Origin of the sequence: Cryobacterium sp. TMT4-31 (assembly GCF_004403385.1) — a bacterium.
In the GTDB taxonomy this organism is placed as follows: Bacteria; Actinomycetota; Actinomycetes; order Actinomycetales; family Microbacteriaceae; genus Cryobacterium; species Cryobacterium zongtaii.
Window position 1 is genome coordinate 1 of the sequence record NZ_SOGI01000044.1, and the last position, 57,671, is coordinate 57,671.

The 57,671-nt window shown below is 69.9% G+C and carries 53 protein-coding genes and 1 riboswitch (1 of these 54 running past the window's edge); of the genes, 27 read left to right on the plus strand and 26 right to left on the minus strand.

Translation table 11 applies throughout. The annotated features are described in order from the left end of the window. Nucleotides 1-150 precede the first annotated feature (150 nt). The 13 genes from hemL to hemE all read right to left on the minus strand — a co-directional run bounded on the left by hemL (nt 151) and on the right by hemE (nt 13,502). Nucleotides 151-1,482 (minus strand): glutamate-1-semialdehyde 2,1-aminomutase, encoded by a 1,332-nt coding sequence (gene hemL, locus E3T19_RS10550; RefSeq protein ID WP_088454869.1) that lies wholly within the window; start codon nt 1,480-1,482, stop codon nt 151-153. Continuing rightward, the gene (gene hemB, locus E3T19_RS10555; RefSeq protein WP_370294272.1) at nt 1,479-2,462 is read right to left on the minus strand and encodes a porphobilinogen synthase; all 984 of its coding nucleotides are present in this window, start codon (nt 2,460-2,462) and stop codon (nt 1,479-1,481) included. The genes hemL and hemB overlap by 4 nt, the downstream gene beginning before the upstream one ends. 154 nt (nt 2,463-2,616) lie before the next feature. Continuing rightward, the gene (locus tag E3T19_RS10560; protein ID WP_134408772.1) at nt 2,617-5,145 is read right to left on the minus strand and encodes an MMPL family transporter; all 2,529 of its coding nucleotides are present in this window, start codon (nt 5,143-5,145) and stop codon (nt 2,617-2,619) included. 98 nt (nt 5,146-5,243) lie between these two features. Further along, a complete protein-coding gene (locus E3T19_RS10565; RefSeq protein ID WP_088454866.1) occupies nt 5,244-5,888 on the minus strand; it encodes a TetR/AcrR family transcriptional regulator in 645 nt (214 codons plus the stop codon). 52 nt (nt 5,889-5,940) lie between these two features. Next, a complete protein-coding gene (locus tag E3T19_RS10570) occupies nt 5,941-6,717 on the minus strand; it encodes a uroporphyrinogen-III synthase (RefSeq protein WP_241980153.1) in 777 nt (258 codons plus the stop codon). Between the two features lie 5 nt (nt 6,718-6,722). Further along, nucleotides 6,723-7,676 (minus strand): hydroxymethylbilane synthase, encoded by a 954-nt coding sequence (hemC, locus tag E3T19_RS10575; RefSeq protein ID WP_103479245.1) that lies wholly within the window; start codon nt 7,674-7,676, stop codon nt 6,723-6,725. Next, complete coding sequence (locus E3T19_RS10580; RefSeq protein WP_088454863.1) at nt 7,673-8,767, minus strand: ferrochelatase; 1,095 nt, start codon at nt 8,765-8,767, stop codon at nt 7,673-7,675. Before E3T19_RS10580 ends, hemC begins: the two co-directional genes overlap by 4 nt. Then, nucleotides 8,767-9,498 (minus strand): hydrogen peroxide-dependent heme synthase, encoded by a 732-nt coding sequence (gene hemQ, locus E3T19_RS10585; RefSeq protein WP_088454862.1) that lies wholly within the window; start codon nt 9,496-9,498, stop codon nt 8,767-8,769. Before hemQ ends, E3T19_RS10580 begins: the two co-directional genes overlap by 1 nt. A gap of 93 nt (nt 9,499-9,591) precedes the next feature. Next, a complete protein-coding gene (locus E3T19_RS10590) occupies nt 9,592-9,879 on the minus strand; it encodes a DUF3618 domain-containing protein (protein ID WP_103479244.1) in 288 nt (95 codons plus the stop codon). Then, nucleotides 9,869-10,285, minus strand: coding sequence for a phage holin family protein (locus E3T19_RS10595; RefSeq protein ID WP_165787928.1), 417 nt, complete (start codon nt 10,283-10,285; stop codon nt 9,869-9,871). The genes E3T19_RS10590 and E3T19_RS10595 overlap by 11 nt, the downstream gene beginning before the upstream one ends. A 32-nt stretch (nt 10,286-10,317) precedes the next feature. After that, nucleotides 10,318-10,716: a hypothetical protein gene (locus tag E3T19_RS10600; RefSeq protein WP_134408773.1), complete on the minus strand. Its 399-nt coding sequence runs from the start codon at nt 10,714-10,716 to the stop codon at nt 10,318-10,320. An 89-nt stretch (nt 10,717-10,805) separates the two neighbouring features. Beyond that, nucleotides 10,806-12,302: a protoporphyrinogen oxidase gene (gene hemG, locus E3T19_RS10605; RefSeq protein WP_134408774.1), complete on the minus strand. Its 1,497-nt coding sequence runs from the start codon at nt 12,300-12,302 to the stop codon at nt 10,806-10,808. Between the two features lie 54 nt (nt 12,303-12,356). Then, a complete protein-coding gene (gene hemE / locus E3T19_RS10610; RefSeq protein ID WP_103479242.1) occupies nt 12,357-13,502 on the minus strand; it encodes a uroporphyrinogen decarboxylase in 1,146 nt (381 codons plus the stop codon). Between the two features lie 73 nt (nt 13,503-13,575). Here hemE and E3T19_RS10615 point away from each other — a divergent pair, with 73 nt between their 5' ends. Further along, the gene (locus tag E3T19_RS10615) at nt 13,576-14,973 is read left to right on the plus strand and encodes a glutamyl-tRNA reductase (RefSeq protein WP_103479241.1); all 1,398 of its coding nucleotides are present in this window, start codon (nt 13,576-13,578) and stop codon (nt 14,971-14,973) included. A gap of 138 nt (nt 14,974-15,111) precedes the next feature. Here the strand turns inward: E3T19_RS10615 and E3T19_RS10620 are convergent, their stop codons facing one another. Next, nucleotides 15,112-16,497 carry a glycine--tRNA ligase gene (locus E3T19_RS10620; protein WP_088454855.1) on the minus strand — a complete coding sequence of 462 codons (1,386 nt, stop codon included), beginning with the start codon at nt 16,495-16,497 and terminating at the stop codon, nt 15,112-15,114. A gap of 207 nt (nt 16,498-16,704) precedes the next feature. Between E3T19_RS10620 and E3T19_RS10625 the strand changes: the two genes are divergently transcribed. From E3T19_RS10625 to E3T19_RS10660, 8 genes are all read left to right on the plus strand, one after another. Further along, nucleotides 16,705-17,550: a polysaccharide deacetylase family protein gene (locus tag E3T19_RS10625; RefSeq protein ID WP_134408775.1), complete on the plus strand. Its 846-nt coding sequence runs from the start codon at nt 16,705-16,707 to the stop codon at nt 17,548-17,550. A 144-nt stretch (nt 17,551-17,694) separates the two neighbouring features. Beyond that, nucleotides 17,695-19,977, plus strand: a complete 2,283-nt coding sequence (locus E3T19_RS10630) for a carbon starvation CstA family protein (RefSeq protein ID WP_134408776.1) — start codon at nt 17,695-17,697, stop codon at nt 19,975-19,977. A gap of 16 nt (nt 19,978-19,993) precedes the next feature. Next, a complete protein-coding gene (locus E3T19_RS10635) occupies nt 19,994-20,203 on the plus strand; it encodes a YbdD/YjiX family protein (RefSeq protein WP_088454852.1) in 210 nt (69 codons plus the stop codon). Between the two features lie 72 nt (nt 20,204-20,275). Beyond that, nucleotides 20,276-21,130 carry a shikimate 5-dehydrogenase gene (locus tag E3T19_RS10640; protein WP_088454851.1) on the plus strand — a complete coding sequence of 285 codons (855 nt, stop codon included), beginning with the start codon at nt 20,276-20,278 and terminating at the stop codon, nt 21,128-21,130. Continuing rightward, nucleotides 21,127-21,558, plus strand: coding sequence for an NUDIX domain-containing protein (locus E3T19_RS10645; protein ID WP_241980155.1), 432 nt, complete (start codon nt 21,127-21,129; stop codon nt 21,556-21,558). The genes E3T19_RS10640 and E3T19_RS10645 overlap by 4 nt, the downstream gene beginning before the upstream one ends. 134 nt (nt 21,559-21,692) lie before the next feature. Further along, a complete protein-coding gene (gene gdhA / locus E3T19_RS10650; protein ID WP_088454850.1) occupies nt 21,693-23,042 on the plus strand; it encodes an NADP-specific glutamate dehydrogenase in 1,350 nt (449 codons plus the stop codon). 75 nt (nt 23,043-23,117) lie between these two features. Further along, nucleotides 23,118-23,699 (plus strand): DUF5655 domain-containing protein, encoded by a 582-nt coding sequence (locus E3T19_RS10655; protein ID WP_134408777.1) that lies wholly within the window; start codon nt 23,118-23,120, stop codon nt 23,697-23,699. A gap of 56 nt (nt 23,700-23,755) precedes the next feature. Then, complete coding sequence (locus E3T19_RS10660; RefSeq protein ID WP_134408778.1) at nt 23,756-24,358, plus strand: YdeI family protein; 603 nt, start codon at nt 23,756-23,758, stop codon at nt 24,356-24,358. Nucleotides 24,359-24,414: 56 nt separating this feature from the next. Here the strand turns inward: E3T19_RS10660 and E3T19_RS10665 are convergent, their stop codons facing one another. Together E3T19_RS10665 and E3T19_RS10670 are read right to left on the minus strand one after the other, a co-directional pair. After that, the gene (locus E3T19_RS10665; RefSeq protein WP_088454847.1) at nt 24,415-25,323 is read right to left on the minus strand and encodes a serine hydrolase; all 909 of its coding nucleotides are present in this window, start codon (nt 25,321-25,323) and stop codon (nt 24,415-24,417) included. A gap of 82 nt (nt 25,324-25,405) precedes the next feature. Beyond that, a complete protein-coding gene (locus tag E3T19_RS10670; RefSeq protein WP_088454846.1) occupies nt 25,406-27,370 on the minus strand; it encodes a M13 family metallopeptidase in 1,965 nt (654 codons plus the stop codon). 140 nt (nt 27,371-27,510) lie between these two features. On the opposite strand from E3T19_RS10670, the gene E3T19_RS10675 reads away from it, so the two are divergent. The 3 genes from E3T19_RS10675 (at nt 27,511) to E3T19_RS10685 (ending at nt 30,223) form a co-directional block, all read left to right on the plus strand. Beyond that, a complete protein-coding gene (locus E3T19_RS10675) occupies nt 27,511-28,440 on the plus strand; it encodes an NADP-dependent oxidoreductase (RefSeq protein WP_134408779.1) in 930 nt (309 codons plus the stop codon). 62 nt (nt 28,441-28,502) lie between these two features. Continuing rightward, entirely contained in the window at nt 28,503-29,939 is a 1,437-nt protein-coding gene (locus E3T19_RS10680) for a glycosyltransferase (RefSeq protein ID WP_134408780.1), read from the plus strand. Further along, on the plus strand, nt 29,939-30,223 hold the full coding sequence (locus E3T19_RS10685; RefSeq protein WP_088454843.1) for a hypothetical protein: 285 nt from the start codon (nt 29,939-29,941) through the stop codon (nt 30,221-30,223). Before E3T19_RS10680 ends, E3T19_RS10685 begins: the two co-directional genes overlap by 1 nt. A 19-nt stretch (nt 30,224-30,242) precedes the next feature. On the opposite strand, the gene E3T19_RS10690 is transcribed toward E3T19_RS10685, so the two are convergent. Next, nucleotides 30,243-31,916: an ABC transporter permease gene (locus E3T19_RS10690; RefSeq protein WP_134408781.1), complete on the minus strand. Its 1,674-nt coding sequence runs from the start codon at nt 31,914-31,916 to the stop codon at nt 30,243-30,245. Then, nucleotides 31,913-32,905, minus strand: coding sequence for an ABC transporter ATP-binding protein (locus E3T19_RS10695; protein WP_088454841.1), 993 nt, complete (start codon nt 32,903-32,905; stop codon nt 31,913-31,915). Before E3T19_RS10695 ends, E3T19_RS10690 begins: the two co-directional genes overlap by 4 nt. 177 nt (nt 32,906-33,082) lie before the next feature. On the opposite strand from E3T19_RS10695, the gene E3T19_RS10700 reads away from it, so the two are divergent. The 6 genes from E3T19_RS10700 (at nt 33,083) to E3T19_RS10725 (ending at nt 39,469) form a co-directional block, all read left to right on the plus strand. Continuing rightward, nucleotides 33,083-34,303, plus strand: coding sequence for an MATE family efflux transporter (locus tag E3T19_RS10700; protein WP_240632323.1), 1,221 nt, complete (start codon nt 33,083-33,085; stop codon nt 34,301-34,303). Between the two features lie 88 nt (nt 34,304-34,391). Next, complete coding sequence (locus E3T19_RS10705) at nt 34,392-35,627, plus strand: MFS transporter (protein WP_088454839.1); 1,236 nt, start codon at nt 34,392-34,394, stop codon at nt 35,625-35,627. A gap of 9 nt (nt 35,628-35,636) precedes the next feature. Beyond that, on the plus strand, nt 35,637-36,332 hold the full coding sequence (gene nucS, locus E3T19_RS10710; protein WP_134408782.1) for an endonuclease NucS: 696 nt from the start codon (nt 35,637-35,639) through the stop codon (nt 36,330-36,332). Between the two features lie 6 nt (nt 36,333-36,338). Further along, a complete protein-coding gene (locus E3T19_RS10715; protein ID WP_241980157.1) occupies nt 36,339-37,088 on the plus strand; it encodes a nucleoside/nucleotide kinase family protein in 750 nt (249 codons plus the stop codon). A gap of 179 nt (nt 37,089-37,267) precedes the next feature. Next, nucleotides 37,268-37,936, plus strand: coding sequence for an HAD hydrolase-like protein (locus E3T19_RS10720; RefSeq protein WP_241980159.1), 669 nt, complete (start codon nt 37,268-37,270; stop codon nt 37,934-37,936). Nucleotides 37,937-38,185: 249 nt separating this feature from the next. Next, nucleotides 38,186-39,469 (plus strand): LuxR C-terminal-related transcriptional regulator, encoded by a 1,284-nt coding sequence (locus E3T19_RS10725; RefSeq protein ID WP_241980161.1) that lies wholly within the window; start codon nt 38,186-38,188, stop codon nt 39,467-39,469. Here the strand turns inward: E3T19_RS10725 and E3T19_RS10730 are convergent. The 3 genes from E3T19_RS10730 to E3T19_RS18995 form a co-directional block, all read right to left on the minus strand. Then, nucleotides 39,466-41,184, minus strand: coding sequence for a SulP family inorganic anion transporter (locus tag E3T19_RS10730; protein ID WP_241980163.1), 1,719 nt, complete (start codon nt 41,182-41,184; stop codon nt 39,466-39,468). The two genes, E3T19_RS10725 and E3T19_RS10730, sit on opposite strands and share 4 nt — an antisense overlap. Further along, nucleotides 41,181-41,618 (minus strand): metalloregulator ArsR/SmtB family transcription factor, encoded by a 438-nt coding sequence (locus E3T19_RS10735; RefSeq protein WP_088454834.1) that lies wholly within the window; start codon nt 41,616-41,618, stop codon nt 41,181-41,183. The genes E3T19_RS10730 and E3T19_RS10735 overlap by 4 nt, the downstream gene beginning before the upstream one ends. An 81-nt stretch (nt 41,619-41,699) precedes the next feature. Beyond that, a complete protein-coding gene (locus tag E3T19_RS18995) occupies nt 41,700-41,843 on the minus strand; it encodes a hypothetical protein (RefSeq protein WP_158253860.1) in 144 nt (47 codons plus the stop codon). A gap of 311 nt (nt 41,844-42,154) precedes the next feature. Between E3T19_RS18995 and E3T19_RS10740 the strand changes: the two genes are divergently transcribed. Further along, on the plus strand, nt 42,155-43,126 hold the full coding sequence (locus E3T19_RS10740) for an FKBP-type peptidyl-prolyl cis-trans isomerase (RefSeq protein ID WP_103479232.1): 972 nt from the start codon (nt 42,155-42,157) through the stop codon (nt 43,124-43,126). A gap of 52 nt (nt 43,127-43,178) precedes the next feature. Beyond that, nucleotides 43,179-43,243: riboswitch (guanidine-III (ykkC-III) riboswitch) on the plus strand. A gap of 9 nt (nt 43,244-43,252) precedes the next feature. After that, nucleotides 43,253-43,576 carry a multidrug efflux SMR transporter gene (locus E3T19_RS10745; protein WP_134408784.1) on the plus strand — a complete coding sequence of 108 codons (324 nt, stop codon included), beginning with the start codon at nt 43,253-43,255 and terminating at the stop codon, nt 43,574-43,576. A gap of 73 nt (nt 43,577-43,649) precedes the next feature. Here the strand turns inward: E3T19_RS10745 and E3T19_RS10750 are convergent, their stop codons facing one another. Together E3T19_RS10750 and panD are read right to left on the minus strand one after the other, a co-directional pair. Continuing rightward, the gene (locus E3T19_RS10750) at nt 43,650-45,302 is read right to left on the minus strand and encodes an HNH endonuclease signature motif containing protein (protein ID WP_134408785.1); all 1,653 of its coding nucleotides are present in this window, start codon (nt 45,300-45,302) and stop codon (nt 43,650-43,652) included. Between the two features lie 129 nt (nt 45,303-45,431). Then, nucleotides 45,432-45,845, minus strand: coding sequence for an aspartate 1-decarboxylase (panD, locus tag E3T19_RS10755; protein WP_134408786.1), 414 nt, complete (start codon nt 45,843-45,845; stop codon nt 45,432-45,434). An 87-nt stretch (nt 45,846-45,932) separates the two neighbouring features. Between panD and E3T19_RS10760 the strand changes: the two genes are divergently transcribed. From E3T19_RS10760 to E3T19_RS10775, 4 genes are all read left to right on the plus strand, one after another. Beyond that, nucleotides 45,933-48,545: an excinuclease ABC subunit UvrA gene (locus E3T19_RS10760; RefSeq protein WP_166788853.1), complete on the plus strand. Its 2,613-nt coding sequence runs from the start codon at nt 45,933-45,935 to the stop codon at nt 48,543-48,545. A gap of 85 nt (nt 48,546-48,630) precedes the next feature. Next, on the plus strand, nt 48,631-49,860 hold the full coding sequence (locus E3T19_RS10765) for an aminotransferase class V-fold PLP-dependent enzyme (RefSeq protein ID WP_134408787.1): 1,230 nt from the start codon (nt 48,631-48,633) through the stop codon (nt 49,858-49,860). Continuing rightward, entirely contained in the window at nt 49,861-50,919 is a 1,059-nt protein-coding gene (locus tag E3T19_RS10770) for a hypothetical protein (RefSeq protein ID WP_103460095.1), read from the plus strand. Between the two features lie 119 nt (nt 50,920-51,038). Continuing rightward, a complete protein-coding gene (locus E3T19_RS10775; protein ID WP_088454828.1) occupies nt 51,039-52,325 on the plus strand; it encodes an ATP-binding protein in 1,287 nt (428 codons plus the stop codon). A 12-nt stretch (nt 52,326-52,337) separates the two neighbouring features. Here E3T19_RS10775 and E3T19_RS10780 read toward each other — a convergent pair whose 3' ends face one another. Beyond that, entirely contained in the window at nt 52,338-53,078 is a 741-nt protein-coding gene (locus tag E3T19_RS10780) for a FadR/GntR family transcriptional regulator (protein WP_134408788.1), read from the minus strand. Nucleotides 53,079-53,332: 254 nt separating this feature from the next. Between E3T19_RS10780 and E3T19_RS10785 the strand changes: the two genes are divergently transcribed. Beyond that, nucleotides 53,333-54,727, plus strand: coding sequence for a GntP family permease (locus E3T19_RS10785; protein ID WP_088454826.1), 1,395 nt, complete (start codon nt 53,333-53,335; stop codon nt 54,725-54,727). A 2-nt stretch (nt 54,728-54,729) separates the two neighbouring features. Then, entirely contained in the window at nt 54,730-55,299 is a 570-nt protein-coding gene (locus tag E3T19_RS10790) for a gluconokinase (protein WP_088454825.1), read from the plus strand. Between the two features lie 118 nt (nt 55,300-55,417). Here the strand turns inward: E3T19_RS10790 and E3T19_RS10795 are convergent, their stop codons facing one another. Then, nucleotides 55,418-56,047 carry a hypothetical protein gene (locus E3T19_RS10795; protein ID WP_088454823.1) on the minus strand — a complete coding sequence of 210 codons (630 nt, stop codon included), beginning with the start codon at nt 56,045-56,047 and terminating at the stop codon, nt 55,418-55,420. A gap of 145 nt (nt 56,048-56,192) precedes the next feature. After that, nucleotides 56,193-56,708, minus strand: a complete 516-nt coding sequence (locus E3T19_RS10800) for a DUF664 domain-containing protein (RefSeq protein WP_134408789.1) — start codon at nt 56,706-56,708, stop codon at nt 56,193-56,195. Between the two features lie 146 nt (nt 56,709-56,854). On the opposite strand from E3T19_RS10800, the gene hutH reads away from it, so the two are divergent. Further along, nucleotides 56,855-57,671, plus strand: the 5' portion of a protein-coding gene (gene hutH, locus E3T19_RS10805; protein WP_241980165.1) for a histidine ammonia-lyase. It continues 773 nt past the right edge of the window; the window shows 817 of its 1,590 coding nt (coding positions 1-817); it begins with the start codon at nt 56,855-56,857; its stop codon lies beyond the right edge, outside the window.

The window sequence follows — 57,671 nt, forward strand, 5'->3', positions numbered from 1 at the left end:
AACGGCTCGACGCAGCCACCCCGCGAGAAGCCCTGCATCAGCTACTCTCAGACCAAGAAAACAGCGGTGTTGCATCGACCAGTTGAATCCACCCCCGGTGCGCCGGGCGCAATTGTCCGATTCGGCAACAGTCAGCGGGTGGCTCCCGATTCAGGCTGCCGGACGCGCCTCGGCGGCCGCCTTGGCCGCGGCCGGCAGTGCCTCGAGAATCTTGCCGATCGAGTCGCCGTCGTGCGCGGCGGAGACGAACCAGGCCTCGAACACCGACGGCGGCAGGGAGATGCCGCTTTCGAGCATGGAGTGGAAGAACGGCCCGTACCGGTAGGTTTCCTGGCGCTGCACCTCGGCGTAGCTGCGCGGCGGCGTGATCGCGGCTTCCTGACCGAAGACGAAGCTGAACAGGTTACCCGCGTGCTGAACGCTGTGCGCGACTCCCTCGGCGAAGAGCGCACCGGAGACGGCCTCGGAGAGCAGCTGGGCGGTCTCGTTCAGGCGCTCGTACACGTGGCCGTCGGCCGCGGTGAGGGTGGCGATGCCGGCGGCCACGGCCACCGGGTTGCCCGAGAGCGTTCCGGCCTGGTAGACCGGCCCGGCCGGGGCGAGGAAGTCCATCACGTCGGCCCGGCCACCGAGCGCGGCGACCGGCAGGCCGCCGCCGATGACCTTGCCGTAGGTGAACAGGTCCGGCGTGTAGCTCTCGCCGTCCTCGGCCTGCAACGCCCAGTAGCCGCCCGGGTGCACCCTGAAGCCGGTGAGGACCTCGTCGACGATGAGCAGCGCGCCGTATTCGTGGGCGAGGTCGCAGAGGGCCGCGTTGAAGCCGGCATCCGGGGCGACGACGCCCATGTTCGCGGCGGCGGCCTCGGTGATCACCGCGGCGATCTGACCGGGGTACGCCTCGAACGCGGCGCGCACGGCGCCCAGGTCGTTGTACGGCAGCACCAGGGTCTGCGCCGCGGTGGCCGCGGTGACGCCGGCCGAGCCGGGCAGCGCGAGGGTGGCCAGGCCGGAGCCGGCCTCGGCCAGCAGACCGTCGGAGTGGCCGTGGTAGTGGCCGGCGAACTTGATCAGCAGGTCACGCTGGGTGAAGCCGCGGGCCAGGCGGATGGCCGTCATGGTGGCCTCGGTTCCGGTGGAGACCAGGCGCAGCTTCTCGATCGCGCCGACCCGGCTCTTGATCAGCTCGGCCAGCACGGTCTCGCCAGGGGTGGAGGCCCCGAAGGAGAGCCCGAGTGCGGCGGCCTCCTGCACGGCGCCGACGACGGCGGGATGCGCGTGGCCGAGGATCGCCGGACCCCAGGAGCTGACCAGGTCGACATACTCCCGGCCGTCGGAGTCGGTGACGTAGGCGCCGGCCGCCTTCACCAGGAACAGCGGGGTGCCGCCGACCGAGCGGAAGGCGCGCACCGGCGAGTTGACACCGCCCGGGATGGAGAGCTGTGCGCGGGCGAAGAGTTCGTCGTTGTGGGTGGTGTGCGTCATCGGGCATCCGTTTCGGTGAGCCAGGCGGCGAGTTCGACTGCCCAGTAGGTGAGAATGGCGTCGGCGCCGGCCCGGCGGATGCTGAGCACCGACTCCTCGATGGCACGGCGGCGGTCGATCCAACCCTGCGCGGCGGCGGCCTCGATCATGGCGTATTCGCCGGAGACCTGGTACGCCCAGACCGGGACCTCGCTCATCGCGGCGACCTCGGCGAGCACGTCGAGGTAGCTGCCTGCTGGCTTGACCATGACGACGTCGGCACCCTCATCGATGTCGATGCGGGCCTCGCGCACGCCCTCGCGGCGGTTGGCGGGGTCGAGCTGATAGGTCCGGCGGTCGCCGACGAGGGTGGACTGCACGGCCTCGCGGAACGGGCCGTAGTAGGCGGAGGCGTACTTGGCCGAGTAGGCCAGCACGGCGGTGTCGGCGTAGCCGGCGGCGTCGAGGGTGGCGCGCACGGAGGCAACCTGGCCGTCCATCATGCCGGACAGGCCCAGCAGCGCCGAGCCGGCCTCGGCCTGCGCCAGCGCCATGTCGTTGTAGCGCAGCAGCGTGGCGTCGTTGTCGACGGAACCGTCGGCGGCGAGCACACCGCAGTGGCCGTGGTCGGTGAATTCGTCCAGGCACAGGTCGGTCTGCACCACCAGGGCATCGCCCACCTCGGCGACCACGGCGCGGGTGGCGACGTTGAGGATGCCGTCTGGATCGGTGGCGCCGGTGCCGGTGGAATCGCGCACGGCGGGGACGCCGAAGAGCATCACTCCCCCGATGCCGGCCGCGGCGGCCTCGGCCACGGCGCGGCGGGCGCCGTCGACGCTGTGCTGCACGATGCCCGGCATCGACGAGATCGGGGTGGACTCGTTGCCCTCACGCACGAAGAGCGGCAGAACGAGCTCGGCGGGGTGGACACGGGTTTCGCTGGCCAGGCGGCGGAGTGCGGGGGTGCTGCGCAGTCGTCGCGGGCGGATGACGGGGTTTATCACCCGACCAGCCTAGGCCTCCAGCCTGAGTGCGCGGGCCTGGGGAGGGCGGGCCAGGGAGTGTGGCCAAGGGGCGTGGCCAGCAGGGTGCGGAAACGGCGCGGCCCGATCCGTGAGGAATCGAGCCGCGCCGTGGGCCGAGCGGGGTGCGCGCTTAGACGCGCGGGGTGGTGACGAGCTCGGGCTCATCCGCCGGGTGCACCGGGTGCGTGCGCTCGAGCGATGCGCCTTCCACGTCGACGTTGGGCAGGATGCGGTCCAGCCACTTCGGCAGCCACCAGGCCGCGTCACCCAGCAGGTGCATCACGGCCGGGATGATGAGCAACCGCACCACGAAGGCGTCCAGGAGCACGCCGATGGCGAGCCCGAAGCCGATCGACTGGATCATCACCGAGTTCGAGAACACGAAACCGGAGAAGACCGAGGCCATGATCAGCGCCGCGGCGATGACCACCGTGCGGCCGGCGTGGAAACCGCGCTGCACGGCCATCCGGGCCGGTGCGCCGTGGGCGTACGCTTCACGCATGCCGCTGACCAGGAACAGCTGGTAGTCCATCGCCAGGCCGAACAGCACGCCGACAACCAGGATGGGCAGGAAGCTCAGGATGGGCCCCGGGTCATGGATGCCGAACAGCGCTCCGAGCCAGCCCCACTGGAAGACCGCCGTGATCGCGCCGAACGAGGCGAACAACGACAATACGAAGCCGAGGGTCGCGGTGATCGGCACCAGGATCGAGCGGAACACGAAGATCAGGATGATCAACGAGAGTCCGACGACCACGAGCAGGTACAGCGGCAGAGCGTCGGCGAGTTTCTCGCTGACGTCGATGTTGCCGGATGCGTTGCCGGCGACGCCGAGGGAACTGACCCCGTCGATGTCGAGGCCTCGCAGGTCGCGCACCAGCTGCTCGGTGGACTCGCTGTTCGGCCCATCCGCGGGGATGACCTGGAAGGCGAGCAGCAGGTCGTCGTCCGACGCACCGATCGGTGCGACCGCGACGACGTCGTTCTCCGCCTTCAGCGCGGTTCCGATGCGCACCTGTTCGGCGATGAGCTCGTCGTCGGTGATGGCCGTCTCGAGGTCGGCGACCACGAGCAGCGGGCCGTTGACGCCGGCGCCGAACTTGTCGTCGACGAGCTTGTAGGCCCGGTACGCACTCGAGTCCAGCGGCTCGGACGAGCCGGCGGGGAGCCCCAGGCGCATGGACAGCGCGGGGATTGCCACGATCAGCAGCACGGCGATGCCCGCGATCACGGTCACGACGGCGCGCAGGGTGTTCATCGGCTTGATCGGCGCCGAGACCTTGGCGGAGGGGGTGCCGATGTGCGCGCGTGCCTTCTTGGTGAGGATCTTCTCGCCGACCAGGCCCAGCAGCGCCGGCGTCAGGGTGATCGCGACGAGGATCGCCACGAAGACACAGACGGCGCCGACGGTGCCCATCAGGCCCAGGAACGGGATGCCGGTGAGGTTGAGGGCGAGCAGGGCGATGAGCACGGTGGCGCCGGCGAACACCACGGCGTTGCCGGAGGTGCCGTTCGCCAGTCCGATCGACTCCTGCAGCTCTACCCCTCTGCGCAACTGGGTGCGATGCCGGTTGAGGATGAAGAGCGAGTAGTCGATGCCGACCGCGAGCCCGAGCATGACGCCCAGGACCGGGGTGACGGAGAGCATCTCGACGCTGCCGGACAGGGCGAGCGACGCGAGCACGCCGACACCGACGCCGATGAGCGCGTTCACCAGCGGAAGACCCGCACCGATCAGTGTGCCGAGCATGACGAACAGCACGACGGCCGCGATGATCACGCCGCCGATCTCGCCCGGGCCGAGGATCTCGGGAATGCTGGCGGCGATCTCGTTGGACACCTCGGCGACGACGCCGTCGATCTGGGCGTTCTCCATCTCTTCGACAACCGCCTCCTTCGACTCGGCCGGAACCTGGTTGAGCGACGTGTCGAACTGCAGGCTCGCGACCGCGGTCGTCTCATCGTCCGATACCTGGCGGATGCCCGCGGCCAGGTCGAGCAGGTCGGAGCCCTGTTCCAGGGTGGTGCTCTGCGTCTCCAGGGCGGTGCGGCCCGCATCGAGAGTGGCCTGCTGCTCGGCGATGGCTGCAGCGCCCGCGTCAAGCTGGGCCTGCTGCTCATCCAGCGCCGGCTGGGCGGCGGCGAGTTGTCCGGCCGCCTCCGCCTGGCTGCGGGCGACGTCGAGCTGTGCCTGACCGGCAGCGAGCTGGGAGGTGGCCGCGTCGATCTGCGCCTGCCCGGCATCGATCTGGGTCGTTCCGTCGACGATCTGCTGGCGGCCGTCGATGATCTGCTGCGCCTGGCCGTCGATCTGCGCCTGCGTGTCGAAGGGGTTGGTACTCGACGTCACGTTGTCGAGCTCGACGGTGTCGGCGAGCAGCTCGCCGATCGCCGTTTTCTGCTCGGCCGTGAACGCCGTGTCGTCGGTGGTGGTGAAGACGACGGAGCCCCGACCACCGCTGGCGGCGGGGAACTTCTCGGCGAGCTCGTCGCTCACCTTCTGGGTGGCGGTGCCGGGGATGCTCACCGCCGAGGTGAGAGTGCCACCGAAGAGGGCGAAGGCGCCGCCGGCGAGGCCGAGAATGACCACCCACGCGACGATGACCAGCCAGGCCCGATGGGCGGAGAACCGACCGAGTCGGTAGAGAAGGGATGCCATAATCCTCAGGTTCTTTCGTGTTTGCCTAGTGACGGGAGGGGAACTCGCATCGCGTCATCGGGAAGAGAGTGGGTACAGAAGTTCGAGGAGGGTGTGGGTCAGCTGGACGCCGAGTAGCCCATTCGGATGGTGGCGATGAGGCGGTTGAGCAGGTCGTCCCACACCGTCCGGGAGGACTCGTCGAGCGTGGCGCCCGTCGTGGCGATCCAGTGCACCGACACGACCGCGACGCCGTTCATCACCGTGCTGACCAGGATCGCCACCTCGAACGCGTCGATGGCGGTGCTGCGATCGGCGATCTCGGCGGAGAGCTGCTCGGTGGCGCGGGTGAAGACGTCGGTGAGAGCGTGCTGGGAGCGGCCGTTCTCGCCATCCGCGGCGAGGACGCCCCAGAGGTAGGCGACCACGGTGGGCAGGTCGACGGCACGAAGGGCCGTGGTGATCTCGTCGAAGAGAGCCACCCGACTGCCATCGCCCGCGGGCGTCGCCCGCGTTGCCGCCCGGAAGTCGTCGACGGTGACGCCGAGCAACCGGGTGCAGGTCGTCATGATCACGTCGTCGAGCGAGGTGAAGTGATTGAATACCGTGCGCCGGGAGACGTCGGCACGGTCGGCGAGTTCGTTGACACTGAATTGAGGCTTGCCCCGTTCGCGGATCAGCGCGTCGGCGGCATCCAGGATCGCCCGACGATGCCGTGCCTTGATGTCGGCCCGCCGATCGGGGGCGATGAGGGGCGGAATCACATACTTACACTAAGTGCAACGACGCACAACGTGCAATGCACTCCCAGCTGTTCTACAGGTCCCGGGGAGCGAGACCCACGAGAGCCTCGATGAGGGACTCGGCGCTGCGCTCGTCGGCGATCACGTCCACGCGCAGACCGATGGCCGCCGCATCCTTCGCCGTGCGCGGGCCGATACAGGCGACCAGGGTGGTCCGGGGAATCGGGCCGAGCTGATCCTGCACCTGCTGCGCGACGCTCCCGCTGGTGACCAGGACCGCGTGCACCCGTCCTGCCTTGATGTCGGCGACGACCCGGTCGGAGACCGGCACCCCGACGGTGCGGTAGGCCACGACGGACTCGACGTCGTGACCGATGCGGCGCAGGCCCTCGGTGAGCAGCGGTTTGGCGATCTCGGACCGCAGGGTGAGGATGCGAAGCGGGATGACGCCGTGGGTGGCGGCTTCCCAGTCGGCGAGCAGGCCCTTGGCCGAGTTGTCCTCGGACGGGACGATGTCGACGTGATAGCCCGCGGCCACGAGCGCGGCGGCGGTGGTCTCGCCGACCGCGGCGATGCGGGTGCCCGGCGCCACGACGGCCCGGTGGGAGGAGAGCACATCGACGGTGGTGGCGCTGGTGACGGTCATCCAGTCGAAGTCGCCGGCGGCGAGTTTGGCCAGGGCCGTGTCGAGGGACGCGGCGTCGTCGGTGGGCGCGAAGTTGATCATCGGAGCGACGATCGGCATGGCGCCGCGCGAGCGCAGGTTCGCGGCCACCTGGTCACCCCAGGGCCCGCCGCGGGGCACGAGGACCCGCCAGCCGGCCAACGGCTTGTCCGGATTGTGCCGCACGGCGCTCACAGGGTCACCGACAGCGGGGCGATCTCGGCGGCCCCGCCGGCCAGAAGCTCTCGGGCGGCGCGCTCGGCGACGTCGAGAGCGGCATCCTGCAGGTCGACAGCGGAGTGCGACTCGGGGGTCGCCGCGTGCGATGCGGTGATCCGGCGGGTGCCGTCCGGGCTGTACACGGTGGCGGTGAGGAACAGCAGGCCGTCGTCGAGCACAGCGGTGGCCCCGATCGGGGCCGCGCAGCCGGCCTCGAGTCGGGCGAGCACGTGGCGCTCGGCCGTCACTGTGGCCTGGGTGGTGGCGTGGTTGAGCACGGCGAGGGCCTTGGTGAGCAGGCGGTCCGGCTTACCCTGGCGCACCTCGATGGCCAGGGCGCCCTGCCCCGGCGCGGTGGGCCAGTCGGAGAGTTCCAGGTAGTCGGTGGCCATGTTCTCCAGCAGGCCCAGGCGGCCCAAGCCCGCCGCGGCGAGCACTACGGCGTGCAGCTTCTCGTCGGCGACGAGCGCGAGCCGGGTGCCGACGTTGCCGCGGATGTCGACGACCTCCAGGTCGGGACGCTGGGCGCGCAGCTGCGCCGCGCGGCGGGGAGACCCGGTACCGACCGTGGCGCCCTCGGGCAGGGTGGCCAGGGTGTAGCCCTCCCTGGCGCAGAGTACGTCCCTGGCATCGGCGCGCTTGGGCGTGGCGCCGATGACGAGGCCCGGGTACTCCTCGGTGGGCAGGTCCTTGAACGAATGCACGACAACGTCGCACTCGTCGTTCAGCAGGGCCTCGCGCAGGGCACTGGCGAAGACGCCGGTGCCGCCCAGGCTGGAGAGGGATTCACGGGACACGTCGCCGTGCGTGGTGATCGGGATGATCTCCACCTCGCCACCGGTCGCGGCCTGGATGCGGTTGGCGACGGCCGTGGTCTGGGCCATGGCCAGGGCGCTGCCCCGGGTGCCGACGCGGATGGTGCTCACGGCGCTACACCGGCGACGGCCGGCTTGAAACCGAGGCGCACGTTCTCGCAGCAGCCCGGCCGGCAGATGTCGTACCAGGGGCCGAGGTCGGTCAGGGCTGGACGGCCCTCAACGGGCACGTCGTTGAGACGTTCCTCGACGAGGTCGATCAAGCCGCTCACGTAGACCGGGTCAGCGCCGGGGGTGGGCACCCGCACCGAGAACAGGCCGTGTTCCTTCGCCGTTTCGGTGGCCTCGTTGTCGAGGTCCCACATGACCTCCATGTGGTCGCTGACGAAGCCGAGTGGCACGATGACGACGGCGCGGATGCCGCGCGCCGGCAGCAGCGCGATGGCGTCGTTGATGTCGGGCTCGAGCCACGGCATGCTGGGCGGGCCGCTGCGGGACTGGTAGACCAGCTGCCACGGGGACTCGAGGCCCTGCATGACCACGTCGGCGACGGCCAGGTGCTGGGCGGCGTATGCGCCACCCTCCCCGAAGCCGCGCTCGGCGGGCCCGCTCTTGGCGGCATCCGTGGACGGGATCGAGTGGGTGCTGAACAGCACCTCGACCTCGGTGCTGAGGTTGATGCCGGGGTTCGCGGCTTCGACGTCAGCCAGGCCCTGGCGCACACCGGTGATGAACGGGGTGACGAAGCCGGGGTGGTCGAAGAACTGGCGGATCTTGTCGATCTGCACGGTGCCGGTCAGTCCGGTGGTGTCCAGCGCCTGGGCGAAGTCCTCCCGGTACTGGCGGCAGCCGGAGTAGGAGCTGTACGCGCTGGTGGCGATGGCGAGCAGGCGGTCCTGGCCGTTGGCGTGCGCCTCGGCGATGGTGTCCGGCAGGTAGGGCGCCCAGTTGCGGTTGCCCCAGATCACCGGCAGGTTGATGCCGCGACGGTCCAGTTCGGCCTGCAGGGCGGCGCGCAGCACGCGGTTCTGCTGGTTGATCGGGCTGATGCCGCCGAAGTGGCGGTAGTGCACCGCGACCTCTTCGAGGCGTTCCTCCGGGATGCCGCGGCCACGGGTGACGTTGCGCAGGAACGGGATCACGTCGTCCTGGCCCTCTGGTCCGCCGAAGCCGGCGAGCAGGATGGCGTCGTAGTTCGTCATTACTGCAGGACCTCCACAAGCTCGGCGGTCGAGATGCGCCGTCCGGTGTAGAACGGCACCTCCTCGCGCACATGACGACGGGCCTCCGTGGCGCGGAGCTCCCGCATCAGGTCGACAAGCTCGGTGAGCTCGTCGGACTCGATCGGCAGCAGCCACTCGTAGTCGCCCAGCGCGAACGACGACACTGTGTTGGCGATGGCGCCGCGGAACGCGGCACCCTTGCGGCCGTGGTCAGCGAGCATCTTGCTGCGCTCGGCCTCGGGCAGCAGATACCACTCGAAGCTGCGCACGAAGGGGTAGACGGTGAGCCAGGCCTTGGGCTCGACGCCGCGCAGGAAGCCGGGCACGTGGCTCTTGTTGAACTCGGCGTCGCGGTGCACACCCATGGCGTTCCAGGTGGGCAGCAGGCTCTTGAGCAGGCGGCTGCGGCGCAGCTCCCGGTTGGCCCACTGCAAGGTCTGAGCCTCATCAGCATGGGTCCAGAGCATCGCGTCGGCATCGGCGCGGAGGCCGGAGACGTCGTAGATCCCGCGCAGGGTCACGCCCTCGGCCTCGACCAGGGCGATGATGTCGTCGAGTTCGTCGACGAACCGCGGCACGTCGCGACCGTCGAGGTCGTCGGGGTTGGCCGGGTCCTTGCGCAGCACCGTGAAGAGGGTGAATCCGGAGGGCGAGGCCTCGGTGGGTTCAGCCTCTGATGAGGTGTGTGTAGCGGGGGTGGGCGTGGTCATGTCTACTGCCTCTCCGGCAGCCGGGTGAGTCATGTGTACTAGTCTCCACCGCTTTGCCCGGAGAGCCAAAAGTAGACCCGCCCACCCGCGCGCTCAGCGGCGCTCGAGGACCGTTTTCACGCCCCACCACACGATTGTTCCGGCTGCCGCGGCAGCACCCAGGGCGACGCCGGCCAGGGCGAGAGGGTTGTCATCGCCGAGCCTGTGCAACCCGAGGGTGAAGCGCCGGGTATTGATCTTGATCTGCTTGGGCACATTGAGCTTGTACTCGATGGCGTCCAGCGTGCCGGCGAGCGCGGCACGCGCCCGGTCGGCTTCGGAGCGCAACTCGGCGGTGCTTCGGTGTTCCGGCGTGGTCTCCGGGCTCTTGTCAGTGCTCATACTCGCCAACTCCCTTGAATGCGTCGACGTCCTTCTGGATGCTCGCGGTCACGCCATCCGGGTCGTGGCGGGTGCCCTTTTTGACCCGGTTGAGCCCGATCAGGGCCAGGATCACCGCGATCAGGAGCAGCGCGACGGCCACGATGAGGGCGGCCAGCCAAAGCGGCAGCACGAGGTCGAGAGCGATCACGGCCAGGGCGATGAACACGATGATCGCGAAGAAGCCGAACACCGCGGCACCGATGAACAGGCCCAGGCCGATGCCGACGTTCTTGGCCTTGCCGGAGATGTCGGCCTTGAAGGCGTCGATCTCGGCTTTGACCAGATCCACGATCTGACCGGGAAGCTCGCTGAGGAGCGTGAACAGTGACTGCTTGCTCTTGGGGTTGTACCCGCTGTTGCTCACTGGCATCCTTCCTTGGACTGTCGTCTGTGAGATTACTGCGCGGCCGAGGTGTCGTCGGCGGCCTTCGCGGAATCAGCCGCGGAGGTGGCAGAATCCGCCGCCGCCTTGGCCGATTTCGTGGCGGATGCGGCGGCCTTCGTGGCCGCGGTGGCGGCGCCGGACATGCCGGTGGCCGGGGCGCCCTTGATCTTGTCGGTCTTGTTCGACACTGCAGAAGCGACCTTCTTGCCCGCTTCGTAGAGTGCGCCGGGAACGTCGCCGACACGCTCGAGGGCGAAGTCCTTGACCTCGTTCACGCGCCTCTGCACGGGCGGCCGGTTCCACAGGTCCGAGGCGGCCGACGCGATCTGGTCGTAGCGCTGACGTCCGGCGCGTGCACCCAGCACATAGCCCACGAGGCCACCCGTGATGAAAAGAAGCTTTCCCCGCATTGTGACTCCATTCCTATACGTTCATGAGTTGCCAGCGTAGCCCCCCAGCCCGGGGAGGCACATGTGTACGGCACCTAAAAGACTCCTGATCAGAGGTCTAGCACTGCCCGCCTGACCCGGATACCCGCCGCGAGGGCGTCGGGTATCACCGAGGCCAGGCCGGTGCCGGAGAGCCAGCCACCGGTCACGTCGAGGCCGGGCGTGGTCTCGACGACCTCCCGCACCCGGCGGATGCGTTCGGGCGCGCCGATCGTGGCCGGCGAGAGGCCGTCGGCCCACAGCGTGCGGGCGAAACCGGCCACCTGACTGTTGGCGAGGTCCACCCCGAGGATCGCGGCGGCGTCCTGCACGGCGAGCTGCTGCAGCTGGTCGTCGCTGAGGCCGAGGGTCGGCACCGGGGCGCCGGCGCGTCCGTAGGAGAGCCGCACGATGTGCCGGCCGGGCGGCGTGAGGGCATCCACCCAGGCCCACTTGGCGGTGACGTGGGTGATCGCCTTGGCGGTGACGCCAGGGGTCCCCTCCGCCACGAGCGCGCCGGTGCCGCGCGGATGCGCGTCCAGCACCGGGGCGTCGAGCACCAGTGTGGCGAGCTCCACGGCGGCCGGTTCCGGCCAGTCCAGGGCGGCGAGAGCGGCGAATTCGGCGCCAAGCGGGGCCAGCAGGGCCAGGGCGGCTGCCGCCGGCACGGCGAGGATGACCTGCCGGGCTTCGAGGGTGCCCGGCTCGGCGTCGGCCGCGGCCTCGGCATCCGCCGTCGGGGCAAGCCGGACGGCCCACGTGCGGGTGGTCGTCACGGTGCCGTCGGCGCCGGTTTCTGCGGTGTCAACGGGCGTGAGGCCGGTCGCGGCGGTGCTCGTGCGGATCTCGACGTCGTAGGTGTCGAGATCGGTGACGAGGGCGGCGACGAGGCGGTGCATGCCGCCGTTCAGCCCGCGGACGGCGGAACCGGCCGGTGCGGCGGTGCGGAGAGCCGTGACGGCGCCGGAGAGCGACCCGGCCGTGGTGAGGGCGCGGTTGAGGCCAGGGGCCACGACGTCGACCTCGAGGTCGGCGGCCGCGGTGGCGTAGACGCCGCCGGCGACCGGGTTGACCAGGCGTTCGAGCACCTTGGTGCCCATCCGTTTGCCGACGAGCTCACCGAGGCTCTGCTCACGGCCGATCTTGAGCACCGGCATCAGCCTGTCGGCGTAGGCGCGCAGGGCGCCGGACCAGCCGATCGCGCGGCGCACGTCCTCGGCTAGCGGTGAGCCCGGAATGCCGAGCACGCCGGCCTTGGGCAGCGGCACCGACATCGGGGCTCCGCCGGGCCGGTGCGGCGGCAGGTGCAGCCAGGCCCCGGCCGGGTTCGGTTCGATGATCTCGGCGGTGAGGCCGAGGTCGGCGATGAAGGCCGCCACGGTGTTGCCGCGCACGGCGAAGCTCTCCGCACCGGCATCGAGCCGGAGGCCGGCGACCTCGTGGCCGGCCACGGCTCCGCCCGGCGCGTCTGCGGTCTCCAGCACGACAACGCTGAGCCCGAGGTGGGCGCACTCGCGGGCGGCCACCAGACCGGCGACACCTCCGCCGATGACCAGAACGTCCTTCATGACCTTGCTTTCCGCCGGCGGCTACCGCCGGCACGTGCTCGAGTGAGCGGTGTTCTAGGACGCGCTGGAGGTACTCGACGTCGTGCTGTGCACGAACTCCACGAGCCGGGTGAGCACGTCGGGGTTCGTCTCCGGCGGCACACCGTGGCCCAGGTTGAGCACGTGGGACGGCGCCGTGCGGCCGCGCTCGAGCACGTCGAGAACGTGTGCTTCCAGCACCGGCCAGGGCGCGTTCAGCAGGGCGGGGTCGATGTTGCCCTGCACCGGCACGACACCGCCGAGGCGCCGGCTGGCCTCATCCAGCGGCACCCTGTAGTCCACCCCGACGACGTCGGCGCCGATGCCGTGCATGGCCTTGAGCAATTCGCCGGTGCCGACGCCGAAGTGCACGACGGGTACGTTGCGCCGGATCGACTCCGGATCGGCGGCCGCGTCGGCGGCGGGTTCCGTGTAGGTGAGGTCGCGCACGTGCGCGATCGCGGCGGTGGACGCCGGGGCGACGAAGCGGGTGTAGTCGTTGAGCGAGAGGGCGCCGGCCCAGGAGTCGAACAGCTGCGCAGCGCTGGCGCCGGCGAGCACCTGGGCGCGGAGGAACCGGCCGGTGACCTCGGCGGTCCAGGCCATCAGCCGGGCCCACGCGTCCGGATCCGAGTGCATGAGCGTGCGGGCGTGGATGTGGTCCTTGGACGGTCCACCCTCGACGATGTACGCGGCGAGGGTGAACGGCGCCCCGGCGAAACCGATCAGCGGGGTCGAGCCCAGCGCAGCGACGGTGAGCGCGACGGCCTCCCTGATCGGGGCCAATGCCGTGTCGAGCACGGCGGGGTCGAGCGCGGTGAGACTGTCGACATCCGCCGCGGTGCGCACGGCCTTGGCGAGCACCGGGCCCTTGCCGGCCACGATCTCCACGTCCACGCCCACGAGCTTGAGGGGCACCACGATGTCGCTGAACAGGATGCCCGCGTCGACACCGTGCCGGCGGATCGGCTGCAGGGTGATCTCGCTGGCCATGGCGGGGTCCAGGCAGGCGTCGAGCATCCGGGTGCCCACCCGCAGCTCGCGGTACTCGGGCAGCGAGCGGCCGGCCTGGCGCATGAACCAGACCGGAGTCACGTCCGGACGGGTGCCCTGGTATGCCCGCACGAGCCGGGAGTCTGCGGTGAGGCCGGAAGAAAGTGGGTGTGTCGTCGCGAGGTTCATCACTCTCGATTGTCCTCTACATCGGCCGGGGGAACGATTCGAGGTGTTGTTGCACACACCGTAGAATCAAGCGGTGTTGATTTGTTTGTCCGCGAACCACAAGAACTCCAGCTTTGACGTGCTCGAAAAGCTGTCTGTGGGCGCCGACTCGGCAGCGGGCGGGATGCTCACGGGGCACGATGCCCTCAGCGGGGCCGTGGTCGTGGCCACCTGCAACCGCTTCGAGGCCTACCTCGACCTCGACGAACCGTTCGGGGTCTCCCCGCTTCCCGCGGTCTACGCCGCGATCGACGCCGTGAGCGAGAGCACCGGCGTGAGCGCCGCGCTGCTGCGCGACACCCTTGACCTTGTGCACGGCAACGGCGTGGCCGAGCATCTCTTCGCCGTGACCAGCGGACTCGAGTCCGTGGTCGTCGGCGAGGGCGAGATCGCCGGCCAGGTGCGGCGCTCCCTCGAGGAGGCCCGCGCCGCCGGCACCACCAGCCCCGAGCTGGAGCGCCTGTTCCAGCGCGCCTCGCAGACCTCCCGCGGCGTGAAGAACCACACCGGCATCGGCGCCGCCGGCCGCTCCCTGGTGCGTCTGGCGCTTGAACTGGCCGAGAGCCGGGTCACCGACTGGGCACACACCCGGGTGCTGCTCGTGGGCACCGGCCGGTACGCCGGCGCCTCGCTGGCGGCCCTCCGTGAACTCGGCGTCACCGACGTGCGGGTCTACTCGTCGTCGGGCCGGGCCGAGAAGTTCGCCGTGGCCCACGACATCTCGGCCGTGTCGACGGATGCCGATTCCCTGGCCGCCGAGACCGCCCTGGCCGACCTGATCCTCACCTGCACCACCGTCGATCACCACGTCATCGATGCGGGCATCCTCACCGCCGGCCGGGCGCTCCTCGCCGCGACGCACGCCGGTGTCGGTGCGCCGGTTGCCGAGGCCGGTCCCGTGCGCTCCTGTCCCGTCGGTTCCGAGGCCGAGGCGGCCCGCCAGCTGGTCATCGACCTCGGCCTGCCGCGAAACGTCGACCCCGACGTCAGCGACGTGCCCGGGGTGGAGCTGCTCGACCTCGAGACCATCCGCATCCACGCCCCGCTCGAACAGCTCAACGCCACCAGCGAGGCGCGAGAGCTGGTGGGCCGCGCCGCCAGGAAGTTCTCGGCCGTGGCCGAGGAGCAGAGCCTGGCGCCCGCCGTCGTGGCGCTGCGTTCGCACGTCTTCGACATCCTCGACGGGGAGATCGAGCGGGCCAGGCGGCGCGGTGACACCAGCGAGCAGACCGAATCCGCCCTGCGGCACCTCGCCGGGGTGTTGTTGCACACGCCCATGGTGCGTTCCCGCGAGCTGGCCCGCGCCGGCGATCAGGAAGCGTTCCTCGGCGGGCTCGACGCCCTGTTCGGCATCGAGGTGACCCTGCCGGAGACCGCGGCGGCGCCCGTCGGGCTGCCCGGCGCGGCCGGCGTCTCCGACACCGCGTCCTGACCCGGCCGTCACGGTAGCCCGGAGGCGCAGCATCCGGAGTTATGCGGGTGCGGCGCCGCTCTGCGGGTGGCGTGCCACGCGCACAGCGGCGCCCGACCCGCGAAACGCTCAAGCGGGTCAGGCGCCGGATGGGGCGGGTTACGCTCCGCGCAGGCGCACGGCCAGGTAGGCATCGAGCTCGGCCAGGGGCACCCGCTCCTGCGCCATGGTGTCGCGGTCACGCACGGTGACGGCCTGGTCCTCGAGCGAGTCGAAGTCCACCGTGATGCAGTACGGCGTGCCGATCTCGTCCTGGCGGCGGTAACGACGGCCGATGGCGCCGGCGTCGTCGAAGTCCACGTTCCACGATTCGCGCAGGCGCGCGGCCAGCGAGCGGGCCATCGGTGAGAGGGCCTCGTTGCGACTCAACGGCAGCACGGCGGCCTTGATCGGGGCCAGGCGCGGGTCGAGCTTGAGCACGGTGCGCTTGTCGACGCCGCCCTTCGCGTTGGGCACTTCTTCCTCGTGGTACGCATCCACCAGGAACGCCATCAGCGAGCGGGTCAGGCCGGCAGCGGGCTCGATCACATAGGGGACCCAGCGTTCGTTCTTGGTCTGGTCGAAGTAGGAGAGGTCCTTGCCCGACGCCTCCGAGTGCGTCTTGAGGTCGAAGTCGGTGCGGTTGGCGACACCCTCGAGTTCACCGAACTCGCTGCCGGAGAAGCCGAAGCGGTACTCGATGTCGACGGTGCGCTTGGAGTAGTGCGAGAGCTTCTCCGCGGGGTGCTCGAACAGGCGGAGGTTCTCGATGTTGATGCCCAGACCCGTGTACCAGCTCATCCGCTGGTCGATCCAGTACTGGTGCCATTCCTCGTCACTGCCGGGCTCGACGAAGAACTCCATCTCCATCTGCTCGAACTCGCGGGTGCGGAAGATGAAGTTTCCGGGGGTGATCTCGTTGCGGAAGCTCTTGCCGATCTGGCCGATGCCGAACGGGGGCTTCATGCGCGCCGCCTGGAGCACGTTGGCGAAGTTCACGAAGATGCCCTGCGCGGTCTCCGGGCGCAGATAGTGCATGCCGGCCTCGTCGTCGACCGGGCCGAGGAAGGTCTTGAGCAGGCCCGAGAATGCGCGCGGCTCGGTCCAGGTGTGCCGGTTGCCGCAGTTGGGGCAGGCGATGCCGTCGATGCCGCCCTCGGGGGCGCGGCCCTTCTTCTCCTCGAACTCCTCCACCAGGTGGTCCTCGCGGAAGCGCTTGTGGCAGCTGGTGCACTCCACCAGCGGGTCGGAGAAGACCTCGACATGGCCGGAGGCCTCCCAGACCTTGCGCGGCAGGATGACCGAGGAGTCCAGGCCCACGACGTCGTCGCGGCTGGTGACCATGAACCGCCACCACTGCTTCTTGATGTTCTCCTTCAGCTCCACACCGAGGGGCCCGTAGTCCCAGGCCGACCGGCTGCCGCCGTAGATCTCACCGGCCTGGAAGACGAAGCCGCGGTGGCGGGCGAGGGCGATGACGGAATCAAGACGGGAAAGTGCGGCCACGGTGGCTCCAATGGTCCAAAAGGATGGTCAAAATACCGGGCAGAGGCCCGGGTACGGATTCGTCCATTTTAGCGATGCGGGCACGGCCCCCGATTACGGGCGTTGTCAGCGGCCGGCAGCGGCGATATCTTCGACTCGTTCGACTCACGCCCGGCTTGTTCTGGCTTTCCATCGGCTCCAACGACCGGCTCCGGGGGGAGGACCGCCGTGCGGCAGGACCCCGCCCTCACCCGGCGCACCGTGCTGGCCTCGCTTGGCCTTTCCCTCACCCTTGCCGGCTGCGCGACCCTCGCAGCCGACCCGCGCCCGAGCGTCCCGGCAACGACGACGCCACCGACTCCCAGCCCGCTCCCCCGGCCGTTGCCCGGCGCGGTACCGCCGCCCGTGCCCGTCGCCCAGCCCGCGCCCGGTCTGGTGCGGGTTCCGGTGCCGCCCGGCACCCTGTCCGACCTGCCCGGCGAGGGCACCCTGCTGGCCTGGACCGTCGACGACGGCTCCAGCAGCGAGGTGCTGGCCCGGTACATCCGCTTCGCCGCCGAGACGGGCACCAGGCTCACCTTCTTCGTCACCGGCTGTTACGACGCCTGGACCGACAACGCCGACCGGCTCCGGCCGCTCGTGCAGACCGGCCAGATCCAGCTGGGCAACCACACCTGGTCACACCCCGACCTCAGCGCCCTCAGTGACGCCGACGTCACCACCGAACTCCAGCGCAACCACGACTTCCTCAGCGACACCTACGGCGTCGACGCCCGGCCCTACTTCCGGCCGCCGTACGGCGTGCACGACGTTCGGGTGGATGCCCTGGCCGCCGCGCTGGGTTACACGGTCCCGACCACCTGGTACGGGTCGCTGGCGGACTCGGGGCTCCTCACCGAACAACAGGTGGTGGATTTCGCGACCACCTGGTTCCTGCCTCAACACATCGTGATCGGGCACCTCAACTTCGAACCGGTCACCAACGTTTTCCCGCAGTTACGCGCGCTGCTGCACGACCGCGGGCTGACCACCGTCACCCTCAACGATGTGTTCACCAGCGCGGCTCATCCGTGACATTCGCACCTCACGACACGTCACCAGGGGGACCAATGGCACCGTTGCCGAGCGCGACGAGTGTTACCGTTACCGAGTTACCCGGCAAAATGCTGTGAGTTTCTCTGTGTTTTCATAGACCGTGTACCTCAAAGAGGAGTACCGATGGGCGCGACGTCCAGCATTCCGCAAGGCGCAACCGACGATCCAGACCTGACCCAGGACCCGGCCCTTCCGCCGGTGGCCCTGGATCCCAGAATCCACGAGGCCGAGGAGGCCCACTGGACCCCGGTGAAGATCGCGATCTGGCTGGCCATCGCGCTGCTCGGCGGGCTGAGCTGGGTGATGCTGGCCGTCGTCCGCGGCGAGACCGTGAACGCCATCTGGTTCGTCTTCGCCGCCATCTGCACGTACCTGATCGGGTACCGGTTCTACTCCAACTACATCCAGAAGCACCTGCTTCACCCGGATGACCGGCGGGCGACCCCCGCCGAGTACAAGGCCGACGGCAAGGACTACGCCGCCACCGACCGCCGGGTGCTCTTCGGCCACCACTTCGCCGCCATCGCAGGCGCCGGCCCCCTGGTGGGCCCGGTTCTCGCCGCGCAGATGGGTTACCTGCCCGGCACGATCTGGATCATCGTCGGGGTGGTGTTCGCCGGTGCGGTGCAGGACTACCTGGTGCTGTTCTTCTCGATGCGCCGTGGCGGCCGGTCGCTGGGCCAGATGGCCCGCGACGAGCTCGGCCGGGTCGGTGGCACCGCCGCCCTGCTCGCCACGCTCACGATCATGGTCATCATCGTGGCCATCCTCGCCCTCGTCGTGGTCAACGCCCTCGCCGAGAGCGCCTGGGGCGTCTTCTCGGTTGGCATGACCATCCCGATCGCCCTGTTCATGGGCTGCTACCTGCGCTTCCTGCGCCCGGGCAAGGTCACCGAGATCTCGATCATCGGCTTCGTGCTGCTCATCGCCGCGATCGTCGGCGGTGGCGCGATCAGCGAAACCACGTGGGGCGCGGCCCTCTTCACCATCGACAAGGTGCCGCTGGCGATCGGCATCATCGTCTACGGTTTCATCGCCGCCATCCTGCCGGTCTGGCTGCTGCTGGCCCCGCGCGACTACCTCTCCACCTTCATGAAGATCGGCACCATCGGCATGCTCGCCATCGCGATCATCATCGTGCGGCCCGAGATCCTGGTTCCCGCGGTCACCGAGTTCGCCTCCAGCGGCGCCGGCCCTGTCGTCAGCGGCACCCTCTTCCCGTTCCTCTTCGTCACCATCGCCTGCGGTGCGTTGAGCGGATTCCACGCGCTGATCGCCTCCGGCACCACGCCCAAGCTGATCGAGAAGGAACGCCAGAGCCGGTTCATCGGGTACGGCGGCATGCTGATGGAGTCCTTCGTGGCGATCATGGCCCTCGTGGCCGCGCTGTCGATCGACCAGGGCATCTACTACGCCATGAACGCGTCACCCGCCCTCACCGGCGGCACCGTGCAGGGCGCGGCCGCGTTCGTGAACGGCCTGGGCCTGACCGGCGTGAGCGTCACCCCTGAGCTCCTCACCCAGACCGCGATCAACGTCGGCGAGGAATCGATCGTGTCCCGCACCGGTGGCGCCCCGACCCTGTCGGTGGGGCTGGCCAACATCATGCAGCAGGTCGCCGGCGGCAGCGGCATGATGGCGTTCTGGTATCACTTCGCGATCATGTTCGAGGCGCTGTTCATCCTCACGGCAGTGGATGCCGGCACCCGCGTCGCGCGGTTCATGCTGCAGGACAGCCTGGGCAACATCTTCCCGAAGTTCAAGGACACCAGCTGGCGCACCGGCGCCTGGATCTGCACCGGCATCATGGTCGCAGCCTGGGGCGCGGTGCTCGTGATGGGCGTCACCGACCCGCTCGGCGGCATCAACACGCTGTTCCCGCTGTTCGGTATCGCCAACCAGCTGCTGGCTGCGATCGCCCTCGCCGTGTGTATGGCCATCGTGGCCAAGCGCGGACTGTTCAAGTACATCTGGATCGTGGCGCTGCCACTCGGCTTCGCGGCCGTCGTGACCATCACTGCCTCGGTCCTGAAGATCTTCTCGACCGTGCCGTCGGTGGGCTACTTCGCCCAGAACGCCGCGTTCTCCAATGCCCTGGCCGCCGGGGAGACGAGCTTCGGCACGGCCACCTCGGTTGAGGCGATGGAGGCCGTGGTGCGCAACACCATGGTGCAGGGCATCCTCTCGATAGTCTTCGTCACCCTCGCCGTGGTCGTGATCTTCACCGCGCTGCAGGCCACCTGGAACGCGTGGAAGACCCACTCCAGTTCGACCAGCGAGGACCCGGCCGTGCCGTCGCGGATCTTCGCGCCGGCGGGCATCATGGCCACGCCGGCCGAGAAGGCCAACCAGGCCCTCTGGGACGCCCTCCCGAAGACCGGCAAGCGCAAGGCTCGCGAGCACTGATGTCAGGCCAGCACTGATGCGCGTCGCCACCGCGGTGCGCTCGGCCGCGGCCGGGCTCGCCTGGTACGTCAGAGGGGTCATGGGTGAGGATGCCTACGACAAGTACCGCGCGCACCACGAGTCGGTGCACGGCACGGATGCCTCGGCACCGGTGCTGACCGAACGGGAGTTCTGGCGCGACCAGACCGACCGTCAGGACACCAACCCCCAGGGCCGGTGCTGCTGAGCAGCGTCCCTTCCTCGTCAGTACTGCGGCCCGCCCGGGTGAAAATCCGGGCGGGCCGTAGCATTGGAGGCGATGACTGACACAACGAAGCCCCCACTGACGACTCCGACCAAGCCCCCGCTCAACAAGGACACCCGGCTCTGCATCTCGCTGGCCGCGCGACCGAGCAACTTCGGCACCCGGTTCCACAACTACCTCTACGAGCAGTTCGGGCTGGACTTCGTCTACAAGGCGTTCACCTCGACCGACCTGGCCGGCGCCATCGCCGGGGTGCGGGCGCTCGGCATCCGCGGCTGCTCGGTGTCGATGCCGTTCAAGGAGGATGTCATCGCTCTCGTGGACGAACTCGACGCCTCGGCCACGGCCATCCAGTCGGTGAACACCATCGTCAACGACGACGGCTACCTGCGGGCGTACAACACCGACTACATCGCCGCGGCCGACCTGCTCAGAGCCAACAACCTCGACCCGGCCACCCCGTTCCTGCTGCGCGGCTCCGGCGGCATGGCCAAGGCCGTCGGTGCGGCCCTCCGCGACACCGGCTTCGCCGCGGGCACCATCGTGGCCCGCAACGAGAGCCGCGGCCGGGCCCTGGCCGACGAGCTCGGCTACAGCTGGCTGGCCGAGCCCGGCACCGCGACAGCGCCGCTGCTGGTGAACGTCACCCCGATCGGCATGGCCGGCGGCGCGCAGGCCACCGAGTCCGCCTTCACTGCCGCGGCCGTCGCCGCAGCCGACACCGTCTTCGACGTCGTGGCGCTGCCCGCGGAGACGCCGCTGATCCTCGCGGCGCGGGCGGCCGGCAAGTCCGTCATCACCGGCGCGGAGGTCATCGCCCTGCAGGCCGCCGAACAGTTCGAGCGCTACACCGGCGTGCGGCCGACCCCCGAGCAGGTGCGGGACGCCTCGGCCTTCGCCCGCGCGTGAGCGACGCTCCGGCCGCGCCCGCCGGCGCGCACCCCGACATCCTGGTCGCCGCCGTCGCACTCATCCGTGACCGCCGGGTGCTCATGGTCACCGCCCGCGGGCGGGACGTCTGGTTCATGCCCGGCGGCAAGATCGACCCCGGCGAGGGCGAGGCGGAGGCGGCCGCCAGGGAAGCCTGGGAAGAGGTCACCGTGCGCCTGGACCCCGCCGAACTCGACCTCCTGTTCACCGTGCTGATCCAGGCACACGGCGAACCCGACGGCCGGCTGGTGCGGATGAGCGTCTTCGGGGCTCAGACCACCGATGAACCCGCGGCCAGCGCCGAGGTCAGCGCCGTGCACTGGGCCACCTCGGCCGACCAACAGCGGTGCCCGCCGGCCGGTGTCGAGGTGCTGCGCCGCTTGCACGCCGCCGACCTGATCGACTGAGCGTCGCGCTGCGCGGGCAACGGGCAACGGGCACCCCGAATGCCCCTGCCGGGTGGAGCCGGTACGGTGGAAAGGCCGAACCCATCACGCAGCCGCCGAGCTGCCTTCGGCTCCCCCATGCACTAAGGAGATCTATGTCGGTGCTCGACAGGCAGTTGGTTCCAATATTCGAGGAGGTCCTCGACCGGAACCCGGGCGAAGCCGAATTCCACCAGGCGGTGCGGGAGGTTCTGGAGAGTCTCGGACCGGTGGTGACCAAGCATCCGCAATACGCCGACTCGGCCGTGATCCGACGCCTGTGCGAACCCGAACGCCAGATCATCTTCCGGGTGCCGTGGGTGACGGATTCGGGCAAGATCGAGGTGAATCGCGGGTTCCGGGTGGAGTTCAACTCCGCCCTCGGGCCGTACAAGGGCGGCCTGCGCTTCCACCCGAGCGTCAACCTCGGCATCGTGAAATTCCTGGGCTTCGAGCAGATCTTCAAGAACTCCCTCACCGGGCTGCCCATCGGCGGCGGAAAAGGCGGGTCAGACTTTGATCCGAAGGGCCGCTCAGACGCCGAAGTGATGCGTTTCTGCCAGTCGTTCATGACCGAGCTGTATCGGCACCTGGGCGAGTACACGGATGTCCCGGCCGGTGACATCGGCGTCGGCGGGCGTGAGATCGGCTACATGTTCGGCCAGTACAAGCGCATCACCAACCGCTACGAGTCAGGCACGATGACCGGCAAGGGACTGAGCTGGGGCGGCTCCCAGGTGCGCACCGAAGCGACCGGCTACGGCACCGTGTTCTTCGTCGACGAGATGCTCACAGCCGCCGGCCAGGGCTTCGACGGCAAGCGCGTCGTCGTGTCCGGCTCGGGCAACGTCGCGATCTACGCGATCGAGAAGGTGCACCAGCTCGGCGGCACCGTGATCGCCTGCTCGGACTCCGGCGGTTACGTCGTCGACCCGTCCGGGATCGACCTCGCCCTGCTCAAGGAGGTCAAGGGTGAGCGCCGGGGACGGATCGCCGAGTACGCGACCCTGCGCCCGGGAAGCGTCACGCACGTCGCCGGCGGGTCGATTTGGGATGTTCCGTGCGACATCGCGCTGCCGTGCGCGACCCAGAACGAACTCGACGCCGACGGTGCCGCGGCGCTGATCCGCAACGGCTGCCAGATCGTCGCCGAGGGCGCGAACATGCCGACCACCCCGAACGCCGCCCGGTTGTTGGCGGAGGCCAACGTGTTGTTCGCTCCCGCGAAGGCCGTCAACGCGGGCGGGGTGGCCACCAGCGCGCTGGAGATGCAGCAGAACGCGTCGCGCGACTCGTGGACCTTCGAGCACACCGAGGACCGTCTCGCCGAGATCATGCGCGGCATCCACGATCGGTGCCTGGAAACCGCTGACGAGTACGGGACACCGGGAAGTTACGTGGCCGGGGCGAACATCGCCGGCTTCACCAGGGTCGCCGACGCGATGCTCGCGCTGGGCGTCATCTAGGCGACGAGCCGAAACCCACGGCGCTGCCGGCGCAGAATCGGTGCGCGGGCGGCGCCGCGGGCGTACCCTGCCTGCATGACCGACGAGCAGCCACTGCCCTGGGCCGCGATCCGGCTCTGGGAGATCGGCATGTTGCAGCAGTCCACCGGCAGCGGCCTCGAGCACTGGCTGGCCCGCATCCAGGAGTTGGACCCACCCGACGAACACGCCCTGCGCGAGTGGTTGGGGACCGAGGGGCTCAGCGGCTACCCGCGCGCGCTTCTCGTGCACGAGACGTTCGGCTACCCGGACTCCACGGTGCGGGCCGCCGACGAATTGATCGACGCCCAGTATGCCGACCGCCCGTTGCTGCGGCCGATTCTGGACGCCGTGCTGCTGTACGCCGGCGACCTCGACGAGGTGGGCATCCAGACGCGCACCACGCACGTCGCGTTGTCCGGACCGCAGCGCACCTTCGCCGTGGTGCAGCCGACCACCCGGCACCGTGTGGACCTGGGTCTGCGCATACCGATGCCTGACGCGGCACCGAGCACCCGGCTGCGGCCGGCCACCGAGCTCGGCGCCGACTTCCCCGCCCGGATCCCGCTCACCTCGGCCAGCCAGGTCGACTCCGAGGTGGCCGCCTGGCTGAAGCACGCCTACGATGCGACGCTCTAGCCGCATGCGCCCGGCTCGCGGGGTTCAGCGCACCGTTCGCGGGCTATGGTGGCGCCGTGAGTGACGACTCCGAAAGGGTGCACCCGGACGACCGAGCCGCGTGGCGGGCCTGGCTGGCGAAGAACCACACGACGAAGACCGGCGTGTGGCTGGTCACCTGGCGGCAAGGCTCCGGGATGCCGGTGCTCGGCTACGAGGAGGCCGTGCTCGAGGCCCTCGCGGTGGGCTGGGTCGACAGCAAGGGCGGCAAGGTCGACGAGCGGCGCACCATGCTCTACTTCGCGCCGCGCCGCCGCGGCAGCGCGTGGTCCAGGCCCAATAAGCAGCGCATCGAACGGCTCCGCGCCGAGGGACTGATGCGGGACACCGGGGAGGCTGCGGTGCGCTCCGCCGAGGCCGACGGCTCCTGGACCCGGCTCGACGAGGTCGAGGACCTGATCGTGCCGCCCGACCTGGCCGCGGCCCTCGCCGCTCTCGACGGTGCCCGGGCGAACTGGGATGCCTTTCCCCGCTCGCCCCGCCGCGGCATCCTGGAGTGGATCGTGCAGGCCCAGCGGCCGGCCACCCGCGCCGCCCGCATCCGGGAGACGGCCGAGGCGGCCGCGCGCAACGAGCGCGCCCACCAGTGGGTCCCCCCGGCCCAGCGCCGCGAACTGTGAGAAAGGCCCCACACCCGATGATTCCGGGGCTTAACTCACAGTTCGGTGGGGGGGGGTCAGTGCACGTATTCGAGCAGGTCCAGGCCGACCGAGCGCATGCCGTCCAGCACCGAGAGGCGGGAGGACAGGTTGTGGTCATCGAAGAAAATCGACACGGCGTAGGCGACGCCGGCACGCGGTCCGCGCAACACGCCCACCTCGCTGCGCACCCCGTTGTCGGAGCCTGTGGAGTTGACCAGCAGCACGCCGTGCGACGCCGACCGGTGAGCGTGCGGCTCGAAGCCGAACGCGCTGGCCACCATGGACAGGTCGGAGTTCAGCGACAGCCAGCCGAGAACCCGTTCGCTGCCCTCGTCGTCGAGGATCTCCCCGCGCGCCAGGGCCGTGAACAGCCAGGTGAGTTCGCGGGCGCTGCCCACCGACAGGTTGGGGGCGTCGTCGGGGCCACGGGCGTCGCGGACGAGGTCGAGCAGGCCGGTGCCGCTCAGGCCGAGTTCCTCGGTGCGACGGCGCACGGCCTCCAGGCCCACCGCGCGCAGCAGCACGTTGGTGGCCAGGTTGTCGTTGGTGGCTCCCACCAGTGCGGCGAGGTCGGCGACGGGCAGCGACGGCGCCTGCAGGTGCTGCCAGAGTCCGGAGCCGTCGACCGAGTCGCGCACCGTGCGGTCGAGGATCGTGTACGCGCCGAAATCGGCGTCGCGCAGCCGCGAGGCCACCTCGATGAGCAGCAACACCGTGCCGACGCCGGCGGTGGGCATGACGACGTGGTCATCGACGGAGAACAGCACCCGGCCGGTGGCCAGGTCGGTCGCCCGAGCCGACACCTGCGCACCGCCCATGGCGAGCTCGCCGAGCGAGTGGAAGCCACGCTCGAAGCTGGCCGGCACCGAGGATTCCCGGTGTCTGCCGCCGCGTTCGATCGCGTGCCTGGACCGGCGTTCGGATTCCTGTGCTGGCGCGACCACTACTGCGTTGTCCTCTGACTATCGGTACTGCGACATCCCCGCGAACACCCTAACCCACGGGTCGCGGGGCCGGAGGAGACCGCTACCAGATCGTGACGCGCTTCTCGGGAGCGAGCCACGCGGCATCCGTCTCGGTCACGCCGAACGCCGTGTAGTACTCGTCGATGTTGCGCACAATCTGGTTGCACCGGAACTCGTTCGGCGAGTGCGGGTCGATTGCGAGCAGCCGGATGGCCTCCTCGTCGCGCATCTTCATCTGCCACGCCTGCGCCCAGGAGAGGAAGAACCGCTGGGCCCCGGTGAACCCGTCGATGACGGGCGGCTCGGCGCCCTCGAGCGACAGCAGGTACGCCTCCCAGGCGATGGAAAGGCCGCCGAGGTCGCCGATGTTCTCGCCGATGGTGAGGGCACCGTTCACGTGGTGATCGGGCACCTGGGCCGGGTGGAGCGCGTCGTACTGCTCGATCAGCGACGCCGTGCGCTGCTCGAACGCGGCCTTGTCGGCCTCGGTCCACCAGTCGGTGAGCCGGCCGTCGCCGTCGTACTTGGAGCCCTGGTCGTCGAAGCCGTGGCCGATCTCGTGGCCGATGACCGCGCCGATCGCACCGTAGTTCGCTGCGGCATCCCGGTTCACGTCGAAGAACGGCACCTGCAGGATGGCCGCGGGGAAGACGATCTCGTTGAAGCCCGGGTTGTAATAGGCGTTGATGGTCTGCGGGGTCATGAACCACTCGTCGCGGTCCAGCGGGTTGCCGATCTTGCCCAGCTCACGGTGGAACTCGAACTCGCCGGTGGCGCGCACGTTCTTGATCAGGTCGCCGGGCTCGATGGCCAGGCTGGAGTAGTCACGCCATTTCACCGGGTAACCGATCTTGGGGGTGAACTTGTCCAGCTTCTCCAAGGCGCGAACCCGGGTCTCCTCGGTCATCCAGTCCAGACCCGAGATGCTGGCCCGGTAGGCCTCGACGAGGTAGCCGACGAGCACGTCCATGCTCGTCTTGGCGTCGGGCGAGAAGTGCCGGTCAACGTAGATGCGGCCGACGGCCTCGCCGAGGGCGCCCTCCACGAGAGAGACGCCGCGCTTCCAGCGGGCACGGATCTGCGGGGTGCCGGTGAGGGTGCGGCCGTAGAAGTCGAAGTTCGCCTCGACGAAGTCGTTCGACAGGTACGACGCGCTCGAGCGGATGACCTGCCAGCGCAGCCAGTCCCGCCAGGCATCGAGCCGGTCTTCGGTGAGCATCTCGGCCAGGCCGACCACGAAGCTCGGCTGGCGCACGACGACCTCGGCGAAGGACACGGCCGGGGCGTCCAGACCCTCCAGCCACAGGTCGAGGTCGGCGCCCGCGGCGAGCGCGGACAGCTGGTCCCAGGTCTTGAGGTTGTAGGTCTTCTCGCTGTCGCGGGTGCGCACGTTGTCCCAGTGGTGGCTGGCGAGCTCGGTTTCCAGGGCGAAGATGCGACCGGCGCGCTCCGCGGCGGCGTCGACGCCGGCGAGGGTGAGCATCCGTTCGACGAAGGCAAGGTAGGCCTCGCGCACGCCGGCGAACTTCTCGTCACGGTAGTAGGACTCGTCGGGCAGGCCCAGGCCGGCCTGCTCGACGAAGACCAGGTAGCGCTCGGGGTTGCCCGGGTCGTTGTCGACGAAGAGCTGGAAGGTGCCCGCGACGCCGGACCGCTCGAGGCGGCCGAGGGTGGCGAGGAACACCGGCACGCTGCTGATGCCGTCCACGGTGGCCAGGTCGGCCGCGAGCGGGGTGGCGCCGAGCTGCTCGATGCGTTCCTCGTCCATGAAGCTGGCGTAGAGGTCACCGAACTTGCGCTCCTCGGTGCCCTCGGCGGCGGTCTGCGCCTCGAGGATGATGGCCCGCACGGCCTTCTCGGCCTCCTCGGCGAGCAGGTAGAACGAACCCCAGCGGGCCTTGTCGTTCGGGATCTCGGTGCGGGCGATCCACTTGCCGTTCACGTGGCGGAAGAGGTCGTCCTGCGGGCGCACGCCCGGGTCGAGTTCGTCGGTGTCGATTCCGGATGCCGTCGCCTGATCAGTCATCGCACCAGCCTAAACCTCACCGTGAAATGGTGGGGGATGTAGCGGGCGTGGGACCATGGGCCGTGGTGGGCGATGCGGCGGCATGGGAGCATAAGGACAACGGCGCTCCACACGGGTCGCCCTCGACCCAGGAGATCCCCATGCGCGTCATCACCCTGCCCGAGTTCGGCTCCGCCCTCGAACTGACCGAGATCGACACCCCTCAGCCGTCTGCGGGAGAGGTCCGCGTGCGCGTGCACGCGGCATCCGTCAACGGGTTCGACCTGGCCGTGGCCGCCGGCTACCTCAATGGCCTGATGGAGCACCGGTTCCCGGTGGTGCTGGGCAAGGACTTCGCGGGGATCGTGGATGCCGTCGGCGACGACGTCACCGCATACGCCGTGGGCGACCGGGTCTTCGGCGTCGTCACCAAGGCCCACCTGGGCGACGGTTCGTTCGGCGAGTTCGTGGTTGTCCCCGTCGCGACGGGCCTGGCGAAGCTGCCCGAGCAGGTCGACTTCGCCCGCGGCGCCGCCCTCGGGCTGGCCGGTACGGCAGCGCAGGCCGCCGTGGATGCCGCCGAGCTCAGCGCCGGCAGCACCGTACTGGTCGTCGGCGCCACCGGCGGTGTCGGCAACCAGGCGCTGCAGCTCGCCGCCGCGGCCGGCGCCACCGTGATCGCCACCGCCCGCACCGCCCTCGGCATCGCCCAGGTGCGCCTGCTCGGCGCCAGCGAGGTTGTTGACCACACCCAGAACCTCAGCGAGGCCGTGCTCGCCGCCCACCCCGACGGTGTCGACGTAGTACTGCACTTCGCCGGTGACGCAGCCACCGTGCTGCCGGCGCTGCGAGCCGGCGGTCGCCTGGTCTCCACCCTGATCGGCTCGCCCGACCAGCTCGGCACCGACACCGTCACCGTGGTCCCGATCCTCGCCGACCCCACCCCCGAGGTGCTGACCCGCCTGGCCGAGAGCCTCGCCGCCGGCCGCACCTCCGTGAACGTTCAGGGCAGCTACGCCCTCGCCGATGTTGCCGAGGCATTCGACGACTTCGAGGCCGGCGCGCGCGGCAAGCTCGTCATCCTGCCGTAAGTCGTCTCGCCGGCGCCCGGACGACCGGGCCGCCGACGGGCCGACCCGATACGATCTGGTATATGCGGGCACGGACACGGACACTGGGACGATCGGTCGGCCTCGTCATCGCGGGTCTGGCCATGAGTGCGGCGGCGCTGCTGTGGCTCGCCGTCGCAGCGGGGAGTCCGACGCCCGATGCAGCCCCCTTCCGGTACCTGATCTTCGGCGTGCTCCCGGTCTTGTACGATCCGAGCCGGCCGGCGCTCTGGGCGATCCTGGGGGCCATCGCCCTCGCTGTGCTCTTCGCCGCCGGCATCGCCCTGCTCGAACGCCGGGCGACGAACAGATCCCGCCGGTCCTCGAACTCGAGCCGTAACCCGCTGGCGCCGAAAATCGTGATGGCCAAAAGTGGCGGCGTTTTCGCGAAACCCGTGACGGTGACCGTGCTGATCCCCGCGCACAACGAGGAGCTCTCGCTGCCGGCGACCCTGGCCTCGCTCTTCGCCCAGTCGCACAGGCCGGAGCGGGTGATCGTCGTCGCCGACAACTGCACGGACGACACCGTCGCCATCGCCCGCGCGCACGGCGTAGAGGTCTTCGAATCCGTGGACAACAGGAAGAAGAAGGCCGGCGCCCTGAACCAGGCCCTCAGCCGGGTGCTCCCCGGACTACTCGACAACGACGTGGTCATGGTCATGGACGCGGACACCGCGCTCGACGACGGGTTCCTCGCCGAGGCCGTCGCCCGTTTCACGAGCGATCGCGCCCTGATGGCGGTCGGGGGCCTCTTCTACGGTGAGCCCGGGTTCGGCCTGATCGGACTGCTCCAGCGAAATGAGTACGTGCGGTACTCCCGGGAACTCGCCCGACGGCGCGGCCGTGTCTTCGTGCTCACCGGCACGGCTTCGATGTTTCGACCCCTCGCGTTGCGTTCCGTCGCCGAGAACCGCGGCGTCACCCTGCCGGGCGTGCACGGCGATGTCTACGACACCCACGCGCTCACCGAGGACAACGAACTCACCATCGCACTGAAATCGCTCGGCGCACTGATCACCTCCCCGGCACAATGCACAGTGGTCACAGAGCTGATGCCGACCCTGCCCGCCCTCTGGCAGCAGCGCCTGCGCTGGCAACGCGGCGCCCTGGAGAACATCGGCGCGTACGGGCTAACCCCGGCCACGCTTCGCTACTGGGCGCAACAGCTCGGCATCGGCTACAGCGTCATCGCCCTGACCTCGTTCCTGACCCTGATTCTGGTCACCCTGCTCGCCGTCAGCACCTGGGTGTGGTTCCCGTTCTGGCTCGGCCTCGGCACGATTTTCGTTGCCGAACGCGTGGTCACCGTGTGGGAGGGCGGCTGGCGGGCCCGGTTGCTCGCGCTCACCGTGCTCCCCGAACTCTGCTTCGACTTGTTCCTGAACGTGGTCTACGTCAAGGGCATCATCGACATCACCCTCGGCCGGCAGGCCAACTGGGAACACGCGAACACCCCGACCCTCACGGTGAGGGCCGTCTGATGCCGGTGCCAGCGCTGCTCCCGTTGCTCTCGCCCACCGGCATCCTATTGCCCGATTCGGCCGTGACCACGCACTTCTTCGCGATCTTTTCAGCATTCGTCGGAATCAACACAGTCATCTATGTTGTGCTCGCTGTGGCGAAGATCCTGCCGAAGATCTACCTCACGGATTGGCTCGGGGGCCGGAACCGTCGGTCTGCGGACCGCAGCATCTACGGCGCGGATCCGGCGCCCGGGCAGTCGGCAGAGCGCGTGCGCGACACCGCTCCTCCGCACCCCCAGTAGCGCGCTGGCCAGCACCGCCTCACAGCGCGAGGTCGCGGCGACGGATGCCCACGGCCGCCACGGCCGCCAGCAGCACGGCCAGCGCCGGCATCCACCAGGCCCCGCTCCAGTCCACCTCCGCGGCCGCCACGATAGGCGTGTGGCTGAACGGTGAGAGGTCGCGCAGCCACTGGGGCAGGTCGAGCAGGTCGCCGAACTGACCCACGACCACCGCGGCGAGCAACAGGCCCCAGCTCAGGCCGATACTCAGGCGCGGCAGCAGCGCCACGAGCACCGCGGCGACGCTGAGCAGCAGCAGCGCCGCCGGTAGCTGGGCGGCAGCGGCCGCCAGCACGCTGTCGATGCGGTCGCCGGCGTTCGCGGAGCGGAGGAGCCCGGCCGCCGCACCGGCCACGGCGGCCGCGAGCACCAGCACGATCCCGGCCAGGCCGACGATGAGGTAGTCGAACAGCCAGCGGATGCGGCCGAGGCTCGTGCTGAGCATGGCCTCGGCCACCCCGGCGGCCTCCTCCTGACGCGCCCGGAGCATCGCCTGGATCGCGGCGGCCGTGGCCAGCACCCCGACCAGGCTGAACAGGGTCGCGGTGAACAGGTCGATGATCGCGCCCCGGCCACCGGCCAGGCCCACCAGCACATTCTGGAAGACCGGGTTCCCCTCCATCAGCTCGACCACGGTCTCGCCGAGGCTGCCCGCCAGCAGCCCGAACAGCAGCCCGGTGATGGCCCAGCCGAGAATAGCCGGCCAGTGCAGCCGCCAGGCCAGTCCCAGCGAGCCGTGCAGCAGCCAGCCGGCCGCCGGTCGGCCGGCCCGCTCGGCGAAGACGCTCGAGCCGGTGTCGCGGCGGGACTGCAGCAGTACGGCAACGGCCACGAGCAGGCCGGCGAGGGCGACCGACAGCAGCAGCGGTGCCGGGTTGTTCTCGGTGAACGCACGGGTGCGCTGGCCCCAGCCGATCGGGGACAGCCAGCTCGGCCAGGCGCTCGTCAGGCTCAGGCCGTCGGCGGACGGGGTGCCGCCCGCGTCGCCGGCGGCGCGCAGCACATAGGCCAGACCGACCACCGCGGCCGCCAGTCCGTTCGCACCCCGGGAGGTGCGCATCAGCTGCGCGGCCACCACCCCCACACCGAGAAACGCGACGCCGGTACCGGCCAGAGCGGCGCCCGTGACGAGCGAGCCGAGCGGGTCGAGCCCGGCGATGACCAGGGCCAGCGCCACCGCGGCGCCCGCGGCCAGACTCGCGACGACGCCGAACAGGACCGTGGCCAACAGCGGCACCACCCGGCCGGCCACGGTGGCGCCGATCAGCTCGCTGCGGCCGGCCTCCTCCTCTGCGCGGCTGTGCCGCACCGCGAGGAACGTGCTCATGAACGCCACGGCGGCGGCGAGGTTGGCGAACATGCTGAAGAACAGCAACGCGTCGGTGGTGGGGCCCCTCGGTTCGCCGCGGAGCATCAGGATGCTCGGCGTGCCCACGGCGATCTGCACGAGAGCTTCCCGGTCGGCGAGGGTGCCGAAACTGGCGGGCACGGCGATACCGGCGAGCAACGCGATAGCCGCGAGCGAGAGCAGCCAGATCGGCAGTTGCACGCGGTCCCGTCGCAGCCGCAGCCGCAGCATCGGCCACAGGGTGGGCACCGCTGCTCGCACGTACGTCGGGGCGGCCTGGCGTGCCGGGGCTGCCGAGGCCGTCATCGCCGGTGCCGGTGCTGCGGAGAGTGGGCGCCGGCCGGGTCTGAATCGACGTTCTCCGGCCCGTTCGGGGCCGCCGACGCGTCATCGTAGTGGCGTAGGAACAGGCTCTCCAGGGTGGGCGGCGCCACGGTGAGCGCCTGCACCCGCAGCTCGGCGAGTACCGGTAACATCCCGGGCAGCGCCTGGGCGTCCACTGTGAAGCTCACCCTGTCGTCACCGACCGAGAGGTCACGCGCGCCCGGCAGCCGTGCGGCGAGGCCGGCAAGTTGGGCATCCGTGAGCGCGGCGGCGGCGAAGGCCACCTCGGTGCGGGTGAGGTGGCGCAGCTCGGCCAGGGTGCCGGTCTCGATGATCCGGCCGGAGCGGATGATGCTCACCCGGTCGCAGAGGCGCTCGACCTCGCTGAGGATGTGGCTGGAGAGCAACACCGTGGCACCGTCGGCGGCCGCGGCGACGATCTCGGCCCTGAAAACGGCATCCATCAGCGGGTCAAGGCCCGAGGTGGGTTCGTCGAGGATGAGCAGGTCGGCGGGCACGGCGAGCGCCGCGACGAGGGCCACCTTCTGCCGGTTGCCCGTCGAGTAGGTGCGGCCCTTCTTGGTCGGGTCGAGCTGGAAGCGCTCCAGCAACTGCCGGCGCCGCGCCTGGTAAGCCGGATCGGCGGTGCGGGCCCCGCGCAGCCGGGCGAGCAGGTCGATGGCCTCGCCGCCGGAGAGGTTGGGCCACAGGCTCACGTCACCGGGGACGTAGGCGATGCGGCGATGCAGCGCGGAGGCATCCACCCAGGGATCACCGCCGAGCACGCTGGCCGAGCCGCCGCCGGCGCGCATCAGGCCGAGCAGGATGCGGATGGTGGTGGATTTGCCCGCGCCGTTCGGGCCGACGAAACCGTGCACCTCCCCCTCGGCCACCGACAGGTCGAGGCCGGCGAGGGCCTGCACCCGGCCGAACCGCTTGGTGAGGTCACGCGTCAGAACAACGGGGCTCATAGCCGTGAGACTACGCCCGCACCTTGGTCGGCGTCCTCCCCCGTCGGTGCGGATAACTAGAGTCGAAGCATCGAACTTCTACGCCCGCAACCCATCGACCGTGAGATCCGCCGGCTGGCCCTGCCTGCCCTCGGCGCCCTCATCGCCGAGCCCCTGTTCCTGCTGTCCGACTCGGCCATGGTCGGCCACCTCGGCGCGGTGCCACTGGCCGGTCTCGGCCTGGCCAGCGCGGTGCTGCAGACCATCATCGGGCTGATGGTGTTCCTCGCGTACAGCACCACCCCCGCCGTGGCCCGCTGGCTCGGTGTCGGCGACCGGCGCCGTGCGGTGTCGGTAGGGGTGGATGGCCTGTGGCTTGCGCTCGGCCTCGGCGCCGTGCTCGCCGTGGCCGGCTGGTTCGCGGCCCCCGCGCTGGTGGCTGCGTTCGGTGCCGACCCCGAGGTGACCCGCGCCGCCGCCGACTATCTGGCCCTGTCGATGCTGGGTGTGCCCGCGATGCTGCTGGTCTTCGCCGCGACCGGACTGCTGCGCGGCCTGCAGGACACCCGCACCCCGCTCTGGGTCGCCGGGCTCGGCTTCCTGACCAACATCCTGCTCAATCTGTGGTTCATCTACGGCCTGGGCCTGGGCCTGATCGGGTCGGCGCTGGGCACGGTGCTCGCCCAGTGGGGCATGGTGGCCGTGTATCTGGTCATCGTCGTGCGGCACGCCCGCCGCGAGCGTGCGCCGCTCCGACCGCACCGTGCGGGGCTGCTCCGCGGGGCCACCAGCGGCGGCTGGTTGTTCCTGCGCACCGCGAGCCTCCGCGCCGCCATGCTGTTGGCGGTGTTTGTGGCCACCAGCCTCGGCTCCCCCGAGCTCGCGGCGTTCCAGATCGCGATGACCCTGTTCGCCACGCTGGCCTTCGCCCTCGACGCCCTCGCCATCGCCGCGCAGGCCCTGGTGGGCCGGGGTCTCGGCGCCGGCGACCTGCAGCAGGTGCGCCAGGTGCTGCGGCGCTGCCTGGAGTGGGGCATCGGCGGCGGCGTGCTGCTCGGTCTGGTCGTGGTGGCCACAAGCGGGGTGCTCGGCGGGGTATTCACCAACGCCGCTGAGGTCACCGCGCTGCTGCCGCCGACCCTCGTGGTGCTCGGCCTGTCCGTGCCGCTGGGCGGCCTGGTCTTTGTACTCGACGGGGTGCTGATCGGTGCCGGCGACGCCCGCTATCTCGCGATCACGGGCCTGGTCAACCTGGCCGCCTTCGTCCCGCTGGCCGGCCTGGTGCTGCTCTTCGCTCCCGCCGGTGCCGCGGGGCTGGCTTGGCTGATGGCCGCGTTCGTCTTCGGTTTCCTCGGCGCCAGAGCGGTGACCCTGTCCGTTCGCGCCCGAGGCACCCGCTGGGTGCGCCTGGGCGCCTGACCGGTCCGCGAACTGTTGAGAAAAGCCCCGGGATCTCTCGATTTCCGGGGCTCAGCTCACAGTTCGCGGGGGCGGTAGCGTGGGTGGAATGACGAAGACTCGCGGACGGCGCGAACTCACCCGCTGGCGGAACGCCATCTTCATGCTGTTTTTTGTGAGCGGGCTCGGGCTGGCGTCGTGGGTATCCCGGATCCCCACCGTGCGCGACGACCTGGCGCTCCGCACCGACCAGGTGGGCCTGCTGATCTTCGGGCTCTCCGCCGGATCCATTCTCGGACTCGTCGCGGCCGTCTGGCTGCTGTCGGCGTTCGGCGCCCGCCGGGCCCTGGTGATCAGCATCGCCACCTCCTCGGCAGGTCTGGTCCTGGTGGGCGCCGCGGCCACGGTGTGGGGGTCGTCGCCGATCGCGTTCACCGCCCTCGCCCTGGTGGGCTTCGGCATGGGTTCCACCGACGTCATGATGAACGTCGAGGGGGCAGCGGTCGAACGCGAACTCGGCATCACCCTGATGCCGTTGCTGCACGCCTGCTTCAGCCTGGGCACCGTGGCCGGGGCGCTGCTCGGCGCCGGGGCCGCCGCCCTCGCCGTGTCGGTGGTCTGGCACCTCAGCCTCGTCGCCGCCCTCGCGCTGGCCGCCGCCGCGATCGCGGTCCGGTTCGTGCCGCTCCGCCCGGCCCTCGGCGACCCCGCAGACCAGTCCGCCGCGCACACCGTCGTGCGGCCGAACTGGGTCGAACGGATGCGCACCAGCCTCGCGGTGTGGCGCGACCCGAGCATCCTGCTGATCGGGGTGATCGTGCTGGGCATGACCTTCGCCGAGGGATCGGCCAGCGACTGGCTGGCCCTGGCCGTGGTCGACGGGCACGGCCAGAGCGACGCCATCGGGGCGCTGGTCTTCGGGGTGTTCGTCTCGGCGATGACGGTGGGCCGGGTGCTCGGCGGCCCGGTGCTGGACAGGTTCGGCCGGGTTCCGGTGCTGCGGGCCTGCTCGGTTCTCGGCGTGGCCGGCCTGCTGCTGGTGATCCTGGCGCCGGCCATCTGGCTGCTCATCGTCGGCACCGTGCTGTGGGGCCTCGGCGCCTCGCTCGGCTTCCCGGTGGGCATGTCGGCCGCCGCGGATGACACCGCCAACGCGGCCGCCCGGGTGAGCGCCGTAGCCATGATCGGCTATTTCGCCTTTCTGGTCGGGCCACCGGTGTTGGGCCTGATCGGCGAGCAGTGGGGCATCCTGAACGCCCTGTTCGTGATCGTCGTGCTCATGGCCCTCGCCGGGCTGGCCGCCCCGGCGGCCCGCGAGCGCGCGCAGACCGCCGCCGCCGGTTAAGCTCGTTCAGTGCGCCTCGTAATAGCAAGATGTTCAGTTGACTACGCCGGACGGCTCAGCGCGCATTTGCCGCTGGCCACCCGCCTGCTCATGCTCAAGTCCGACGGCAGCCTGCTCGTGCACTCGGACGGCGGCTCGTACAAGCCGCTCAACTGGATGAGCCCGCCGTGCAGCCTGGCCGTCTCGGCGCCCGACGAGCTGCAGGCCGAGGCCGGGATCACCGAGCTGTGGACCGTGACGCACGCCAAGACCGCCGACGAGCTCATCGTGAGCCTCTACGAAGTGGAGCACGACTCCGCCCACGAGCTCGGCATCGACCCGGGCCTGATCAAGGACGGCGTCGAGGCGCACCTGCAGAAGCTCCTCGCCGAGCACATCCACCTGCTCGGCGACGGCCACACCCTCGTGCGCCGCGAGTACATGACGGCGATCGGCCCCGTCGACATCCTGGCCAGGGATGCCCAGGGCGCCTCGGTGGCCGTGGAACTCAAGCGCCGCGGCGACATCGACGGCGTCGAGCAGCTCACCCGCTACCTCGAGCTGATGAACCGCGACCCGCACCTGGCGCCCGTGGTGGGCGTGTTCGCCGCGCAGCAGATCAAGCCGCAGGCGCGCACGCTGGCCGAGGACCGCGGCATTCGCTGCCTGGTGCTCGACTACGACGCCATGCGCGGGCTCGACGACACCGCGTCCAAGCTCTTCTAGGCTCCCGTGCCTGACCGGTCCGCTGCCTTGTCCTCCGAGGCGGCCGGCGACACCGCCCCGCTCGACCTGCTCGCCCGGCGGGTGCTCGGCCTGCTGCCCATCGATGGCCGCATCGTTGTGGGCATCGCCGGCAGCCCCGGCGCGGGCAAGACCACCCTGGCCGAGCGGCTGGCGCGGCGCCTCACCGAGCTTGCCGGGGTGGATGCGGCTGCGGCGGCCGGCCCGGCGACCGGGGCGACTGCCGCCGTTCCCTTTGCCGTGCACCTGCCGATGGACGGCTTCCACCTGGCCAATGCCACCCTCGACAGGCTCGGCCGGCACGACCGCAAGGGCGCCATCGACACCTTCGACGGCTGGGGCTTCGTGGCGCTGCTGCGACGGCTCAGGGCCGAGACCGACCACCCGGTCTACGCCCCGAGCTTCGACCGTGCGGTCGACGAGGGGGTGGCGGGCGCCCTGGTTGTGGAACCGGGCACCCGCATCGTGATCGTCGAGGGCAACTACCTGCTCGTGGACCGGGAACCCTGGAACCTGGTGCCCGGTCTGGCCGCTGAGGTGTGGTTCTGCGAGACCCCTGGCGTTGAGCGTCTGCAGCGCCTGGTGGCGCGGCACCAGCGGCACGGACGCAGCCCCGGGGCCGCCCGGGACTGGGCCGAGAACGTCGACGGAGCCAACGCCGTGCTCATCGAGCGGTCAGCGCCGCGCGCCACGTTGCGGGTCTCCGGCCTCGACGCTTCGGTCATCCCCTCGGCCTGACCGGCCCCGCCGCCGCAACTGTTCCCCGCGCGGGCAGAGTTGGCCGGGTTCTCGGAGAGAGGCACGACCCGGCGGCATCCGTTCGCCGGCAGCGATGCGGCCGACCGCGGGGTCGCGCGCCTACCTTGTATCCACCTCCCATGCAAGGGTTTGCCCCCTCCGGCCCTAGGATATTGCGAGTGAACCCCACTCTGACGCGCACCTGGAGCGCCATCCTCTTCGACCTCGACGGAACCATCACGGATTCCGCCCCGGCAATCACGAACTCGTTGGCGCGCACCTTCGCTCTGCTCGGCCGCCCGGTTCCCTCCGACACCGAGCTGATGAAGTACGTCGGCCCGCCGCTGCTGGCCGCGTTCGGCGAGTACGCCGGCATGACGCCCGACGAGGCCCAGGAGGCCCTGGCCGTGTACCGCGCCGACTACCAGGGCCCCGCGTCGCTGGACACCGCCGTGTACCCGGGCGTCGCCGGCCTGCTCGAGCGCATCCACGAGTCCGGCATCCCGCTCGGCTTGGCCACCAGCAAGCCCGAGCACACCGCGATCGCGATCCTTACGCACTTCGAGCTGGCCCAGTACTTCACCGTCATGGTGGGCGCCACCGAGAACGAGACCCGCAGCAACAAGGCCGACATCGTCGAAGAGGCCCTGGTGCGCTTTACCGCCGTCGGTGTCGACACCTCCGCCGTCGTCATGGTCGGCGACCGCATCTATGACGCCGAGGGCGCCAACGCGAACGGCGTTCCCACCATCCTCGTCGAGTGGGGCTACGGCTCCCCCGCGGAGGCCGCCCTGGCCACCGCCGTGGTGCACTCCACCGACCAGCTCGGCAAGCTCCTCCTCGGCTGACCCGTCGCCGCCTTCCCGCGGCTCCGAGTTGCCGAATAGTGCCCCTTCACGCGTTGTGATGGGGCACTTTTCGGCAAGTCGTGACAGTGCGGGTTGCTGACTTGCCGCAAATGGTCCCTCTGCGGGCGGCGGAGCGGCGATTCGGTGCAAGTCGCGGCGGGGCCATCCGTGGCCGGGCGGAGATGACGAGCCCACCCGGATGGGTAGGGGCAGTCAGGCCGGACGGCCAGATCCGGGTAGGCTGACGCGGTGAAGTCGCTCGCCAACCCCCGCTCAATGGAACTGCTCGACGCCCTGCACGGCGTCGTGAAGAGCTCCCCGCCCGACGTCGCCGGCGGCTTCTCGGCCCTTCTCGAGCCGTTCATCGGGCACAGCGCGCTGCTGATTCTCACCGACGACTGCACAGACGACTGCACCGGCCGACCGCGGAAGACGGCCGGCGAGGCGTCGATCATCGACGAAGTCACCCTCGTCGAGCTCGACGCCGTGCGCCGCTCGCTCACCAGCGAACCGTCCGACCCGTGGGGCCGCCGTGCCGCGCTCGGTGGCACCGATCGCCCGATCACGGCCTGGACTGCTTCCACCGGCGCCCTGCTGGTGCTCGCCGACCCCGAACTCACGCCGGCCGGCGCGGCCGACCCCGAGGCGACCCTCGCGCTCGTCGGCCGGTTGTGGCAGCTCGTGGCCACGAGCATCCGCCAACAGGTGGCCGCGGCCAGTCCCGCCCACCTGCTCGACTCGCGGCCCGCGTCGGCCGAGCGTGCCAAGCTCATCGCCGATCTCACGGATGCCCATTCGACCACTCTCGAATCCCTGCTCGGGGTGCTGCGCTCGCCCACGGTCAGCGCCGAGGCCGCCCGTCAGACCGCCACCGATCTCGCCGCGAGCGCCATGGTGAACCTGCGCGCGGTGTCGGACCGGGACCGCTCACTCGCCCAGGAACCGGTGGCGGCGGCCTTTGCCAGGCTGCGGGACGATCTGAGGCCCTTGGTGCGGTTCGGTGACCTCGACGTGCAGTTCGTCGAGCCGCCGGCGAACGGCCCAGCCCTGCCCGGTGAGGTCGCGCACGCGGGCCGCGCCATCGTGCGCGGCGCCGTGCTGGCCCTGGTGGAGCAGGCGGGGGTAAGCCGGGTACGCGTGCAGTGGGACTGCGACGGCAGCAACCTGCTGATCCAGATCCGCGACGACGGCGCGGGCGTTCTCAGCACGGACTCCCCCGGCGTCGTCCCTCTCACGGCCAGGGTCGCCGCGCTCGGCGGCACCTTCGGCGTGCAGGCCACCGCCGGCTGGGGCTCCGAGCTCACGGTGTCGCTGCCGTTGGACCCACCGTCGGCCCCGCTGGCCCCCGCCACCGAGTGGGGGTTGAGCCCGCGGGAGCAGGGGGTGCTGGCGCTGGTCGCCTCCGGCGCGCGCAATAAGGCCATCGCCGGCGAGCTGCTGATCAGCGAGAACACCGTGAAGTTCCACGTGGCCAACCTGCTGCGCAAGGTGGGCGCCTCCACCCGCGCCGAGCTGGCTTCGCTGGCCCGCTAGTCCCTGGGCAACCGGATCGCGCTGGTCCAGCCGTAGTCGCCGGCATCCGCGCCGCCGGCCGTGGCGGCCCGGGTGACGTGGCTGCGGGCGTGTTCGATCGCGGCGTCAAGGTCGATGAAGAGGTGGTTGCGGTGCCGCAGCGACGTGATCACGCCCACCCGGGTGACGAGTTTGAGGTGCCGCGGCTGGATGCCCTTGACGAGCACCGTGATGCCGCGCCGCTCGAGCGCCTGGATCATCTCGGTGATCACCCGGGCGCCGGTGGCGTCGAGGATCTGCAGTTGCGACATCCGGATGATCACCACGGTGATGTGGCTGGTCTGGTTGACCCGTTCGAGCATCCGCTCGGCCGCACCGAAGAACAGGGCGCCATCGAGCCTGAACAGCGCGATGCGCTCGTCGCCGGGAACAGGGGTGCCGGGCAGTTCCTCCCGGTGCACGCCGCTGGAGGCCGACACCGCCCGCAGCGCGAAGAACGCGGCGACGGCGATGCCGATGCCCACCGCCACGATGAGGTCGACCGAGACCGTCACCAGGGCGGTGATGACGAACACCGTGGCATCCGACCCCGTGGAGCCGATGATGCTTCGCACGGTGGCGATCGAGATCATCCGGGCCGCGGTCACCATGAGCACCCCGGAGAGCGCGGCGAGCGGGATCTGCGAGACCACCCCGGTGGCGAGGTAGACCACGCCGACGAGCACGATCGAGTGCACGATCGCCGCCAGCCGGGTGCGGCCGCCCGAGCGGATGTTGACCGCCGTGCGGGCGATCGCGCCGGTGGCCGGCATGCCGCCGAAGAAGCCGGAGGCGATCGAGGCCAGGCCCTGGCCCACGAGCTCGCGGTCGGCGTCGTACGGGCCGGTGTCGGACAGCGTGACGGCCACCCGCGCAGAGAGCAGGGACTCGATCGCGGCGAGCGCCGCGATGGTGAGGGCGGGGCCGACCAGGGAGCTCAGCAGGCCGGCATCAAGCTGCGGCAGCGCGGGCGCCGGCAGCGAGCTGGGCAGCTCGCCGATGCGGGCCAGCGGCAGGTTGGCGAGGTTGGCGACAACGGTCACCACGATGATGGCCACGATCGACCCCGGCAGCTTCTTGTGCACCAGGGGAGCCAGCAGCATGATCGCGGCCACCATGAGCACCATGGCCACAGGGACGATCACGGTGGACCAGTCGACGGTCTGGAAGGACTGTACGGCGGCCACGAAGGCATTGCTGCTCGGCCCGGCCTTGGAACCGATCGCGGCGGGCACCTGTTGCAGGAAGATGATGACGGCGATGCCCAGGGTGAACCCCTCGATCACCGGCCACGGGATGAAGGTCACCGCTCGGCCGAGCTTGAGGGCGCCGGCAATGATCACGATGAGGCCCGCCATGAGGCTGAGCACCGCGACAACGCCGACGCCGTGGGCGGCCACGACCGGACCGAGCACCACGACCATGGCGCCGGTGGGGCCGGAGACCTGGATGTTGGAGCCGCCGAACACCGCGGCGATGACACCGGCCACGATGGCGGTGATCAGGCCGCTCTCGGCGCCGGCGCCGGAGCTGACCCCGAAGGCCAGGGCCAGCGGCAGCGCAATGATGCCCACGGTGAGGCCGGCCACGATGTCGCCGCGCCAGGTGCGCTTCACATCGCGGTAATCCTGCCAGCTGGGCAACAGCGCGCGCAGGTAACGGCCGGTCCTGCCGGCGGCGACGGTGATCACACTCACCGGGACACCGCGTCACTGGACACGGCGGCGTTGGACGCCGCATCCGTCGACCCGAGCCGGGGCCGACCGACCGTGCTGATCAGGCGCTGCTGGGTGGTCTCGAGAATCTCGACGAGCAGCTGCCGGGCCACCGCGAGCAGATCGGCGACCTGCGGGTAGGCCAGGCCGTAGAAGACCAGGCTGCCGCGGCGCTCAGCCACCACCAGGTTGTGCCGGCGCAGCACCGACAGGTGCTGGGAGAGGTGCGAGGCCTCCAGGCCGGTGTCGGCGAGCAGGTCGGAGACCGACAGGTCGGTGTCGGCGTGGGCGAGCACCTCGAGCACCCGCACCCGAACCGGATGCGCCAACCCCTTGAACAGGTTGGCCTTCACCTCATACAGCGGACGGTTCGCATCCGTGAAGGTGCCGGTCGGGTCGTCATTCAGCGGTTCCATGAATTCATCATATCGCGCTACCAGCGGATAACCCCGGACCAAGGTCCCGTCGCCGGTGCCGGCAAACGGCCGGGCTTCGGGCTACTCCGCGTTGGGGTCGGCTACCGTGGCGGCCGGGGCGGCGGCGGGCACGTTGCGGTGGGTGCGCCAGAAGTACTCGCGCTTGAGGCTCTCCCAGCGGTCCATGCTGACGGCGTTTACTGAGGTCGACTTTTGGTCGGACACGAATTGCTCTTTCTCTTGACGTGCTGTCACCACATCGAGCGGCGTTCGATGGGTGGGGCAGGGCGTCAATCAGGAGGTTGCCGTGATGAGCGTGGCGCCACTGTCGGTGGGTTTCGGTCACCATCGACCTGCTCGGCCTGACGAATTCCCGGGGCCGAATAATCAGTTTAGATCTCCGCACTTCCCCCCGTCAGGGGACGAAGGTCCCGAATCGGCGGGTCTGTGAGCCGGCTGGGAGCACACCGATTCAGCACATACATAGGTGCGGGGACCAGACTGGTCGAGGCCCGAATCTGACTGGAGACACCTGCGTGCGTACACTTCCCACTTTCCTCACCCTGACGGCGGTCGCCGCCGTCGCCCTGACCGGCTGCGCGGCGTCACCCGCGTCGTCGCCGACACCGTCGGCCACGACGGCCCCGGTCGCATGCACCGATCCGGGTGCGACGTCGGATGCCGTCACCGTCGCCGGTGATGCCGCAGCCGAACCGACCGTGACCTTCGAGGCCCCTCTGGCCACGAAAGCGACCGAACGCACCGTCATCACGGAGGGCACCGGAGACGCCATCGAGGAGGGTGATTCCGTGGCGATCTCCTACGCCGCGTACAACGCCACCACCGGCGCCAAGCTCACCGCCGGCGGCTTCGGCGACGCCGCCGGCCTCACCGTGAACGTCGTCAACGGCCAGGGCGTCATCCCGGGCATCCTCAAGGGTGTGGCCTGCTCCAACGTGGGCGACAGGGTGGCCGTGGTCTTCCCGCCGGCCGACGGCTTCGGCGAGACCGGCAACACCGACCTGGGTGTGGCCGCCACCGACCAGCTGCTCTTCGTGATCGACATCAAGGAAAAGCTGCCCACCCGCGCCACCGGGGAAGACCAGGAGCCCACGGACGGCTTCCCCACCGTGAAGCTCGCCGATGACGGCGCGCCCACCGTGACCATGCCCAAGAGCGACCCGCCCACCGACCTCGCGGTCGAGGTGCTCAAGAAGGGTGACGGCGCGGCCGTCACGGAGACCTCCACGGTGACCGTGCAGTACACCGGCGCCATCTGGGACACCGGCAAGGTGTTCGACCAGAGCTGGGGTGTCGGCCCCACGTCGTTCCCGGTCTCCGGGTTGATCACCGGCTTCACCCAGGGCCTGGTCGGACAGACCGTCGGCTCCCAGGTGGTCATTGTCATCCCGCCGGGCGAGCTGGGTTATGAGGGCGGTAACGAGACGGCCGGCATCAGCGAAACAGACACTCTCGTCTTCGTCGTGGACATCATCGCCGCAGCCTAAGTGTCCCCGGCGGCCTGCCCAGTGTCTGCACAGGCCACCGGGCTAGTCTTCTGGGAGACCGCTCACCGCGGTTCCGGACGACGGATCAGTACCCGGCACGCGACAAGACTGGCCATAGGAGTTCTCATGTCGTGGATCATTTTGATCGTGTCCGGTGTTCTCGAAGCCGTCTGGGCGACGGCCCTCGGCAAGTCCGTCGGCTTCACCAAGCTCTGGCCCACCGTGATCTTCGGTGCCGGCCTGATTTTGAGCATGGCCGGCCTCGCGTTCGCGATGCGCACCATCCCGATCGGCACCGCTTACGCCGTCTGGGTGGGGATCGGCGCGGCGCTGACCGTGCTCTACGCGATGATCTTCGGCGGCGAACCGGCGTCGCTCATCAAAATCCTGCTCATCCTGGGCCTCGTCGGCTGCGTCATCGGCCTGAAGCTCGTCGACGGCGGCCACTAGCCCTCCTGCCTCCGGCTCGCGACGTCTCTCACGATCGGCGGATGCTGCCGCCACCGTGATCGTCGCTGCCATATCAGTGCCTGTCGCCCCGGTCCGGGTGTAGGCCTTCCGGAGCGATGGGGCTCTTACGGTTCAGCCTGATGAGCGACTGCCCGGGATCAACAATGGCCGGGGGCCGCAGCCAATAGACGCCCCGGTTCTCGAAGATTTGCCAGCCCTGGGCGTGGAGCAGCCGGTGGTGTGGGGGGCAGAGCAGGATGCCGACGCGGATGTCTGTGGCGCCGTGATCGCGGACCCATTCCTCGAGATGATGCGCCTCGGTTCGCGAGGGTGGCCTGTCGCAGTCGCCCCATCGGCAGCCGCCATCGCGGGCAGCCAGGGCGATGCGTTGCGCTGCGGTGAAGATGCGTTCTTCGCGGCCGAGGTTGAGGGGTTGGCCGTCGTCGTCGAAGGTGATCTCGACGGTGCCACTGGTGCAGATGATCCTGTCGACGCTCTGCTGGCACACGGGTGCGGGATTACCCTCGATGAAGCCGTGGCCGCTGCCGTCGGGAATCGCAACGAGAACCTCGGCGGGGTCGACTGCCGGCGCGAGTTCGCCTGCTGGTGCGGGTGAGGGAGTCGCTGCTTCGGCCTCCCCGTCCCCGGCTGGCACCGGGGTGGGCGCCGGGGTGGGCGCGGGAGTGAGGATCCGAACCGCCGGGCTGCGACCGCCGAGCATTCGGTGCGGGTTGACGGTGCTACCGGCCCTGAGGAGCTCGACGAAGGTGTCGGCGGTTAACTGGTCGGTGCTGCGCGGGTCATCCTGTATCGCCTTGGCCCAGGCGGCCCGGTCCGGGTCGACGAATCTCACGCCGCCGCGGCGGGGACCGGCGGCACTGTCGCAGACGGAGAGAATGAACGCGCCCTGCTCAGGCGGGAATTGGCCGTTGAGGTGGACCTGGCCGGAGTCACCGGTCCAGATCCGCAGGTACCGGTCGTCCCATGCCTTCTGTTCGCGTTTCGCGATGCCGGCCTCATCGAGGGTGTCCCGCATCCTGCGGGAGCGTTTGAGGAGGTCGTCGACGGTGGTTGTCTTCGCTTCTGTGAGGAGCTTCTGCACCGCATCACCGAGGACTTCGGCGGTGATGACGACGTCGATCGTGCCCAGGCCCGCGCGGATCGCGTGCGCCGCGGCGACCGAGAGGGTTCCGGCAGCCACGGCATCGGAAATGGCGCTGTACCAGGGCAGCGGGACAGGCTCAGCGCCGGGAACGGCGGCCACATCACCGCCGTCGACGTCGTCGCGGCCGTCCTGTTGCCCCCGGTCGTTGGCCTCGGCGTCCCGCACCGCCTGGGCCGTCTCTGTCTCGCTGAGCATCGCGCCCACGTCAACGAGTTTGCGGGCGTCGGCCCGGGTAGAGCCGGTGAGGGTCTGGATCAGGTCCGCCGGCGACAGAAACCCCTGCCGTGCTGCCAGGCCCTGCTGGCCCAGCTCCCGGCGGGAACGGTGCGCGAGGGTCTTCGCCAGCCATACCGATCGGGTCTCCACCAAGCCACGCAACCTGGCCAGGTCTCTCTGGCCGGCGATCAGCTCCGCGTCGGAGAGCGCGTCGTAGTCGGCGCTGCACGCCCCGAGGTGCTCCACCGCTTCTAGCGCGGCGATCAACGACCCCGGCAGCGGAGCCGTCGGCGCCGTGCCATCCGGCGCGGAACCGGGTTCGGAGACAGCTACGATGGTGACCATGCGATGAGAATAGCTCAATATCGAACGTTTGTGTGGTGGAACCCACGGCTGTGGAGAACTTTTTCACACGTTCTCAGCCATCCGATCCGGGTGCCATGATTCTCCTCGGCGCCCGACAGGCAGCGAAGCTCAGAGAGCGTGGGGCGGGCGCTCCAGGTCGTCATCGCCGTCGGCAGCGGCCGGGTCGGTGCCGACCGAGATGATCGCGTTCTGCGCATCCACGTGCACGACGGTGGGCTGGTAGACCCTGGCCTCGTTCGTGCCCATCTGGGCGTAGGAGATGATGATGACCAGGTCGCCCTCGTGCGCCATCCGTGCTGCCGCGCCATTGACGCCGATCACACCGCTGCCGCGCTCCCCGGCGATCAGGTAGGTCTCGAAGCGGGCGCCGTTGTTGACGTTCACGATGCTCACCAGCTCGCCGGGCAGCAGGTCGGCCGCGTCGAGCAGGTCGAGGTCGACGGTCAGCGACCCCACGTAGTGCAGGGCGGAGTGCGTCACGGTGGCACGGTGGATCTTGGACTTGAACATGGTGCGGCGCATCGGAAAGAGCCTTTCGGGGATCAACTTCTCCACGATACGCGTGCCGAGCAGGGTCGAGTGTCAGGGGGCCGAACTAGAGTCGATCGAATGCCTCACTCTCCCTTGACTTCTTCGGCACCCATTTCTCCGGCCCTTCCGGCGGACCTCGCCGCCCACCCGGGCGCTGACGGCTTCGTGCGTGTGCGTGGTGCCAGAGAGAACAACCTGCAAGACGTCAACGTCGACATCCCCCGCGACGCCATCGTCGCCTTCACCGGAGTCTCCGGCTCGGGCAAGTCGTCCCTGGCCTTCGGCACCATCTTTGCCGAGGCCCAGCGCCGGTTCCTCGAGTCCGTCGCGCCGTACGCACGCCGCCTGATCCAGCAGGGTCACACCCCGCACGTTGACCTCATCACCGGGCTGCCGCCGGCCGTGGCCCTCCAGCAGCGCCGCGGCTCGCCCAGCTCCCGCTCCAGCGTGGGCACCGTCACCACCCTGTCCAACTCGATGCGGATGCTCTACTCCCGCGCCGGCACCTACCCCGCCGGGTCGGACCTGCGCTTGGACTCCGACGCCTTCTCGCCCAACACGGCCACCGGCGCCTGCCCGGAGTGCCACGGCCTGGGCATCTCGCACACCGTCACCGAACCCCTCTTGGTGCCCGACGCGAGCCTGAGCATCCGCGACGGCGCCATCGCAGCCTGGCCCGGCGCGTGGCAGGGCAAGAACCTGCGCGACATCACCGGGGTGCTGGGCCACGACATCGACGTGCCGTGGTCACAGCTCAGCCGCGAGTCGCGCGATTGGCTCCTCTATACCGAGGAGCAGCCCGTCGTGGAGGTCACCCCGCAGCGAGACAGGGTGGCCAAGCCGTACAAGGGCCGGTTCTGGAGCGCGAAGAGCTACGTGATGCACACGCTGGCCGATTCGAAGAGCGCCCAGATGCGCCAGCGGGTGCTCGCGTTCGTGGAGACCGGCCCGTGCCGGCTCTGCGGCGGCAGCGGCCTGCGCGCCGAGGCCCTCGCGGTTCATTTTGCCGGCCGGCCGATCAACGAACTCAACGCCCTCACCCTCAGCGACCTCGCCGAGGTGCTGCGGCCCACCGCCGAGCTCACCGGGGCCACCGGGTCGCACCGCTCCGCGCAGTCCGGCGAGGTCACCGAGGTGGCCGTCACCGTGGCCGGCGACCTGGTGCGCCGCCTCGAGGTGCTCATCGACCTGGGCCTGGGCTACCTCAGCCTGAACCGGGCCACCCCCACCCTCTCCCCCGGCGAGATGCAGCGGCTGCGCATCGCCACCCAGCTCCGCAGCGGCCTGTTCGGTGTGATCTACGTGCTCGACGAACCCTCCGCGGGGCTGCACCCGGCCGACGCGGAACCGCTGCTGGTGGTGCTCGAACAGCTCAAGGCATCCGGCAACTCGGTCTTCGTGGTCGAACACAATATGGACGTCGTGCGCCGCGCCGACTGGCTCGTCGACGTGGGCCCGCGCGCGGGCGACGGTGGCGGCGAGGTGCTCTACAGCGGCCCGGTGCCGGGGCTGGCCGAGGTCGAGACCTCCGTCACCCGCCGCTACCTGTTCCCCTCCATGGGCGACTCGGCGGCGCCGGCGCACCGTGAGCCGACCGCCTGGCTGGGCCTGACCGGCGTCACCCGGCACAACCTCGTCGACCTCGACGTGAAGGTGCCGCTCGGCGTGCTGACCGCCGTCACCGGTGTCTCGGGGTCGGGCAAGTCCACCCTGGTCAGCCGGGTGCTGGCGGATGCCGTAGGCCGGGAACTGCGCCAGGGCCCGGTCGACGCCGGGCCCGCCGCCAGCGTTGCCGGAGACGGCGCGGCCGACCAGCAGGCCGCCCAGGACGCCGATGACGACGAGACCGGTGCGGACCGTGCCAGCACCGTCGTCGACACGGTGACCGGTGCCGGGGCCATCGACCGTCTGGTGCGCGTGGACCAGAAGCCCATCGGCCGCACCCCGCGCTCCAACCTGGCCACCTACACGGGCCTGTTCGACGCCGTGCGATCCACCTTCGCGGCGACGGATGCGGCGAAGGCCGCCGGCTTCGGCGCCGGTCGGTTCTCCTTCAACGTGGCCGGCGGCCGCTGCGACACCTGCCAGGGCGAGGGCTTCGTGGCCGTGGAGCTGCTCTTCCTGCCCGGCAGCTACGCACCCTGCCCGACCTGCGGCGGCTCCCGCTACAACGCCGAGACCCTTGCGGTGCTCTACAACGGCAAGTCCGTCGCCGACGTGCTGGGACTCACCGTCGACGCGGCCGCCGACTTCCTGGCCGAGGTGCCCAGCGCCGCCCGCAGCCTGGCGACCCTCCGCGAGGTGGGCCTGGGCTACCTGCGGCTCGGCCAGCCGGCCACCGAGCTCTCCGGCGGTGAGGCGCAGCGCATCAAGCTGGCCACCGAGCTGCAGCGCGCCCGTCGCGGCCACACCCTGTATCTGCTCGACGAGCCCACCACCGGGTTGCACCCGGCCGATGTGGAGCTGCTGATGACGCAGCTGGGCCGGCTCGTCGACGCGGGTAACACCGTTGTCGTGGTGGAGCACGACATGGGCGTCGTGGCCGCGGCCGACTGGGTCATCGACCTGGGCCCGGCCGGCGGCAGCGCGGGCGGCCGCATCGTGGCGGAGGGCACTCCGGCGACTGTCGCGGCGCATCCGCACAGCCGCACGGCGCCCTACCTCGCCCAACGCTTGGAGCTGGCTGTGTAAACGGTGCTACACCCGGTCAAACGGGACTTTGGTCCCCATTCCCGGAACAGCCGCGAATCTAAGCTGAGCCTGGAGTTGAGACCTTATGAAGCGCAGCACGCTGTTCCGCAGGCCCGCCGCCGAGCGACTCGACACGGGTCAATCGGGCGATTTCGGCTACCTGCAAGCCGGTGAGGTCTACCTCGACGCCGCCTGCCAGAGCCTCCGCCCGCAGCCCGTGATCGACGCCCTCACCGACTACTACACGACCTATAACGCCTGCGGCGGACGGGTGAAATACGCCTGGGGCCTGAAGGTCGATGCCGCGGTGGCCGACACCCGCAAGGCCGTGCTCGGCCTGCTCGGGCTCTCGAATAGGAGCCACGCCGTGTCGTTCACCCTCAACACCACCTACGGCCTCAACCTGCTCCTGCAGCAGCTGCCGCTGGGCCGCTTCACCAGGGTCGTGACCAGCCACGTCGAACACAACTCGGTGTTCCTGCCCACCATCACCGCCGCCCGCCGGCTGGGCGTCGACCGCCTGGTGCTGGGTCGCGCCGCCGACGGCGCCCTGCTCTACGAGCCCGCGCAGCTGGAGAAGGCCGTCGTCGTCGTCAACGCCACGTCCAACATCGACGGCCGCCAGCTCAGCAACCTCGCCGACCTCGTGCGGGACACCCACGCCCGCGGCGGCATCGTCATCGTCGACGCCGCCCAGGCCATGGGCCACAGCCGGGCGCTGCTGCAGAAGACCGAGGCGGATGCGGTCTGCTTCTCCGGCCACAAGATGTACGCCGCAAGTCTCGGCGTCGTCGTGGCGCGGCACGAGCTGCTCACCTCCCTCGAGCTCGGCTTCGTGGGCGGCGGCATGGTCTCCGACGTGCGCGAGAACGACTTCGACCTCGTTCAGGGTGACCCGGCGGCGCTGCTCGAACCGGGCCTGCAGGCCTGGGGCGAGATCATCGCGCTCGGCCGGGCGATCGAGTGGCTCGGCGACGTCCGCCCCGGCGGGCTCACCCCCGCCGAGCACATCACCGGCCTGTCCAGGCGGCTCCACGACGGCCTCGCCGAGATCCCCGGACTCACACTGCTGAACACCGAGCCCAGCCCGGTGATCAGCCTCTACGCGCCCGCGCAGGACTCGCACCGGCTCGCGGTGTTCCTCTCGCACTCGCGGATTTCCGTGCGCAGCGGCTACTTCTGCGCCCACCACTACCTGAAGGAACAGCTCGGGCTACCCCCGCTGCTGCGCCTCTCCCTCGGCCTGCACTCGACCGAGTCGGACATCGACTCGGCCACGCAGGCCCTCACCCGGCTGATGAAAGGCCTCTCCTAAGTGTTCTGCATCGCCGCATTCATCGTCCTGGTCGTCATGGCCGCCTTCTCGGCCAAGTACCGCCGCTACGTCGGCAAGGCCTGGAACTGCACCTGGCGCCGGGTCACCTTCCGGCCCTGCGACACCACCTTCAAGCAGGACATCAAGGACCACCTGCTCGCGCCGATCGCCGTGCGCCGGCCGGGGCTCGTGCGTCCAGCCAGCATCGGCCTCGAGATCCTTGCCGTGCTCGTTCTGGTCACCACCATCTGGTCGGGTTACACCGTGGTCAAAAGCGCCGTCAACCTCTACGTCTACGGCACCTGCAACAAGCAGGATTCGGCATCCTGCACCCTGGGCGCCGAGGCCTGCTCGATCCCGGATGAGACGCCGGGCTTCATGGAGTCGCTGGGTGAGTTCGACGTGCTCGGCGCATTCGGCAACGAATTCGGCAGCCTCGGCGAGACCTTCGCGGCCATCCCGGCCCGCCTGCAGACCTGGACCGCCGAGGACTACCTGCCCGCCAACGCCAGTTACCTCACCGAGGACACCGCCAACCCCGTCGCCGTCGAGGTCATCGACCCCGGCTGCACCTTCTGCAAGGCACTGTTCCAGAACATCGAGGAGGCAGGCTTCGAATCGGCCTACAACCTCACCTACATCGCCTACCCGATCGCGGGCACCGAGGGCTACAAGTTCCCCAATTCGCTGCTGGTGACCCAGTACCTCGAGGCCCTGCGGCTGCACCCGCTGGACGGCGCCGAGACCCCCGTCGACTGGCAGGTGCTCGAGCGCATCTTCACCGAAAAGGCCGAAACCGGCCTGCCGTGGCAGGAAACCATCAACTCGATGGATTCCGACGAGGCCACCGCGACCCTGGTCGACTGGCTCGGCGAGTTCGGCCTCTCCGCCGACCAGATCGACGCGGTCGTGACCGAGGCCGCTTCGGACACGGTTACCGACATCATCGCCGCCAACAAGACCCTCGTGGAGGAGAAGATCGCCACCGTGAAGATCCCCACGATCATCTTCGACGGCCGCCGCCACGACGGCCTGGTCTCGGTCGACGGCCTGCAGTAGCCGGGCCCGCCCATCCGCGAACCGTGAGGAAAGCCCCAAGAATCGCAAACTTGTGGGGATTGAGTCACGGGTCGCGGTAGGGAGGGTGGCATAGTGACCTCACACACCGAGGGAGCCCGATGACCGAGTGGCGTATCCGCGACTTTCATACCGACGATCTCGACGGCATCCTGCGCCTGTGGGAGGAGATCACCGCCTCCAGCACCGACCCTGTCTACGCCCTGTCTGAGGTGCTCGCCTCCTGCCAGAAGGACGATGCCGTCGTGGCCGTGCACGGCGACGAGGTGGTCGGCGCCGCGGTCGGCCGGGCCGCCCACGCGCAGGGCTGGATCGTGTTCCTCGCCACCACCAAACCGTGGCAGAGCCACGGCATCGGTTCGGCCCTGCTCGCCGCCCTCGAACGACGGATGGCGCCGCACGGCCTGACCAAGCTCTCCGCGCTGATGCCGGAGACCGCCACCAGGGTCGACGCGTTCCTCAACCGCGGGTTCGAAATCAAGAACCACCTCAGCTACTTCGAGCGCCGCATCCCGGTGCAGGGCCAGTCGATCAGGGCCCTGGCCGACCTCGGCGGGCGCATCCTGCCGAGGGACCTGTGGGCGAGCGTGGGTGGCATGGTGCGCGAGAAGGAACTGCTCGAGCGGCGCCTGGTGATGCCCCTGGCCCGGCCGGAGATGGCCGAACAATACGGCGTTGTGCCGCCCAAGGCCGTGGTGCTCTTCGGCCCGCCCGGCACCGGCAAGACCACCTTCGCCAAGGCCATCGCGTCCAGGCTGGACTGGCCGTTCGTGGAGGTGTTCCCCTCCCGGCTGGCCAGCGACCCGCACGGACTGGCCGGGGCACTGCGGGAGACGTTCCACAAGATCGACGACCTCGACCACGTTGTGGTCTTCATCGACGAGGTCGAGGAGATCGCCGCCCAGCGTGGTGGCGAACCGCCCTCGCCGCTGCAGGGCGTGACCAACGAGCTGCTCAAGCTCATCCCGGCGTTTCGCGAGCGGCCCGGGCGGCTGCTCGTCTGCGCCACCAACTTCATCCGCACCCTCGACTCGGCGTTCCTGCGGCACGGCCGATTCGACTACGTGGTGCCGATCGGGTTGCCGGATGCCGCCGCCCGGCAGGCCATCTGGGAGCGCTACATTCCCCCGGCGGTGGCCGGCACCGTCGACCTCGCGGCCCTCGTCGCGGCCAGCGACGGCTTCTCCCCAGCCGACATCGAATACGCCGCCCGGCGGGCTTCCCAGCAGGCCCTGGAGGATGCCCTCTCCGCGGGCGCCGACGAGTCCGTGCCCGGCGGGCCGGGCACCCAGGACTATCTGGCCGGCATCCGCGGCACCCGCACCACGGTCTCGGCGCAGGTCGCCGCCGAGTTTCTCGAGGACATCGACCGGCTCGCCCGGCTCTGAGCGGGCCGGCTTCTAACCGGCGGTGCTGTTGGCGTCGGCCGACTCCTGCACGAACTCGGTGAGGGTGGCCTCGAGGGTGGCATAGGCGGAGGCGTATGCGGCATCCTCGTCGCCCGCCGCAATGGCCGCGGCCAGGTCGTTGTGCCGATGGGCGGATGCCGGGGTGTACTCGGTGATCGTGAAGCGCTTCTCCTGCTCCCGGGTGCGCAAGAGGGCCGCCACGGTGCTCGCGAAGTGACCCATCACCGCGTTACCCGAGCCCTGCAGGATCAGGGTGTGGAACTCGACGTCGGCCTCGAGGAAACGCCGGCCGTCTTGCGCCTGGTCGGCCTGCACCATGACGGCCGCGGCCCGGGCGACGGCCTCCCGTTCCTCGGGCGCCATCAGTCGGGCGCTCAGCCGTGCGGCCACGGGTTCGATGCCCAGGCGTACCTCGAGCATCTCGCGCATCTGGGCGAAGTAGTCGCCCTGGCCGCGCCACTGGATGATCTGCGGGCTGAACAGGTCCCACGACCGACGGGCGAGCACCTGGGTGCCCACCCGCTGGCGGGGCTCCACCATGCCCACCGACTGCAAGACCCGCAGGGCCTCCCGCAGCACGGAGCGCGACACGGCGAAGCGTTCGCTCAGCGTGTCAAGATTGAGGATGTCGCCCGTCTGGTAGGTGCCGTCGACGATCTCCTGACCGAGCGCGTTCACCACCCGGGCGTGCAATCCCCGGTCCCGCCACGTTTCTTCGGCTATTGCAGTCACTGTCACACCCTCACTCCCCCGACGCGACCTCGTCGCACCGATCTGTTCCAGCCTGCGTCATCGCACTCTGCCCGTACGGTGTTGTTGACCAGATCACCGTCGTTGTGTAACACTTCATAAATCCGATTAATCAGATTAATCAGATTACGTACTTCCTCCTTCACTATGCCGCATCCGGCGACATGAGGGAGACGTGCGTGTTCACCACATGACGAAGGGGTCGCAGGGACGCGGCCTCGGAACGGATTCTCGAGATGAATGTGACCCGCGCGATTCAGGCGGTGGAACCAGTGGTTCCCGCCGGCAGCACCCTTCAACTCATTCTCGCGGCGATCATTGGCGTCGCCGTGATCATCGTCTTGATCACCTGGCTCAAGGTGCACCCGTTCCTGGCCCTCTCCATCGGCGCCGTCGGCGTGGGCGTAGGCGCCGGCATGGCCCCCAACGCCGCGGTCACCAGCTTCGGTGCGGGCTTCGGCTCCACCATGGCCGGCGTGGGCGTGCTCGTGGGCTTCGGCGCCATGTTCGGCAAGCTGCTGGCCGACTCCGGCGGAGCGGACCGCATCGTCGACGCGCTGGTCAGCCGCTCGAGCGTGCGCACCCTGCCGTGGACCATGGCCCTGATCGGTGGCCTCATCGGCCTGCCGATGTTCTTCGAGGTCGGCCTCGTGCTGCTGATCCCCGTGATCATCCTGGTCGCCCGGCGCAGTGGCCAGTCGCTCATCCGCATCGCCATCCCGGCGCTGGCCGGCCTGTCGGTCATGCACGGCCTGGTGCCGCCGCACCCCGGACCGCTCGTGGCCGTCACCACCCTGAACGCCAATCTCGGCCTCACCCTGGCGATCGGCGTGCTCATCGCCATTCCCACGGTGATCATCTCCGGCCCGCTATTCAGCAAGTTCGCTGCCCGCTGGGTCAAGGTACCCGTTCCCGAGATGTTCATCACCGCCGCCGACCAGGGCCTCGAGGAGAACGTTAAGCGCCCGAGCTTCATCGCCACCGTCTCGGGCATCCTGCTGCCGGTAGTGCTGATGCTCGCCCGCTCGATCGCCGACGCCATCAACCCCAACTCCACTGACCCGCTCAACGCCGCCCTGGACTTCCTCGGCACCCCGATGATCGCGCTCGGCATCGCCGTGATCTACGCCATGATCGTGTTCGGTCGCGGCGGCGGCATGGACCGCGCTGCGGTCTCGAAGTCGCTCGCTGACTCGCTTCCCCCGATCGCCGGCATCCTGCTCATCGTCGGCGCCGGCGGTGGGTTCAAGCAGGTACTCATCGACACCGGCATCGGAACCGTCATCGCCGACGCGGTGAACGGGTCGAGCGTTTCGGTGCTGCTGCTGGCCTGGGTCGTCGCCGCGCTGGTGCGCGTTGCCACCGGCTCGGCCACCGTCGCCACGGTCACGGCCGCCGGCATCCTCGCCCCGGTCGCCGCGAGCCTGAGTTCCACCGATGTGTCGCTCATGGTGCTCGCCATCGGCGCCGGTTCGCTGTTCCTCTCGCACGTCAACGACGCGGGCTTCTGGCTGGTCAAGGAGTACCTCGGCACCAGCGTTCCGCAGACCCTGAAGACCTGGACGGTCATGGAGTGCCTTATCTCCGTCACCGGCCTGGCCGGCGTCCTCCTCCTGAACGTCGTGATCTAGCCATGTTCGAGAATCAGCAACCCGTGCTCGTGATCATGGGAATCTCCGGATCCGGCAAGTCCACCGTGGCGGGAATCCTCGCCGGCCAGCTCGGCTGGGACCTCGAAGAGGGCGACGACCTGCACCCGCAGGAGAACATCGACAAGATGTCCTCTGGCGAGCCTCTCAACGATGAAGACCGCGCGCCGTGGCTCGACACGATCTCCTCGTGGATCATCGAGCACTCCATGGCGGGCGTGCCCGGCATCATCACCTGTTCGGCGCTCAAGCGCCGCTACCGCGACGTGCTGCGCGAGCACAACGTGATCTTTGTGCACCTGAGCGGGTCGAAAGACCTGATCGGGCGCCGCCTGGCCACCCGGCACGACCACTACATGCCCACCTCGCTGCTCGACTCGCAGGTGGACGCGCTCGAGCCGCCGGAGCCCGACGAGAACGCGATCACCATCGATGCCGGCCGGAAGCCCGCCGAGGAGGCCGCCGAGATCGTGCGCCGCCTGGGCCTCACGCCGAGCCCCGGTTCGTCGGCCCTGGGCGCCCCCGACCCCGGCCAGTCCTCGGTCGCCCGCTAGTCCAGCGCCACATCAGTGCCCGATTCGGACATCTGCGCCCGGCACACCGGCCGCAAATGTCCGCACCGGGAACAGTTGTCTGCTGGTGCGGGTGCGGTCAGGGTGGATGCGCAGCGCGTCAGGTCAGGTCGGGATGCCCCGCGGGCAGCGCGTGCCGCTGGCCGGCGGCGTGCAGCTTGCGGTTCTTGCTCTCCCAGTCGCCCAGCGCCTGGCGAATCGATCCCAGCGCCCGGGTCTCGGGGCAGGCGGCGGCCGACCTGCCGCATCCGCAGTGCCGTGGGTCGGCGGGCGTCACCCGATGCAGGCTGTCGATCTCCCAGAGCACGGCCATGGCCGCATCCGTTCGGCGCTGGCCGAGCTCGGCCTTGCGCTCGGCGCGCTTGAGCACCTCGGTCTCGAGCAGGCCGCGCAGGCCCGCGTCGGGCCCGCGGTCGAAGCGGCCGGCCACGATGCCGGTGAGGTCGGCGACCTGGGCGGCCAACGCCGCAATCTCGGCGTCCCGCTCGGCGATCGTCGCGGTGGTCGTCGCGTCAAGCTCCTGAAGGGTCTCTTGCTGCGCGGCGAACTGCCCCAGCCACAGTTTGATGTGGTCGGCGTCGCGCTGCTCGGCCTTTTCGGGCCCGAGGTGGCGCAGGCAATGGCCGCACACGACCTGGTCGGTCGCCGAGGTGAAGTGGAACGGCTGCAGCGACTGGCAGCAGAAGCACTGCGCCAGCACGTTCACATACAGCGGATACGAGTGGGCCACGGGCTCTCCAGTGTCGAGGTGCTGACACCGAGCCTAGCCGGGCGATCCCTCTCGCGAGAGCGGTCGAACGGTCACCTCCGCGGCCACACGCAGCCACGCGGCCGCTCTCGCGGCAGGCAAGGCAGGCAGGCACGGCAGGCCCGGCTCAGAGCAGGCCCGCCCGCTGCGCCAACCCGCGCACGTACGCGGCCTGGCCGGCGTGCTGCAGATCGTCGGCGATCACGCTGACCAGCCGCACCGCCAGGGTCACCGGCGGGGTCCAGCGGGTGTCGACGATACGACTGAAATCGTCCTCGTGCAGGGTGGCCAGGTAGCCGAGGGTGCGTTCGTGCACCGCGTCGAAGTAACCCTGCAGCAGGTCAGCACCGGCCCGCACCGCGGCCACCTCGGTCGAACCCTGGCCGTAGCCGGTCGCCGTCGGCGCGAAGGGGAGGTCGAACCGTTTCTGCCAGCCCGCCGACGTCCACAGTTGGGGCTCGCCCATGAGATCGGCCACGTGGTTGTCTTGCACCCGGGTGAGGTGCCAGACCAGCCACGCGATGGTGTTCGCCTCGCGGTCGGCCCGGTACCCCAGCAGCTCGGGGCCGGCTCCGACGAGGGCGGCGTGCACAGCCCCCTGCACACGGCCGAACGCATCCGTGATCAGGTCGGTCGACAGCATCCGGTACCTCCTGTGGGTCGACGACCGGCCCACCCGAGGACCCGTTCACGCGCCACCCTAGCCCGCTGTGGTGATCCGGCAAGTGTCTCGTATCCGAGACACCAAGTCGGCTGAACCCCGTGCGCCGAGGACCGGGCAGGAGTCAGATGGACAACATGCACACCGTCGACACCGTCCTGCCCGCCACCAACATCACCCCGGCCCCCGTCACAGTGGGCACCGGCCCGGTCTCCGTGGCGGATGTCGTGGCCGTCGCCCGCCACGACGCCCCGGTGCTGCTCGGCGATGACGCCCGCGCCGCCGTGGCCGCCAGCCGGGCCACTATCGAGGTGCTCGCCACCGACACGGCGCCGCACTACGGCATCTCCACGGGCTTCGGCGCCCTGGCCACCACCTTCATCGACGCCGCCGATCGCACCCGGCTGCAGCAGAGCCTGGTGCGCTCACACGCGGCCGGCTCCGGCCCCGAGGTGGAACGGGAGACCGTGCGCGCCCTGATGTTGTTGCGCCTGTCCACCCTGCTCACCGGGCGCACCGGCATCCGTCTGTCGACCGCGGAGGCGTATGCAGGCCTGCTCAACGCCGGCATCACCCCGATCGTGCGCGAATACGGCTCGCTCGGCTGCTCGGGCGACCTGGCCCCGCTGGCGCACTGCGCCCTGGCGCTGATGGGCGAGGGCACCGTGCGCGACCGCGCCGGTACTGAGCTGACCGCCGCCGACGCCCTGGCCGCCGCCGGCCTCGAGCCGGTGCTCCTGGCCGAGAAGGAGGGCCTGGCCCTGATCAACGGCACGGATGGCATGCTCGGCCAGCTCAGCCTGGCTCTGCACGACCTGCAGACCCTGTTCTCCACCGCCGACGTGGCCGCCGCGATGAGCATCGAGGCCCTGCTCGGCTCCGACGCCGTCTTCGCCGCCGACCTCGCCGGCCTCCGCCCACAGCTGGGCCAGCAGGCCTCCGCCG

Excerpts from the sequence above, each read along its gene's own strand:
- E3T19_RS10790 (WP_088454825.1), top strand. The coding sequence starts at position 54,730 with ATGTTCGAGAATCAGCAACCCGTGCTCGTGATCATGGGAATCTCCGGA.
- gdhA (WP_088454850.1), top strand. The coding sequence starts at position 21,693 with ATGTCGGTGCTCGACAGGCAGTTGGTTCCAATATTCGAGGAGGTCCTC.
- E3T19_RS10705 (WP_088454839.1), top strand. The coding sequence starts at position 34,392 with ATGACGAAGACTCGCGGACGGCGCGAACTCACCCGCTGGCGGAACGCC.
- E3T19_RS10775 (WP_088454828.1), top strand. The coding sequence starts at position 51,039 with ATGACCGAGTGGCGTATCCGCGACTTTCATACCGACGATCTCGACGGC.
- E3T19_RS10590 (WP_103479244.1), bottom strand. The coding sequence starts at position 9,879 with ATGAGCACTGACAAGAGCCCGGAGACCACGCCGGAACACCGAAGCACC.
- hemG (WP_134408774.1), bottom strand. The coding sequence starts at position 12,302 with ATGAAGGACGTTCTGGTCATCGGCGGAGGTGTCGCCGGTCTGGTGGCC.
- E3T19_RS10600 (WP_134408773.1), bottom strand. The coding sequence starts at position 10,716 with ATGCGGGGAAAGCTTCTTTTCATCACGGGTGGCCTCGTGGGCTATGTG.
- E3T19_RS10640 (WP_088454851.1), top strand. The coding sequence starts at position 20,276 with ATGACTGACACAACGAAGCCCCCACTGACGACTCCGACCAAGCCCCCG.
- hemE (WP_103479242.1), bottom strand. The coding sequence starts at position 13,502 with ATGAACCTCGCGACGACACACCCACTTTCTTCCGGCCTCACCGCAGAC.
- E3T19_RS10745 (WP_134408784.1), top strand. The coding sequence starts at position 43,253 with ATGTCGTGGATCATTTTGATCGTGTCCGGTGTTCTCGAAGCCGTCTGG.
- E3T19_RS10695 (WP_088454841.1), bottom strand. The coding sequence starts at position 32,905 with ATGAGCCCCGTTGTTCTGACGCGTGACCTCACCAAGCGGTTCGGCCGG.
- E3T19_RS10765 (WP_134408787.1), top strand. The coding sequence starts at position 48,631 with ATGAAGCGCAGCACGCTGTTCCGCAGGCCCGCCGCCGAGCGACTCGAC.
- E3T19_RS10560 (WP_134408772.1), bottom strand. The coding sequence starts at position 5,145 with ATGGCATCCCTTCTCTACCGACTCGGTCGGTTCTCCGCCCATCGGGCC.
- panD (WP_134408786.1), bottom strand. The coding sequence starts at position 45,845 with ATGCGCCGCACCATGTTCAAGTCCAAGATCCACCGTGCCACCGTGACG.
- E3T19_RS10655 (WP_134408777.1), top strand. The coding sequence starts at position 23,118 with ATGACCGACGAGCAGCCACTGCCCTGGGCCGCGATCCGGCTCTGGGAG.
- E3T19_RS10700 (WP_240632323.1), top strand. The coding sequence starts at position 33,083 with ATGGTCGGCCACCTCGGCGCGGTGCCACTGGCCGGTCTCGGCCTGGCC.
- E3T19_RS10785 (WP_088454826.1), top strand. The coding sequence starts at position 53,333 with ATGAATGTGACCCGCGCGATTCAGGCGGTGGAACCAGTGGTTCCCGCC.
- E3T19_RS10685 (WP_088454843.1), top strand. The coding sequence starts at position 29,939 with ATGCCGGTGCCAGCGCTGCTCCCGTTGCTCTCGCCCACCGGCATCCTA.
- E3T19_RS10580 (WP_088454863.1), bottom strand. The coding sequence starts at position 8,767 with ATGACGAACTACGACGCCATCCTGCTCGCCGGCTTCGGCGGACCAGAG.
- E3T19_RS10735 (WP_088454834.1), bottom strand. The coding sequence starts at position 41,618 with ATGGAACCGCTGAATGACGACCCGACCGGCACCTTCACGGATGCGAAC.
- E3T19_RS10690 (WP_134408781.1), bottom strand. The coding sequence starts at position 31,916 with ATGACGGCCTCGGCAGCCCCGGCACGCCAGGCCGCCCCGACGTACGTG.
- E3T19_RS10760 (WP_166788853.1), top strand. The coding sequence starts at position 45,933 with ATGCCTCACTCTCCCTTGACTTCTTCGGCACCCATTTCTCCGGCCCTT.
- hemQ (WP_088454862.1), bottom strand. The coding sequence starts at position 9,498 with ATGACCACGCCCACCCCCGCTACACACACCTCATCAGAGGCTGAACCC.
- E3T19_RS10635 (WP_088454852.1), top strand. The coding sequence starts at position 19,994 with ATGCGCGTCGCCACCGCGGTGCGCTCGGCCGCGGCCGGGCTCGCCTGG.
- E3T19_RS10750 (WP_134408785.1), bottom strand. The coding sequence starts at position 45,302 with ATGGTCACCATCGTAGCTGTCTCCGAACCCGGTTCCGCGCCGGATGGC.
- E3T19_RS10630 (WP_134408776.1), top strand. The coding sequence starts at position 17,695 with ATGGGCGCGACGTCCAGCATTCCGCAAGGCGCAACCGACGATCCAGAC.
- E3T19_RS10680 (WP_134408780.1), top strand. The coding sequence starts at position 28,503 with ATGCGGGCACGGACACGGACACTGGGACGATCGGTCGGCCTCGTCATC.
- E3T19_RS10675 (WP_134408779.1), top strand. The coding sequence starts at position 27,511 with ATGCGCGTCATCACCCTGCCCGAGTTCGGCTCCGCCCTCGAACTGACC.
- E3T19_RS10670 (WP_088454846.1), bottom strand. The coding sequence starts at position 27,370 with ATGACTGATCAGGCGACGGCATCCGGAATCGACACCGACGAACTCGAC.
- hemL (WP_088454869.1), bottom strand. The coding sequence starts at position 1,482 with ATGACGCACACCACCCACAACGACGAACTCTTCGCCCGCGCACAGCTC.
- E3T19_RS10800 (WP_134408789.1), bottom strand. The coding sequence starts at position 56,708 with ATGCTGTCGACCGACCTGATCACGGATGCGTTCGGCCGTGTGCAGGGG.